The following is a 55,904-nucleotide window of genomic DNA, read 5'->3' on the forward strand; positions in this document are numbered from 1 at the left end:
CGCTCAGCCTGCTGCGACCCAACCCGCTGCCGCTGAGCCGGCCAGCAATGCGCAGATCAAAGTCTACGACACCAGCAGCCAGCCGATTCAGCAGGTGATGCAGCAGGCACAGCAGGATGGCGCAACCATCGTGGTCGGTCCGCTGCTGAAAAGCGATGTTGAGCAGGTCGCTAACAGCCAGACGCCACTTAATGTGCTGGCGCTTAACGAGCCGGAAAAGATCCAGAACCATCCGAATATTTGTTACTTTGCGCTTTCTCCTGAAGACGAAGCGCGCGATGCCGCGCACCATATCTGGGATCAGGGCAAGCGGCAGCCACTGCTGCTGGTACCACGTAGTGGATTGGGCGATCGCGTGACTAACGCCTTTGCGCAGGAGTGGCAGACGCTGGGCGGCAGCACCGTGCTGCAGCAGCGTTTCGGTTCTACCGCTGAGCTGAAACAGGGTATCAACAGCGGCGCGGGCATCAGTTTATCCGGCACGCCGGTGAATGCTGCGCCAGCCGAACCGCAGGGCGTCTCAATTGCGGGCGTGACCATCCCGGCCCCGCAGCAGAGCACGCCAGACGTGGCCAGCACCAGCGGCGACGGCGCGGTCGATGCCGTCTACATCGTTTCTACGCAGGGTGAGCTGCAGCTGATTAAACCGATGATCACCATGCGTACCGGCAGCCGCAGCAACCTTGCGCTCTATGCCAGTTCACGCAGTGCGCAGGCGGGAGCCGGCCCTGACTTCCGGCTGGAAATGGATGGCCTGCAGTTCAGCGATATCCCACTGCTCTCCGGCACCAATCCGGCTCTGATGCAGCAGGCGTCTAAGTCCTTTAATAATGACTATTCGCTGGTTCGCCTGTATGCGATGGGGATTGATGCCTGGACGCTGGCAAATCACTTTAACCAGATGCGTCAGTCACCGGGCTTTACGCTGGAAGGCAATACCGGCAAGCTCAGCGCCAATGCGGATTGTGTGATCAACAGGAAGTTGACATGGAACCAGTATCGCCGGGGCGAAATCGCGCCGGCCAACTAAATCGCCGTCAGATTGGTGCCGGGCATGAACAGCGTGCCCGTTGCTATCTTGAGCAGGCAGGCCTGAAATGGGAAGCCAGCAATGTCCATTGTCGCGGCGGGGAACTTGACCTGATTATGCGCGACGGGCACTGTTGGGTGTTTGTCGAAGTTCGCTACCGGCGCGATGCGCGTTACGGTGGCGCCCTCGCCAGCGTGACCCGCGAGAAACAACATAAGCTGCTGCGTGCCGCTGCTCTGTGGCTGGCACAACGCGGCGGCAGTTTTGAAACAGTGAATTGCCGTTTCGACATCATCGCCATTACCGGCAAGGCGCTCGAGTGGCTGCCGAATGCCTTTAATGCAGACGTTTAGAACCAGGTGGTCGTGTGCAGGAAAGAATTAAAGCGTGTTTTACTGAAAGTATCCAGACCCAGATTGCCGCCGCTGAGGCGCTGCCCGATGCTATTTCCCGCGCGGCAATGACGCTGGTGCAGTCGTTACTGAACGGCAATAAGATCCTGAGTTGCGGCAACGGCGCCTCCTCAGCCAATGCGCAACACTTTGCCGCCAGCATGATCAATCGTTTCGAAACCGAGCGTCCCAGCTTACCAGCGCTGGCGTTAAGCGCCGACAACGTGATGCTGACCGCGATTGGCAACGATCGCCTGCATGACGAGGTTTACGCTAAGCAGGTGCGGGCACTTGGCCAGGCGGGCGACGTGCTGCTGGCTATCTCCACCCGCGGTAATACCCGTGACATTGTTAAAGCCGTTGAGGCGGCAGTGACGCGCGATATGACTATCGTTGCGCTTACCGGGTATGATGGCGGAGAGCTTGCCGGACTGTTAGGTCCGCAGGATGTGGAAATTCGCATCCCGTCGCACCGCAGTGCCCGTATTCAGGAGATGCATATGCTGACCCTTAACTGCTTGTGCGATCTGATTGATAACACCCTGTTTCCCCACCAGGAATGACCGAAGGAGCTCCAATGAAAGCATTGAACGCTGTAGCCATTCTGTTAGCCGCATTGCTGCTACAAGGCTGTGTCGCCGTGGTTGCTGGCAGCGCCGCTGTCGCCACCAAAACAGCCACCGATCCCCGCACCGTCGGGACGCAGGTTGATGATGGCACGCTGGAATTACGCGTCTCTAACGCCTTAGCCAAAGACCAGCAAATCAAAAGCGATGCCCGCGTGATCGCCACCGCTTATCAGGGCAAAGTGCTGCTGACGGGTCAGGCCCCTTCGCAGGAGATCGCCGATCGAGCCAAACAGATCACCATGGGTGTTGATGGCGCAACCGAGGTCTATAACGAAATTCGTATCGGCCAGAAAGTGACGCTCGGGACGTCCTCTTCAGATACCTGGATTACCACCAAAATCCGTTCGCAGCTGCTGGGCAGCGATCAGGTGAAATCATCCAACGTCAAAGTCACCACCGAAAATGGCGAAGTGTTCCTGCTGGGTCTGGTGACGCCGCAGGAAGCCCAGGCGGCGGCCGATGTGGCCAGTCGGGTAAGCGGCGTGAAGCACGTGACCACAGCCTTCACCATGCTGAAGTAAACCTTCAGATAGCAAAAAGGCGGCCATGGCCGCCTTTTTTTATGGCTGAATGCTCAGACCGGAATATCAATTACTAAGGCCTGAGTCGCGGTTTTTGCGGTCAGTCTGACCAGCTGTTCTTCCTGTAAAAATGCACCATCACCACAGCCCAGCTTCTCCTGATACTCGGTCCCGGAGATCGCCTCCAGCGAGCCATGAATCGATTGCAGGTAGGCGCGGGGACCGTTTAACCGCATCACATGCTGTTCACCCGGTGCCAGCTCAACCTGATGAATCCACACCTGCTGTCGCAGCTGCAGGCTGCCGTCCGCGCCGTCTGGCGAGGCCAGCAACTGCGCGGTTTTCCCCTCCGACAGCACAATTTTCTGCATCCGTGGATTTTCCCGCTCCGGACAGGCGGTCAGCCACAGCTGCATCCGCGTCAGCGGGCGATCTTTGCTCGGGTTGATTTCGCTATAGCTGACGCCCGGCTGGGCCGAAAGCAGCAGCGCTTCCCCTTCCCTGACGATGATGTGGTTGCCCTCACTGTCGCGGTATTCCGCTTCACCCTGCAGCACGATGTTCAGCACATCGACCTGCGGATAAGTGCGCGGCTGAAAGGCGGCACCCGGTGCCAGCACTTCCTGGTTCAGGACGCGTAACGAAGCATAGCCCATCAGTTTGGGATCGAAATAGTGACCAAAAGAGAAACTGTAGCGCGCCTGCAACCAACCGAAATCGGCCTGACCACAAGCGGACGCACTGCGTGTTGTTATCATGATTTACCTCCAGCATCCGGTGGCGAGGATCGGCCACGGACTTTATACCCTTATGGTAAAAGTCTGGACGCCGGATTGTTAGCCAGTTAATCTGCCCGGCATGTTCAAATTTCCTGACAGAGAACCGGGATGGCTAAAGAGCGTGCGTTAACCCTTGAATCTTTACGTGTTATGGATGCGATTGATCGACGCGGAAGTTTTGCTGCAGCCGCTGACGAACTGGGCCGGGTGCCTTCTGCACTCAGCTACACCATGCAAAAGCTTGAAGAGGAACTGGATGTGGTGCTGTTTGACCGTTCCGGTCACCGCACCAAATTTACCAACGTGGGACGCATGCTACTGGAGCGAGGCCGGGTGCTGCTGGAAGCGGCCGATAAGCTGACCACCGATGCGGAAGCCCTGGCGCGCGGCTGGGAAACCCATCTGACCATCGTCACCGAGGCGCTGGTGCCGACCGAAGCGCTGTTTCCGCTGGTGACGCGACTGGCAGATAAAGCCAACACCCAGTTTTCGCTGGTCACTGAAGTGCTGGCTGGCGCGTGGGAGCGGCTGGAACAGGGACGGGCTGATATTGTGATCGCGCCCGATCTGCACTTCCGCGCCTCGACCGAAATCAATACCCGCAAGCTCTACACCATGATGAGCGTCTACGTTGCCAGCGCCGACCACCCGATTCATAACGAGCCAGAACCGCAGTCGGAAGTGACGCGGGTGAAATATCGCGGCATTGCGGTGGCGGACACGGCGCGTGAGCGTCCGGTGCTGACCGTACAGCTGCTGGATAAGCAACAGCGCCTGACGGTCAGCAGCATGGAAGACAAGCGCCGTGCGTTGCTGGCGGGTCTGGGCGTCGCCACCATGCCCTATTCGCTGGTTGAGCAGGATATTGCCGAAGGCCGCCTGCGGGTCGTGAGTCCGGAATACACCCGTGAAGTGGATATCATTATGGCGTGGCGTCGTGACAGCATGGGCGAAGCCAAAGCCTGGTGTCTGCGCGAGATACCGCGCTTGCTGGCGAAAAAGAGCTGACGCTGCGCTCCCCGTACCACCGGAGAGAAAATGTCGTGACTGACCAGCTATGACCGGCTGAGACAGTCGATCGCCACTGCCTTAAAGCAGGCGAAGTCGGTGCTGTCACGCAGCCGGGTCATCGCCCTTTCACGCAGAAAGGTCACGAACAGGTCGTAGATCGCCATCGCTTCTTCATATTCACTTTTGCTGATCGCCAGCAGGAAAATGACGTAAGCCGTGTCATCACCCCAGGCGATGCCGTGCGGCGCCAGCACGGTGTAAACCACGGTTTTCTTCGCCAGTAGCCCCAGCGAATGCGGCAGCGCAATCCCTTCGCCCAGCATGGTGCTGACGATCGCTTCGCGCTCCTCCACCGACGGATAAAATGCCGCATCAACATAACCTTCCGCCTCCAGCTGGTCGCAGAGTTGCCGGAACAGCGCAGACTGGGTCAGCGGCCGGTCAACAATGTGAAAATGCTGCGCATCAAAAAATTTCGCCAACATATAGGGACGGGTACGATCCACCAGCACCAGCTTACCTATCTGCTCCAGCTGGAAGCCGGTCGGGAATGGCGACATCACCACGACCGGTTTCTCTTTTTCGCTGAGCCGGGTAGTAGAGATAACAAAATCCTCATCAATCCGGCTGCGCGCCTCATATTCCCGCTGCGACAATCGGGCCGTCACCTGCAACTGCGGGTATTTGCGTAGCAGCATCGCCTCGATCATCCGTAAGGTTGAGTTACCGCTGTCGCACACCAGCAGCACCTGCGGATGACGCTGATAGCCGACATCATAGTGCCGCTCGAGTCCGACGCCGATATGCAGCACCAGAAAGCCGATCTCGTTTTCGCTGATAACGTACGGGGTATATTTCCCCCAGCTGGACACCGCCGCCAGCGTCACATCGTAGGCCATCGGATAGTGCTGTTTGATGTTGCTTAGCAGCGGATTAGGAATATGAATCTGGTAGCGCACCCGGGTGATCATGGTTTTGATATGGGTGAGCAGATCGGCGCGCAGCTGCTGGTCGTTTTGCAGATTGAAGTTGTAATGGGTGTTGATAAAACTGAGCAGATAATCGACCAGAGCGTCAGCATCATCAGCATTAATCGCGCTGGGCGCAATGGCCTGGATGCGCCGCGCGGCGATATTGACCCGCAGCCAGTTCTCTTCGGCAGGTGAGATCGGCTTGCTCACCAGCGGCCGCATCAGGGTGATCAGCTGGTGCGCCGCTTCCCGCACTTCATCACCAATTTCTTCAGCGCCGGGATCGTTGAGCGGATAGCCTTCGCTGATGCGCCGGACCGCCACCGCGCAGTAGATCCGCAGGTAGCGCTCGCCTTCATCACTGATGCGGATGTTGTGCTGAGCGAAACAGCTTTGCAGTAAGGGACGCAGCGTATCAAGCATTCCGCTGTTCAGCGCTTCAATGGTCAGCAGCGGGCTATCCGGCTGCGCCTGATCGATCTCCCACAGCAGGTCAGTCAGGCAGGTACGGATCGCCACTTCGCTGCCAAACAGCTTCATGCCGTAGTGCGGTTTGCTCTCAATCGTCAGATGATAGCGCCCCAGCCACTCCCGCACTTCGGTCATATCGTTTTGCAAGGTGGCGCGGCTGACGAACCACTCTTCCGCCAGCTCTTCCAGCTTGATGGAGTAAGCAGCTGTGAGAAACCGGGTCAGTAAATAGCGGACGCGATCCGGTGAGGTACGCGGCACGCGCAGCGGCGATGCGGTCTGTTGTTGCAGGTGCTGGAAACGCTGAGCATCCTCAACCTTCAGTTGATAGCCTGCACCACGGTTCAGAATAAACTGCGCGCCGTGCTGCGCCAGCAGCGCGTTCAGCGCGGTGATGTCGGTGCGCACGGTGCGCGTCGACACGGCAAACCGCCGCGCCAGTTCATCCTGAGGCAGCGTTTCGTTTTGCAGGGCATCAAACAGTTGCGCAAGGCGCTGATTGGGAAATCTCACGATGGTTTACCTGTTGCTGCGGTTGGAAAAAGCCGGCGTTCAGCCGTCAGCCTACGGGGATCGTGGGGCAACGTCCATTTTGCCTGACGCCCGCCATTCAACGGGCAGGCGTCAGACGAAGCTCCTCAGGCCAGCAGCTTTTTACAGATTGCCAGCAGTTGCTGCACATCTTCAATCCGGGTTTCCCCGCTGGCTTTATCGATGATCGAACTGTAGACGTGCGGGATCACTTTACTGACGCCGGCATCCAGCGCGATACGAATGATCTGTTCAACGTTATCCAGATCGATACCGCCGGTCGGCTCCAGCCAGAAATCCTGTCTGGCGCAGGCATCCGCCACCGCACGATACTCCTCCACCGTCTGCAGTCCGCCCATCGGGAAATACTTCACTGAACTGCCGCCCATGTCCTGCAGCATGGCGATGGCGGTGCTGATCGGGACGATTGCGTCATCACTTTTTGCACTACGCGGTCCGGTGGAGATTTTTACCTTGCCCGGCGTGCCGGTGGGCGAGATTAACCCGTTGACTACCGTCTGCGACTGACCCAGCAGCGCACGGCTGGTGGCGACGCCGGTAAACACCTGGTTGACATGTTGCGGTTGCAGCACGGCGGAGATCTCACTCACCATCTGCGACTGACCCGGATCGCCTGCCCCCAGGCCGACCGACAGCGCATTATCGATCAATGCGGCATATTCGCGCATATCCGCGATCGCGGCGTCATTGCTGGCGTAGTTTTTCGACAGAACGCCGACCAGCACATGCCCTTCTGCCGCCTGCCAGATGGCGCGCGCATTCTCTTTCGATCCCGCCAGTACGTTAAGGCACAGGCGATCCTGATAAAAATTGGGTGTCAGCGTCATGCGTTTTTCTCTCCGTTTAACAGCGCCTGAATATGGGCAAAAATGGTCTGTAACTGATCGGCGCTGACGCTGCGCACGTCCGCCTCAATGATCCCTTCGTTGGCTTTATAGCCACGGAAGTAGATGGCGGTCTCACCGTTTTTCAGCGCCTGTACCAGATCGCCGGTGCGCTGCCGGATCGCCGCTTCATCAAAGGCGATCTCGGCGCGGGCGATATCCCGTCCGGCGGCATCCCACACCACCCGAGCGGTGACGCCGTTCAGTTGATTGAGCTGGTCAATAAATGGCGTTATCTTTTCCACCATCTGTGCGCCGCTGATTTTCGGCTGAGTCAGATAGTTTTCAATCGCCTGCGTCAGGCCAAGAATGCCTTCTTTACCGACTTTCATCGCGCGACCAATGCCGTTAGTCTGGCGTTTCACCCATTCGACATAGTCATGACGGCCAATCACCAGTCCGCTGGTCGGGCCTTCGATCGCTTTTGCGCCGCTGTAGATCACCAGATCCGCACCCGCCTGGTAATAACATTGCAGATCTTCTTCTGCGGCCGCATCAACAATCAGCGGTACTCCGTGCTGACGTGCCACTGCCGCTGCCTGCGCTACGTCGAGGTGGCTTTTCTGCACGCAGTGATGCGATTTTATGTAGAGGATCGCGGCGGTCTGCGGGGTAATCGCCGCCGCCAGTTGCTCTGGCGAACACTCGTTGCTATAGCCCGCTTCCACCAGATGACCACCGCCCAGCGTCACCATGCTGCCGACCGGCGCGCCATAATTCACGTTATGCCCTTTCGGCACCACGATATGGTGCGGCACGTTGAGTGGCGCCGTGTGCAAATTATCCAGCAGCCAGTCGTTGTCTTTGACGATGACCGCCGCCACGCTCTGGGCGATGCCGGCTGAGGCGCAGGAGACCACCAGCGCATTCTCCACCCCAAGCAAACCGGCAATGTAGCTACCGGTCTTGTTAACCAGATCCTTCATTTCGAAATAATGATCGAGACCATATTTCACCGTATTGATTACATCACTGCTCGGGGTTGAGACCCCAAGAATCGTCATACGGCCAGAGGCGTTAATCACTGGCTTCAGGCCATACTTTTCATATACCGAGCTCATTCATTGCTCCTTCTTCAGTCGCGATCCACCGGCCAGCGACCACTGCCGCCAGCGGGACCAGATGCTGCTCACCCGCGACCTGTTCACCTTCTGAATCGATAAACGGTCGGGTCTCTTCTTTCAAGGTAAAAATGGTCAGATCGGCGTCGTAACCGACTTCAAGCCGGCCCTTGCGCGTCAGGCGCAGTCCGGCCGCCGCGTGGGCGGTGACGCAGTCAATCACCTGCGGCAGCGTCATGCCGACGCTGAAAAATTTCGACATGACGTGCGCCAGGCTGTGAACCGGTCCGGTCAGCCGATTGCGGCAATAGATGTCGGAACTGATGGTGTCGGGCAGAATGCCCTGCGCGATCGCCACGCGGGCCACCTCAAAGCTGAAACTGGCGCTGCCATGACCAACATCCAGTCTTACGCCACGGGCAATCGCCTGTTTTACCGCCGCTTTCAGTTCGCCCTGCGGCGTCAGAATACGGTTGGGTTTGCCGTTAAAGCAGTGAGTGATGATGTCGCCAGAGGTCAGCAAATCGGCAATCTGTGCCAGATCGGGCGGATTGTTACCGATGTGGACCATCAGCGGCAGGCCGCCCACCTTCTGCTGGATCGCTTTGGCTTTCACCAGCGGCTGAACACCGTTTTTACCCACTACACTGCTGCTGATACGCGCCTTAAGACCGACGATAAAATCGGGCAGTCGCGCCACCGCCTCTGCCACCGCCTCCTCGTCAATCTGCGTCATATCAGCCAGTTCGTTCTGGGTGACAATGCCGGTGCGGGCGATGTTGATCAGCGCATACACCTGGGTCTGCGCTGCGCGCGTCAGCTGATAGAAATCATCAATGTGCTGCGCGCCGGTGCTGCCGGCATCCACCACGCTGGTGACGCCCTGGCTGACACCGATGGCGTCCGCTTCATCATGATAAATCGGAGATTTCGGATAGCAGTGAACGTGGGAATCGATCCAGCCTGCGCTAAGGTAGTAGCGGCCAGCCAGATCGCGCTCGCGGCGTGCCTGACCATTTACCTCGCCGATGGCGGCGATTTTGCCGTCCAGCAAGGCAATATCCACTACCTGCTCATCACTGAGGCGCGCACGGCGAATAATCAAATCGAACATGGGGACTCCTTAACGGCGGCCCGTTGCCAGGCCGCCGGTGACATCAGAGCGCGATGGGGAAAATCGCACCGAGGATCATCGCACCGAGGATGGCTCCGCCGGTGATCGGCTTGTTCCACAGGTAGAACAGCAATGCACCCAGCAGCGAACCGAGGCCAATCGGAATGGACGCCGCCATCGCTGACAGAATGATTAACGGCCCAAGGAAGCGGCCAGACGCGTTACCGGCGCCCATCATCACGTCAGCACCGTAGGTGGAGTCGCTCTGATTGATAGTGAATTTACGCGCCAGGATAATCAGGTAGCCAATCGCCACGCCAATCACCAGGCCGGTCGCCAGCGAGGCGGCGAAGTTTGCTACCGGGAAGACGATGCCCGCCCCCAGCAGCAGTGCCGGCACGCCCAGCCCGACGCCGGTCTGAATCGCGCCGCCGATATCCAGAATACCGACCAGCGATCCCTCAATGATGCGGGCGAACAGGAAGCTGGCACCGAATGCGGCGACTGCGCCGTAGACGCCGGTTTCCATACCCGCACGCAGCATTGAGACAAATGCCACCTCGTTGAAGGCGCCGATGCCATACAGGTAATACATATGCGTACCGGCAAACACGCCGGATGAGAGCAGGCCAACAAAGATCGGGAATGACCAGTCGGCGTACCAGAAGCCTTTATTTTCGTTCATCAGCATCGCCTCTTATTTGCCACTGACTGAGTTGTGGATCATATCGAGCCAGCCAGGGATACCGAGCTGAAATGACTGCAACAGCTTCATGTCGAAACCGCGGAAGAAGCCACTGAGGACGAACAGCAATACAATGGCGGTCATCATCACTTTGGTGACCCTGTTCCAGCCGCTCTCTTCCACGCCTTTGCCGATCAAAATACCCAGTACCAGCCCCGGTACGGCGTTGCCCATGATCAGCTGCGCCAGACCGCCAAAAATGGTGGCCCAGAAGCCCGATTTGCGGCCGGCATCGATCGCTGCCAGCCAGAAGATCACCGGCATGACGGTATTGACCAGCAGGTTAGCTGCCGGTACCAGCACTTTCACTGCGGTAACCTGCAGTGCCGCCGGTACGGCTGACGCCGTAGAGTTGAGGAAAGCCACCACGAACATGCCGATGATGCCGCAGGCGATAGCCATCTTTTTCGGGTTGTGCAGCGTTTCCGCCACGTTGCGGTTTTTGACCATCAGCGCCGCGGCGCCCCAGTTTGGAATGATGCGGTGATCCACATCCTGCGTGAACGAACCGGCTGCAACAGAAGATGCCCAGGCGTTAAAGAAGAAGCCAAGACCAAAGGAGAAGTGAGAGGCTGGATCGCCTTCGCACGAGTTGAGTTCCCCCAGCGTACGAAAAGCCCCCATCCCCTGAGTGGTGGGTGCGTGAAACATCCGCGCCGCGCCGGCACCGACGCCGACTCCCACCAGCCCACCAATGATCAACGACTTAAACAAAATGATTAAAAACATGTTGTTGTACCTTTGTTGTCGTTTTTACCCGGCACGCATCAGCCGCCGTCTTGTCACAGCCTGCCCGTCGCGTAACCAGCGGCCAGCGCGTCGTCGGACAAGCGGCTTTCTGACGTGAAAGGGTTGTTTTTACGGTGTCACGGTAAACGTCACCTGTTCGGTGTCGAAAACGGTGACGCTGACGGTGATCTCCAGCTCGACGCTGTAGGTCCGCCGTTGGCGCGCCAAAAAGAAGAACAGAAATTTCTCACTTTTGACGCTCTCCTGTGCGCGCAGCACCCGCACGTCCTGGGGCTCAATGCGCAGCAGAATTTTTTGCGTCGCGCGCAGAACCTGGTTCTGTACGCGACTCAGGGCATCGGCAAAGGCTTTCGCTTTGCTGTCACCTTTCCCCTCTACCGTTACCTGCGTAACGTATTGTTCTTTCATGATCAGCTGCCGTGCTTCTTGTTCCAGGCCTGCACCAGCCGTTCGCCCAGCTCTTCTTTATCCATGAAACCGAAACCTAATACGGTGGCACCTTCGTTGATGGCGGTGACGCCTTCGTCGATGGAACGCATCCCATGTTTCGCTTTGTAGCCATATTTGTTCTGGGCGGTGATGGCGCCTGCACCACCGCTGCCGCAGAACGAAATGCCAAAGTCAGCGTTTTCTGCCTTCATTACGTCGCCGAGTTTCATGTCTGCCGCCACGCCGGGTACCACCACCGCACGTCCACCAGCTTTTTCGATGCCTGCCGCGACTTTCTGTCCTTTACCTAAACGATCGCCAATCACTACGGTTACCATATTCAATTCCTCATCAGTTATTTGATCGGGCAACTTCGATATGTACCGAGAGCAGCCATGCTTCTTCACGTGGCAGATTGCCAAACAGATCCACCACCTGCTGCGCCAGCTGCAGCGTTTCCGGCGGGATATCCTCAAACAGCTCGGCTTCCACTTCTGGCAGCGGCTCACCGCTCAGCGAACGCGACGCCATTGCCCCGACATGTGACAACAGCATCTGCTGCTGAACCGCATTCGGCTCAATACCGTGCTGCTGATAGAGGGCCGCAATCTGCGCCATCACCCTGTCAGCCAGCTGCTGCACTTTCTCCGGTGGCGCTTCATGCACCGGAATGCCGTTATTGCTCACCTTGCTACTCCTGTCAGACCGGATAATTCGCGTTGAAAATAAATTACCCCTGATAGCGCGGCCTGTGGAGACGCAACATTTCCAGCATCAAGTGGAAATCGAGGTGAAGGTTGTGCGCCAGATCGCAGACTGCACGCTTAGTGCGACTCAGCTCCCGGAATGCGTTAAATGTTTGTAATGTCAGCAGGATGCGCGCGAGCTGTGCGGTAACGTTCAGCAAGGCGAGCGGTAAAACGGTGAGTAATAAGCAGAAGTGATGATAAAAATCGCCGGTCGGGGCTGACCGGCGCTGGCGTTACCGGAATTTCTTATGGTTGGCGTTGCGGATGTCGTCGAACTTCGCGGCTTCGCGTTTCGCACCCTCCACGTTGTTGGATTTCGCCAGGGCGCTGACCACATCTATCTGCGCAATCAGCGAGTCAATACCGGCGTGAAAATCTTTAATCTGTGGGCTGTCAGCTGGCTGGCCTTCCAGCTTATCCGGCGTGCCTTGTCGTGCATCCTGTGCCGCCGTACGCATTTTGGTCAGCGCCTGCTGCATCTCCTGCGCATCGTCGGTTTTTTTGACGATCTTCAGATTGGCATTCAGCGTATCCATATCCTGCTCCAGATCGGCCGCATAAAGGCTGGCACTGGAAAACAACAGAGAAGCAGACAACATTGCAATCACATGCTTACGCATTGCTCTTTCCTTTCTTATTGTGATGAAAAAAAAGCAGCCATCAGGCTGCTTTCAGAATCCATCTTTCTTATTGTCCCGCTATCTTCATTTCGGGCAGTAATACCGAACCGCACTGAATGTTGCTGCGGGTTTCGATGTCATCACCAACGGTCACCATATTGCGCCACATCTCTTTCAGATTGCCGGCAATAGTGATTTCACTGACGGGATACTGAATTTCGCCGTTCTCAACCCAGAAACCCGCCGCGCCGCGTGAGTAGTCACCGGTGATGGCGCTGACGCCCTGTCCCATCAACTCGGTGACCACTAACCCGGTGCCCATCTGCTTCAGCAGATCGTCGAAACTGTGGCCCTGGCCAGCGATACGCCAGTTATGGATGCCACCGGCATGACCCGTGCTGGTCAGACCCAGTTTACGGGCTGAGTAGCTGGTCATTAACCAGGTTTGCAGCACGCCATCTTTAATGATGTCGCGCGCCTGGGTCCGGACGCCTTCGCTGTCGAACGGGGTTGAGGCCAGGCCTTTCAGCAGATGCGGCTGCTCATTAATCGTCAGCCACTCTGGCAGGATCTGCTGGCCCATCGAATCCAGCAGGAAGGTCGATTTACGGTAAACGCTGCTGCCGCTGATCGCCCCGACCAGATGACCGAACAGACCGGTGGCCACTTCAGCGGCGAAAATCACCGGTGCTTTCATGGTAGAGAGTTTACGCGGTGCCAGCCGCGACAGCGTACGACGTGCGCACTCCGCACCGACCCACTCCGGGCTCTGCAAATCTTCAAACGCGCGGCCAATGGTGTAGGCGTAGTCACGCTCCATGTTGCCATCCTGCCCGGCAATCACGCTGCTGGAGAGTGAATGGCGGCTGGAGCAGTAGCTCTGCAACATGCCGTGGCTGTTTCCAAACACTTTGATGCCGACGTGGCTGTTGAAGCTGCCACCTTCTGTATTGATAATGCGTTTGTCGGCCTGTAATGCTGCCTGTTCCGCCTGCGCCGCCAGTTCAATAGCGCGATCGGCGTCGATCTCCCACGGATGGTAGAGATCCAGGTCTGGCGCGTCATAAGCCAGCAGATCCGCATCCGCCGGACCGGCAAAAGGATCGGGTGAGGTATAGCGCGCAATATCGATTGCCGCCTGCACGGTGCGTTTAATCGCGTCCGGGCTGAGGTCGGTCGACGAGGCGCTGCCTTTACGATTCTGATGATAAACGGTGATGCCAAGCGCGCCGTCACTGTTAAATTCGACGTTTTCCACTTCACCGTAGCGGGTGCTGACGCCGATGCCAGTGGTTTTGCTGACCGCCACTTCCGCGCCGTCAGTGCTTGCTTTAGCCAGTTCGAGCGCCTGCGCAATCGCCTGCTCCAACACTTTTCGCTGTTCTGCAACCTGAGTAGATACGTTCATCGACCTGCCGTCTAATCTTATGTATGTATGATTTGAGTCTATCAGAGTCAGAGAACAATTTCGCAGTCACCCGATAAACTGGTAGGATTAGCCTCTTTTTTTGGGAGTCCACTAATGACCAAACAGCCCGATGAGTGGCTCGACGATGTGCCAGATAATCATGAAGAAGAAGATGAAGAGATTATCTGGGTCAGTAAGAGCGAAATAAAGCGCGACGCTGAAGAGCTGAAACGCCTGGGTGCCGAACTGGTCGATCTGGGCAAGAACGCCCTGGATAAGATCCCGCTGGATGAACGTCTGCGCGCCGAAATCGAACTCGCGCAGCGTATTAAGAAAGAGGGTCGCCGTCGCCAGTTGCAGCTGATTGGTAAAATCATGCGCAGCATGGATGTCGAGCCGATCCGCCAGGCACTGGATAAGCTGAAGAACCGCCACAACCAGCAGGTTGCGCTGTTCCACAAGCTGGAGATGTTGCGTGACCGTCTGATTGAACAGGGCGATGACGCCATGACGGATGTGATTGCCCTTTATCCTCAGGCCGATCGTCAGCAACTGCGCAGCATGATCCGTAATGCGCAGAAAGAGAAAGCGGGCAACAAGCCGCCAAAATCTGCGCGGCAGATCTTCCAGTATCTGCGCGAGCTGGCAGAAAGCTAAGCGATGCTGGGGCGGGCAGATTGCCCGCCTGCAACCCGATGCCGCTGTGCCATCACAGCAGGCGTTTACCGGCAGCGGCCGGACATCCGCTATCCTCCCCGATGACCAGCTGCAGTCCGACGCGCTTTTTCCAGGCGCAAGGAGGCACGGTCACTCTCTGCATTCTCAGGCTATGGGTGGGCAAAGGAGCAGGTCTCGCCTTTGTCGGCCAGCTTATTCAGCCGATACGTGCTTACAGGCTGTTCGCTGTCGGCCACTCAAACGATGGACTCGCACCAGGCGGCCCTCTTTTCATTTCGTTCAGCTCAGGAGAGCCTTCGCGCGCGCAGCGATACCGTTTACGCACAAGCGTGGCGTGGCGTGTGAAGCCAGATGACGCTATACAGCGCAGAGGGCGAAGTTCGGCGGGTCATAAAATGCCGGATGAAGTCAGGTTAAGGTAAAAAAAGCGCCCCGGCGGGCGCTTGTTCTGTTAAGCCAGTTTATCGAGTAGCTTCTGATGAATGCCGCCGAATCCGCCATTGCTCATCACCAGGATCGAATCCCCCGGCTGTGCCGCTTTAGCGACCATTGAGACCAGCGTATCGATATCCGCCGTAGTGTGTGCGGGCTGCATACAGGCGTCAGCAACGTCTGAGACCTGCCACGGGATGTGATGCGGCTGAAACAGGAAGACTTCATCTGCGCGCGCCAGTGACGGTGCCAGCTCGTTTTTATTCACACCCATTTTCATGGTATTTGAGCGTGGCTCCAGTACCGCAAGAATCCGTGCCGTGCCGCCCACTTTGCTGCGCAGCGCCGCCAGGGTGGCCAGAATCGCGGTCGGGTGATGCGCGAAGTCGTCATAGACTTTGATGCCGTTGACCTCGCCGCGCAACTCCAGCCGGCGACGCGCATTGATGAAGCTGTCCAGCGCCTGACCGGCATCTTCCGGTTTCACCCCAACATGCCGCGCTGCCGCAATCGCCATCAGCCCGTTGTGCATGTTGTGTTCACCGACCAGCGACCAGTTCACTTCGCCTACTTTCGCGCCATCAAGCCACACTTCCCAGTGCGAGGCATCCGCGGTGAGCTTCTTCGCCTGCCAGCGACCGTGATCGCCAACGCTCTCCTGCTCGCTCCAGCAGCCCATCGCCATCACCTGTTTGAGGTTGTGATCGTTCTCGGGCAGCAGGATCTTACCCTGCCCCGGTACGATCCTGACCAGGTGATGGAACTGCTTCTGGATCGCCCGTAGATCGTCAAATATATCGGCGTGATCGAACTCAAGATTATTGAGGATCAGCGTGCGCGGGCAGTAATGGACAAACTTGGATCGCTTATCAAAAAACGCGCAGTCGTACTCATCCGCTTCAATGACGAAGAATGGACTTTTTCCTAATTTTGCTGAAACGTCGAAGTTTCCCGGTACCCCACCAATAATAAAGCCCGGCTCCAGCCCGCAGGCCTCAAGGATCCACGCTGCCATGCCAGCGGTGGTGGTTTTGCCGTGGGTTCCTGCCACTGCCAGCACCCAGCGATCGCGTAGCACGAAATCGTGTAGCCACTGTGGGCCAGAAAGATAAGGAATGTTGCGTTCCAGTACCGCTTCCACACAAGGATTGCCGCGCGTCATGGCATTGCCGATGATCACCAGGTCAGGCGCCGGGTCGAGCTGCCCTGCATCGTAACCTTCTGTTAATTCAATGCCTTGCTGCTCAAGCAGCGTGCTCATTGGCGGGTAAACATTGGCGTCCGAACCGGTCACCTGATGGCCGAGCGAACGGGCCAGCATCGCCAGGCCGCCCATAAAAGTGCCACAAATCCCAAGGATGTGAATGCGCATAACGAGATCCATTACTCAAAAGTTCGGCGCACAGTGTAACGCCGCTCGAAGACGGAAGAAACGGATTAGGACTATGGTTTTTGAAGTTCAATCGGCTAAACTGCGTACGCATACGTTGGCAGAATGTTACGCATGCTGCCACTCCATCGAAGATTCAGGGAATGTGTTATGAAAACGTTGGGCGAATTTATCGTCGAGAAGCAACACGACTTTCCGCACGCCACAGGTGAACTGACGGCGCTGATTTCAGCCATCAAGCTGGGTGCCAAAATTATCCACCGCGACATCAATAAAGCCGGTTTAGTGGATATTCTCGGTGCCAGTGGGGTTGAGAATGTTCAGGGTGAGCAGCAGATGAAGTTAGATCTGTTCGCCAACGAAAAACTGAAAGCGGCATTGAAAGCCCGTGGCATCGTCGCCGGTATCGCGTCTGAAGAAGAGGACGAGTTCGTTATCTTTGAAGGTGAGGAAAACGGTAAATATGTTGTATTGATGGATCCACTGGATGGGTCATCGAATATCGACGTTAACGTTTCTGTTGGTACCATCTTTTCTATCTATCGCCGCGTCAGCGAGCCGGGTACGCCGGTTGTTGAAGCGGACTTTATGCAGCCGGGCAACAAGCAGGTCGCTGCCGGTTACGTGGTGTACGGCTCGTCAACCATGATGGTCTATACCACCGGTGCAGGCGTGCATGCGTTCACTTACGATCCGTCACTGGGCGTGTTCTGCCTCAGCCACGAGCGGATGACCTTCCCGGAAACCGGTTATACCTATTCAATTAACGAAGGTAACTACATCCGTTTCCCGCAGGGCGTGAAGAAATATCTGAAGTTCTGTCAGGAAGAGGATATCGCGACACACCGTCCATATACGTCCCGCTATATCGGGTCGCTGGTCGCGGATTTCCACCGTAACCTGCTGAAGGGTGGCATCTATCTCTATCCAAGCACCGCCAGCCATCCGCAAGGTAAGCTGCGTCTGCTGTATGAGTGCAACCCGATGGCGTTCCTCGCCGAGCAGGCGGGTGGTAAGGCCAGCGATGGTCAGAAACGCATTCTGGATATTCCACCGGTGACGCTGCATCAGCGCTGTCCGTTCTACTGCGGTAACGAGGCGATGGTAAACGACGTTGAGCGCTTCCTGGCCGAGTTCCCGGATTGCCGTCAGGGTTAATCTGGCGACAATCAAAGGGCGCGAATATCGCGCCCTTTTTTTGGTTTCAGACCGGCTGCAAACGGAACTGCGCCATGGTCGCCTGTAGCTGACCGGACTGGGCTTCCAGCGACTGGGTCGCCGCAGTAGCCTGCTCCACCAGCGCGGCGTTCTGCTGCGCGGCTTCATCCATCTGCGTCACCGCCAGATTGACCTGTTCAATGCCGCGGCTCTGCTCGTCAGAAGCCATCGAGATCTCCTTCATCAGCGCCGTGACCCGCATCACCTCACCTGAAATCTCATCCATGGTTTCTCCGGCACGCGTCGCCATCTCGCTGCCCTCTTTAACCCGGGATTGTGAGTCGCCGATCAGCGTGCGGATCTCTTTGGCGGCGTTGGCGCTGCGCTGCGCCAGGGTGCGCACTTCATTCGCGACTACCGCAAAGCCCCGTCCCTGTTCACCGGCGCGCGCCGCTTCAACCGCCGCATTCAGCGCCAGAATGTTGGTCTGGAAGGCGATGCCGTCAATCACGCTGAGAATGTCGCCGATGCGGTTGGCGCTGTCGGTGATTTCGTGCATTTTTTCCATCACGTAGCAGACAACTTCAGCGCCGCGATCGGCTGTATCCGATACCGCATTCGCCAGCTGATGCGCCTGCTGCGCGTTGCTGGCATTGAGCCGCACCGTCGCGGTTAACTGCTCCATGCTGGCTGCCGTCTGCTCCAGCGAGGCCGCAGATTCTTCGGTGCGCTGTGACAGATTAACGTTGCCGGCAGCCAGTTCACGGCTGCCGATGTCGATTTGCAGGCTGGCTTCGCGCACCTGACTGACTGATGCGCGCAGCGCCTGCTGCATCTCTGCTAGCGCATGATTGAGCCGGCCCAGTTCATTGTTGCCCGCCGCCGGCAGGGTCTGGGATAAATCCCCTGCTGCCACCTGCTCCAGATGGACGATGGCGCTGTTGAGCGGCTGGAGCAACATCCGGCGCAGCAGTTGCCAGGCCAGCACTAACAGCAGCAACGTCAGTACCACCGCCACCGCGATCAGAATTTTCATTTTGGTTTCGTTATAGGCCGCCTGATCCAGCTGCGTCGCGGTCACCTGGTTCGCGTACTGGCCGAAATCGTCCACCGCCTTGCTGTAGCGGGCGGCCAGTGCGGCCAGGTTGCCCTCCAGCAGCTGATAATATTCATCGGTATATTGCTTATCCAGCGCGCTCATCATCGGCCTGATGCCCTGCTCAAGATAGGCCTTGTAGCTGCCCGCCACCGCATCCGCCAGCGTTTTGCCGTGTGCCGTCACGGTGCCCGCATCAACAAAACGCTTCAGGCTCTGTTGCGATGCCACCACATCGGCCTGCGCCAGCTTAGTGACACCGGCCCCCTCTTCCAGCAAGCCAATTTCAATTTTTCGCACCGCCAGCGCCGCGTTGGCGCGCGCACGCATTAAATCCGCGTTGCTCTGATAGAGGCTGTTCAGCTCAACTCCCTGGATGCGATTAATCACATCCAGCGACCGGTTCCCTTTGTTAATTGCCACGATACCCATAAAACTCACCGCCAACAGCAGCAGTGTCATAAATGCCAGCAATGCCAGCAACCCCGTGCGAAGTGATAACTGTTTCATCTTGATAGTTTCCGTGTATGAGAAAAGGCGAAATTTCCAGCGGCCCTAAAACGGAACAGGTATCGGCCATCACCCCGCTAAACTTTAACCTTAATGAACGGTTAACGACTTGATCATCACGGAGACATCTATCAAGCTGGACGCCGCTTATCAGTAACCCGGGGAAAAATAATGAAAACAGGATGGCTTCTGGCCCTGCTGTTGGCCAGTGACGTGGCAATGGCACAGGATCTGCCCGCAGATGCCGCACTGAATCGCTGTCTTAGCGGCGCATCGACCACCCTTGCGATGAATCAGTGCTATGCCGTGGCCAGTAAAGCCTGGGATCAGGAAATGAATAATCAATATGGCAAACTGATGAGCCAGTTAACCGGCGAAGCGAAAACAACTTTGCGTCAGGCGCAGCGTGCCTGGCTCAGCTACCGCGACAGCTGGCTGACAGCGAGCCGCAGCCGGCTAAGCGATCAGGGTACGCTGGGTAGCGTAGCGCTGGGCGCGCAGAACGTTAGCCTGGTGCGTAACCAGGCATTGATGTTGCAATCGCTGAGTAAAGGCAGCTGCGCCAACCCGGATGATTGTTGATTACCACCCGTTTATGCGCTGGCTGATGACCTCAGCGCACTCGTCCATTTTCAGGGAGAAACCATGGCTGCTTATGCCTCGACCATTATTCTGATCTGCCTCGCCGTCCTCAGTTATTTCGTTCACAACAACGCCGTCACCATCTCCATTCTGGTGCTGCTGGCGATCAAGATCACCCCGCTGGCGCAGTTTTTTCCCTACGTGGAGAAGCAGGGCATTACGTTAGGCATCATTATTCTTACTGTGGCGGTGATGGCGCCACTGGCCAGCGGATCGCTGCCTGCGTCGGCGTTGCTCAAATCTTTTGCCAACTGGAAGTCGATCGTGGCGATTCTGGTCGGCATTTTTGTCGCCTGGCTGGGGGGGCGCGGCGTTAACTTTATGAGCGTGCAGCCCTCGGTTATCGGCGGCTTGCTGATTGGTACGGTGATCGGCGTGGCGTTTTTCCGTGGCGTGCCGGTCGGACCGCTGATTGCGGCCGGGATTGTTTCGCTGTTTGTGACGGCGAAATAGCGTTAGGGTGCATTCCGAAACGCCAAAAGAGGGCATACTTTCAGAGTCAGTTGGCTATAATAGCCGACACTCAACATACGACTACTGAAGGAATGCCCGATGAGTTTGAACCAGGTGCCAGCAGGTAAAGACCTGCCAGAAGATATCTACGTAATCATTGAGATCCCGGCCAATGCCGATCCGATCAAATATGAAGTTGATAAAGAGTCTGGTGCCCTGTTTGTAGACCGTTTTATGTCTACCGCCATGTTCTATCCGTGCAACTACGGCTACATCAACCACACTCTGTCACTGGATGGTGATCCGGTTGACGTGCTGGTCCCAACGCCACACCCACTGGAGCCAGGTTCTGTGATCCGTTGCCGTCCGGTTGGCGTGCTGAAAATGACCGACGAGTCTGGCGAAGATGCCAAACTGGTTGCGGTTCCGCACACCAAACTCTCTAAAGAGTACGATCACATCAAAGATGTGAACGACCTGCCAGAACTGCTGCGCGCACAGATCACCCACTTCTTTGAGCACTACAAAGATCTGGAAAAAGGCAAATGGGTTAAAGTGGATGGCTGGGATAATGCCGAAGCGGCCAAAGCTGAAATCATCTCCTCTTACGAGCGCGCACAGAAGAAGTAATTCTGCTGTCAGCCGGTAAGTCGAAAAAAAAAACACCGTCCAGATGGACGGTGTTTTTGTTCAGCCCTCTGGCTCTTCATCACGCTTTAGCCAGTCTCCGCTCAGGATACGCTGGCGACCTGCCACTGAGCGTTGATAGACATAAAGCCATGCGCTGCCAAACGGCGTCTGAATCAGATGACGTTTGTACTCTCCCCCCTTGGTGCGGAGCGCATCCAGCTCACCCAGGGTTGAGGCATCGATGCGGTATACTTCACACTGCACCGCTCCATTGCCCTCAATCACGCCGGGATAATGTCCCAGACTGTAAAGCTCAAAGCCCTCAATCTGGAAATCTCCCAGCCATTGCGCATTCGTCATCCAGTGACTGTTTCCCTGTTTGCGCCGTAAACTGCCGTAGACAATTATTCGCATTGCTAAAACTCAAACTGATAGAGCAAATCGAGAGCCTGATCCACACCGGACACGGCTTCCAAATAGAGTTTAGGCATCAGGCGGTAACGCAAGGTTAACGTCGCCAGTGAATCAAATATGCCGACACCGTATTTTACCTGCAGACCCGGTAGTACATAGCCGCTGACCTGCACCTGCTGGCTGTCGCCAACACCGGCAGTATCAAGGGCCAGGTTACTGACACCGAATGTCTCACCGATTTTACCCACAACCTGCCCACTTTGTGCAACCCCTAAGCCAACAAGCGCTGAGGTTAGCGCGTTACTGTCGCCGCTGCTGCCGAGTCCCTGACCGCGCAGCAGGTAAGAGAGCGCTTCCTGTTGCGACATCGCCGGATCGGAGAAGACTTCCGCTTTTGGCTCATCGGCCAGGCCGGTGACCCGCAATCCGGCGGTAACGTCATCTTCAGTCGCCTCCGGGTTACGGATCGCTTCCAGATTGATGTAAGGCTGATCGGGCGGGCCGGCAAACTGCAACTCGCCCTTACGCACAATCAGATCCTGTCCATAGGCGTGGAAGCGGCCGGACGGGATGTTGATCTGGCCGTTGAGACCGAGCCCGGAGCGATCCTGCACCAGTTTCAGATCGCCATTCAGCTTCGCTTTCAGCCCGAACGCGGAGAGACGCACATCGTTACCGACGTGGATAACCAGGTTGCTGTTGATCGGAATGGCTGCGGTTTTCGGCTGAATCGGCTTGAGGTTCTGATCCAGCATCACTTCATCAGACGAGACGCCCGTAGCACTTTCCGGCACTTCCTGCACCGTGATGCGCGCCCACGGAACCTCGACCCGCCCCGACAGGTTAAATGCTGCCGGCGTAGCTTCGAACACCAGATCCGGCGAGACATCCATCCGCACCATCGGTGGCACCGTGACCCGCACCCGACTGCCCTGCGCCGCCACGCGCGCGCGCCAGTTATCGAGCTGGCTCCAGTCGGCGTTACCGTTGAGATTAATATTGCCCTGCGCGGTCTGAATCAGCCCGTTCAGGGTCGAGCTCATGCCGTTAAACACCAGATTGAGATTGGCGGCGGTGAGATCGACCGGCATAAAGCTGCCATCGACATCGACATCAGACAGGCCAAGCTGACCAAACACCTGTGGCTGCTGCACGCTGCCCGCCAGCCTTAAACTGCTGTTGAGGTTGCCTTTGATCTTCTCGCCCTGCATCAGCGCCGGGTTCAGCATCGCCAGCGACAGGTTACGGATATTGACGTTACCGCCCAGCGTGCGGCGATTTTCCGGATCGGTGATCTGAACGTTGCCATCCAGCTGGCCGTTATTGGCGATACGGATCAGCCAGTCGAGCCGGGCACGTCCATCACGCAGCGCCGCATTCAGGTTCAGGGTATCAAAGGCGATCGGCAGGGTATTGCCCTGTACATCCTGCTGCACTTTAACGCCGTTACCTTTCAGCGACACCGTACCGGTCGGCAGGCCCTTACCGGCCTGCCAGTTAACCCGAACATCACCGCTGAACACGCCGCTGAGCTGGGTCGCGTCCGGCATAAACGGCTTAACCATTGCCAGATCAAAACGGTTCAGCACCACATGCGCCTTGCCACTCGGGCCGGCTTCAACCGGTTCCGGTACGCAGAGTTGCGCATTCGGATTCTGCCAGCAGTGAGGACCGATGGTAGCCGTCTGTTTGCTATTGAGGTAGTCAATGGTCATCGCCCGCGTCAACCGCCATTCCCCTACCGGCGTATCAAAGCGGGTGTTGTTCAGTTCGCCTTTCCAGCGCTGCGTCTGGCGATCAAAACTGCCGTTCAGCGCCAGCTGACCGGACACCGGCTCGCCCTGTACATTGAGCTTCAGCTGATGCTGGTGCTCGTTGCCGTCTGCATTCAGGGTCAGCAGATTAATGCTGAGTGCATCCTGTTTCAGTTGCTCAACGCGCAGTTGCAGCTTACCGGCCACCTGCTCGCCGGAACGGACATCGCCCTCCAGCGTGACGCGGTTAATCTGCATCTGCTGCCAGCGCAGTCCACGGGCATTGAGATCGGCCAGCAGCTGCGGCGCGCTCAGGGTTCCGCGCGCTTTGATCGTGCCTTTGACCACGCCGCCCAGACCGGGCAGCGCATTATCGAGTTGCGGCGCGTCAATGCTGGCATCCAGATCCAGCTGTTCACCTAATCCGCCCTTCACGTCCAGATGGTTACGACCCAGCGCCAGCTTAATGCCCGGCACCGTCCACTGGTTGTAACTGTTGCCGGTGAGCGAGCCTTCTGCCGTGACCGCGTTCTGCTTTACATTCCCTTTCAGCTGCAGCTGCGGCACGCTTAACTGCCAGCTTCCGCCGTACAGGCTGCCACGGGTGGTGATTTTGCCATCCAGTCTGGCGGGCCAGTCGGGATACTGCTGAGCAGTGTTGATGCCCGCCAGCGTCAATTCGCTGCGCCAGCTGATCGCCTTACGCCAGTCCACCAGCGCCGTCAGGTCGATGTTGCCCTGCAACGCCGCGATACGCAGTTTGTCGAGGCTGAACTGTTCGACATTACCCTTACCCGTCAGCGAAATGTTTGCCGGAGGCACGGCTTCCCCTTTCACGGCCGTCCGTAGCGACATCACGTAATCAGTGGCTTTGCCTTTGAACTGGTAGTCAAGGTTATCAGCCTGGTACTGTACCGCCCCGGTTAACGGCCAGCGCAGCTGCGGGCTGGTAAGCTGTAGCGACAGCGGCAAGCCCGCCACTGCCAGCTGGGTGGTGGCATCCAGCTGCGCCTTCACCGGACCGGACAGGTTGAGCGCCAGCTTCAGCTCATCGCGCATCGCGCCCTTCAGCGTCAGCGCGATTTTTTCGCCTTTAATCGGGTCGGTATTGACGTCACCGTTAAGCGAGAAATCGACCGGCCAGTTATCCGCCAGCGTCGCCTGACCGCTGCCGTTCAGCTTGCCGAGATTTGAGTCCACTTCCAGCGTGCTGAGCTGCATCTGGCGGTCAGCGGTTTTCGCTTTCAGCAGTAACCGGCTGATGGAAATATCAGTATCACCGGTGATGCGTAATTGCTCGCCCAGGATCTGCTGTACGTCAATATCCAGCGGCAGCTGAAAATCGGGGAGTGCGGGCAGCAGCGGTTGTGCAAACATCGCCTGCAGGGTTTCACCCAGTGGCTTCTCCGCTGGCTCAGGCTGCTGAACCTTCGGCTGTACCACCTGCTCATTCGCTACCTGCGCCGCTTTCGGCAGAGCAATCAGCAGGCTTTGAATATGGGTCGGGTTAAGCGTCAGCGCACGATCCTGCCACTGCAAACCGGTGGTGAAATCCAGCAGCGAGATGGCGGTATCGTCAACTTTGACATTGATATTGTGCAGGCCGAGATGCTTCAGCGTAATCGGATATGGCGTGCTGAGGTTGGCGTTGCCGCTCTCCTCTTCCGGCGGCGGCTCGCTGGCTGGCGTCATCTTCTTGCTGTCGACCACCACGCTGATATCGCTCAGGGAGACATCGTTAACGCAGACCGATGAGTGCAGCAGACAGTTGAGGTCGACCGCCAGGTGAATATGTCCCGCATCGACGCTGACGCCGGGCATCTCATACCGCAACCCAGTGAGGGTCAGATTACGCCAGCCGCCATCGACCTGTTTGATCGATAAACCCGGTACCCAGCGCGAAGCGCCATTTAACAGCAGGTGCAGACCGGGCGTGGTGCCGACTAAAAAAGCCACGCCGCCCAATAGCAGCACCAGAAAAATCAGAATGCCGATCAGGACCTTTTTCCACAGCTTCATAGTTCAGGCCCCAGTCCTATATAAAATTGCAATCCATGTTCCTCGTCATCCCCAATCGGCCGGGCAATATCCAGTTTGATTGGCCCAACCGGTGAAGACCAGCGCACGCCGAAGCCCGCGCCGGTTTTAACGTTACTCTGCTTGATATCGTTGACCGCTTCGCCGGAATCGACAAATACCGCGCCCCACCATTTGCCGCTGACGTTGTACTGATATTCCAGCGATCCGGTGGCGAGTTTTGAGGCACCGGTCAGTTTGCCGTCCTCATCGCGAGGGGAGATGTTTTTATATTTGTAGCCGCGAATACTGCGGTCGCCGCCCGCGAAGAAGCGTAGATCCGGCGGCACTTTGTCGAAGTCATTGGTTTCGATCCAGCCAAGATTGCCGCGTGCGACAAAACGATGCTTATCACCCAGCGTGCGGATCCAGACGTTTTGCGCCTGCATAATCAGGAAGTCAACGTCTGAACCCCAGGTGGTGTCGGACACGTCTACCGAGTAGCGCTGCGAGTCACCCCAGGTCGGCATTAAGCCGCCGCGTGAGCGGGTACGGTTTACGCTGACGCCTGGGTAGAGCAGCATGGTGGTATTGGTGACGCTACCCTGGGTAAAGTGATCCAGGCTCCAGCGCAGATTAACGGCCTTCTGCCAGCCGCTGCTGCTGTCCCAGTTGCGCGACATCGCCAGTGTCGTGGTATCGGCTTTGGTGTCGTTGAGGTCGGTGCGCTTCAGACCGCCCGAGAAGGTATAGTACTGTTCCAGCGGGCTTTTCAGCAGCGGGACTTTATAGCTCAGATCGACCTGCTGTTCAGGGGCAGAGACGTAGGCGCTGGCCGCCAGACTGTGACCGCGATCGTTGATCCACGGTTTTCTCCAGGTCCCTTTCAGTCGAGGCCCGACATCTGTCGAGTAACCCACCCCGGTTTCAATGGTGTTTTCGGTACGCGGTGACATCACCGCATTGAGCGGCAGAACTTTGGTTTTGCGCCCCTGTTTGAATTCCGGTGCCACCACCACCGAATTGAACCAGCCGGTGGCAGAGAGACGGCGATTCAGCTCAGCCAAATCGCGTGAACTGTAGTCGTCGCCCTGCTTAAATGGCACCAGATTTTGCAGGTACTCTTCGCGAATTTGCGAGCCCTGAAAAGTGACGTCGCCAAAACGGTAGCGCTGACCGCTGTCGTAGTCGATATCCCAGAACGCTTCTCGCCGCTCGACCGATACGCCTAACTGGCTCTTTTTAAATACGCCATCAAAATAGCCATTACGCAGCGCAAGATTAGAGAAGCCACTTTTGAAACTGTCATACTGACCGTGGTTGAGCTGGGTCCCCACTTTGGGACGCCCCTGCGCCACCCAGGCTTTATAGTCGGCATCGTTACGGGCATCGCCCTCAACAACGATGCTGCTGCCGCCAATTTTCACCGGTTCGCCGGGCGTCACGCGCGCCACCAGCACCGGACGGCCACCCTGCGCAGGCGCAGGACGGGATTCAAAATCGATAACCGGCTCGTAGTAACCGAGCGCGCGCAGGCCCTCTTTTATCGCTACCGAGACGCGTGCGCGAAAGCGGCCGTCGTTAGAGACCTCATCACTGCCGATGGTCGACAGGCGCGCCCTGACGTTTTTTTGCAAATCCCCGGTTAAGCCTTCTACCTGTAATCGTACCGTCGCTGCCTCAAGAGCAGGCGCGGCAAGCAGCAGGCTGGCCATGCAATAAACATAAAATCGTGGCACCTGTACTCCTGTTAATCATGCCGGCCCCTTTTCCGCGGGGCACTTATTAATCATCTTTGCCCGCACTGGCGTGACGGCAACATCCTCATCATAGCCGCACTTTATGGTAACTGACGGCGCAACATCATCATCTAAGTCAAATACCGGGCTATTGTCGGCAAATGATGCGATCGATACAACAACTGTGGCGTCGAATGATAGCGGCTGCCGGGTTCACTCAGATTAATCTGAGCGGGAAACAGGCTTGCCGGGCGAATTGCGCGACCGGAACAGGTGGTTTGCCCTCTGGCGGCCCGGTGATAGCACCTGCTATAATCTGCCACCACAGGCATTTCGCCTGTTTTCATTTCTGCCCCGACATTGTTTTTTCCTGTCGAACTGGCGCAGACATTTTTGGCACGGATAGCCCTGTTTGACAGGTAAGCAGATCGCTCAGGATCTCACCTGCACGCTGCCCAGGCCAAAAATGACAAGTGGATAACCCTTTGGATCTCTTATGTTAGATAGCTTACTTGTCATCCTGTTACTGATCGTAATCAGTGCATTTTTTTCCCTGTCGGAAATCTCGCTGGCGGCCGCCCGCAAGATAAAACTCAAGCTGCTGGCGGATGAAGGCAATGTCAACGCGCAACGCGTGTTGAAAATGCAGGAAACGCCGGGCATGTTCTTTACCGTGGTGCAGATTGGTCTGAATGCCGTCGCGATTCTCGGCGGTATTGTCGGCGACGCCGCCTTTTCGCCAGCGTTTAACAGCCTGTTTAACCGTTTTGTCGCGCCGGAACTGGCGGAGCAACTCAGTTTCATCTGCTCATTCACCATCGTTACCAGCCTGTTTATCCTGTTTGCCGACTTAACGCCAAAACGGGTCGGTATGATCGCCCCGGAAACCATCGCCCTGCGTATCATCAACCCGATGCGCTTCTGCCTGCTGTTGATGCGTCCGCTGGTCTGGCTGTTCAACGGTCTGGCCAACGTCTTCTTCCGCATCTTCAAACTGCCGATGGTGCGCAAAGACGATATTACTTCTGATGATATCTACGCGGTGGTGGAAGCGGGTGCGCTGGCTGGCGTGTTGCGTAAGCAGGAACATGAGTTAATCGAGAACGTGTTTGAACTGGAATCACGCACCGTGCCCTCTTCGATGACCTCGCGTGAAAATATTGTCTGGTTTGATCTGCATGAAGATGAAACCAGCCTGAAAACCAAAATCGCCCAACATCCTCACTCTAAATTCCTGGTCTGCAGCGGCGATATCGATCATATCGTCGGTTACGTTGACTCTAAAGAACTGCTGCTGCGGGTTCTGGGAAATCAGAGCATGGCACTGAACAGCGGCTTACAGATTCGCTCGGCGCTGATTGTGCCCGATACGCTGACGCTGTCTGAAGCACTGGAGAGTTTCAAAACTGCCGGTGAAGACTTCGCAGTAATCATGAATGAGTATGCGCTGGTGGTCGGGATCATTACTTTGAATGACGTGATGACTACGCTGATGGGCGATTTGGTTGGCCAGGGCATGGAAGAGCAGATTGTGGCGCGTGATGAGAATTCGTGGCTGGTAGAAGGCGGAACGCCGATTGATGATGTGATGCGGGTACTGGACATTGATGACTTCCCGCAGTCAGGCAACTACGAAACCATCGGTGGCTTTATGATGTATATGCTGCGTAAAATTCCAAAGCGTACCGACTTTGTGAAGTTTGCCGGTTATAAATTCGAAGTGGTCGATATCGACAGTTATCGCATCGATCAGTTACTGGTTACCCGCATTGATGAGCGGCCGCCGGTACTGAATATGACCAAAAGTGAAGAAGAGTAGATGACTAAGGGCCTGCCCCATAAGGCGTCATTGTTGCAGACAGTCTGGACACGGACAGCGCGGAACAAGCAGGCGTATACGTAGTACGTGAGGATTGTGAGCACTGCCCAGGTTCAGAATGGCAAATAAAATAGCCTGATGGGCCAGGCTCAAAGGGCGCCATCGGCGCCCTTGTGATTAGTTGAACTCAAGTTTCAGACGAACGACCTGGCGGTTAATTTCTGACATCACGCTCAGATGCTGTTTGTCTTTGACGCGCGGGATTAACACTTTCCCTTTGTCGAACTCAAACGCGCCGACATCCTTGATATACAACCTTCCTTTGAACAGCGTTTTTACATATTTCGCTATTTGCAGCGGATTATAGCGCTGGAAGATCTTCATACTGATTAACTCCTGTACAATTTTAAGCACGCTTCGCCGTTTCCAAATTAGGTACGAGCCCATGAAGCGCGAATTCGGGATAAACTATAGAACACTCAGCGCTGCCGATGTTCCGAAAAATGAATTATTTTACTGAGTTGACACATCATTACAGAACACTCTGTTATCACGCTCATGCAACACAGTATAAACCTTCAGTCGTTAAGAAATTGTGGCGCTGATAACAAACCTGACACCTTTCCAGGACAGCAGCATCATCCCTGCCTACTATTGCAATAAAATGACTAACTGGTCTGATCACTTAAGGAAACCGCGATGCGAATCACTCTGGCAGCGATAGTTTTGTCGTTACTGATACCGGTAAGCGCCCTGGCACACGATCTGAAACAGGATGCGCGCGTGCCGGCAACGGGCGTGAATGACAAAGGTGAGCTGTTACTGCAGCAGGATAAGTTTAGCTACAAAAACTGGAATAGTGCGCAGCTGAACGGAAAAGTTCGCGTGATTCAGCATATTGCCGGGCGCTCGTCCGCTAAGCAGATGAATGCGGCGTTAATCGAAGCGATCAAAGCCGCGAAGCTGCCGCACGATCGTTATCAGACCACCACTATCGTCAATACGGATGATGCGATTCCCGGGACCGGGATGTTTGTCCGCAGCAGCATCGAAAGCAATAAACAGCAGTATCCGTGGTCACAATTTATTGTCGACGATAAGGGAAATGTTCAGCGTGCCTGGCAACTGCAATCGGGTGGATCAGCCATTGTGGTGCTGGATAAACATGGCGCGGTGAAGTTTGTGAAGGATGGGCCGCTGACACAGGAAGAAGTACAGCAGGTGGTTAATCTGGTGACCTCTCTGCTGGCGCACTAACCAGCGCCGCACGGCGGGAGGTTGCCCTCCCGCTTAACAGATTAAAACAGCGAAACGCGAAAGCCAGGATTGAGGAAGGATTCGCGCGGTGCGTAATCCAGCGTTTTGCCCTGCCAGTCATGTACGTGGGCACCCGCCGCCATAGCTACCGCGTGGCCCGCACCGGTGTCCCAGATGTTGGTCGGCCCGAAGCGCGGATAGAGCTGCGCTTTTCCTTCCGCCACCAGGCAGAATTTCAACGATGAACCGGTCGCTACCGTCTGATGCTCGCCGAGCTGCTTCAGGTACTGTTTCATCTCATCATCGTCGCCGTGAGAACGGCTCACCACCACCAGCGGTGGCCGGGCATCACGCGCATGAATCTGTTCACGCCGGCCGCCCTCTTCTTTCCAGGCCTTACCGTCCGCGGCAGAGTACATCACGCCCAGTGCTGGCGCATAGACCACGCCCATCACCGGCTTGCCCTCTTCAATCAGCGCAATATTGACGGTGAATTCGCCGTTACGCTTGATGAACTCTTTGGTGCCATCAAGCGGATCAACCAGCCAGTAGCGCTGCCAGTGCTGACGCACCTCCCAGGCAGGCGGATCTTCTTCAGACAGGACCGGTATCGCAGGTGACAGCTGCGCCAGGCCGTTCACAATCACCTGATGCGCAGCAATGTCGGCGGCGGTCACCGGCGAGTCATCCGATTTGTGAGAAACGTCAAGCGGCGCGGCACCGTCGTAAACCTGCATAATTGCGTCGCCCGCTTCGCGTGCCAGTTGGCAAATTTGCTCTAACATTTTTCACCTCGTTGTGTCCATCGGCTGCACGTTCAGTTCAACGCCTGATGGTTACATTTTAGCAGTTCCGTCCTGCAAGCCGATCGCGCAGTGGCAGCACGGAGTAATTTATAGATATATCAATACCATAGTTACCTGCTTATCGCTACGCCTGCACCGCTACGCCCTATTCCGAAATGGCCGGCCGGGTAACCGATGCGCCAAAACGTTATATCCATCACGATTTAAACTGACCACTCATCAGGCTTTTACATTATTTTGAGAGCCTTAACTTATCTGGCAGCAGGAGCAAGCATGTTTAAGCCTGGAATGATGTTACTGGCCCTGAGCGTTTCAGTCGCCGCACAGGCGGCAACGGTCGATTTGCGGATACTCGAGACCACCGATCTGCACAGTAACATGATGGATTTCGACTATTACAAAGACACGCCAACCGAAAAATTTGGTCTGGTGCGGACTGCCACGCTGATTCATGCGGCACGCCAGCAGGTTAAAAACAGCGTACTGGTCGATAACGGCGACATCATCCAGGGTAGCCCGCTGGGCGACTATATGGCGGCCAGGGGCCTGAAAGTGGGCGAAATCCACCCGGTCTATAAGGCGCTTAACACACTCGATTACAGCGTCGGTAATCTGGGTAATCATGAGTTTAACTATGGTCTGCCTTACCTGAAAAAAGCGCTGGCTGGCGCACGCTTTCCTTATGTCAACGCCAACGTCATCGACGTTAAAACAGGTAAGCCGCTGTTCACGCCTTATCTGATCAAATCCACCCGCGTGGTGGACCGCGACGGCAAAGCGCAGACGGTGAAGATAGGTTATATCGGCTTTGTGCCACCGCAGATCATGGTGTGGGATAAAGCCAATCTGCAGGGCAAGGTGCGGGTGGATGACATCACCGAAACCGCCCGTCGCTACGTGCCTGAAATGCGCGCTCAGGGCGCGGATATTATTGTCGCCATTCCCCACTCCGGCCTGAGCAGCGAGCCGTATCACGCGATGGCGGAGAACTCGGTTTACTACCTCAGCCAGGTTGAGGGCATCAACGCCATTATGTTTGGTCATGCTCATGCGGTGTTCCCGGGCAGCGACTTCGCCAGTATTAAAGGCGCAGATGTTGCCCAGGGAACGCTGAATGGCATCCCGGCCGTGATGCCCGGCATGTGGGGCGATCATCTGGGCGTGGTCGATCTGGTGCTGAACAATGACAGCGGACACTGGCAGGTCAGCAGTGGCAAAGCCGAGGCGCGGCCCATTTATGACGCAGCCGCGAAAAAGTCGTTAGCGGCAGAAGATCCGGCGCTGGTTACGCTGCTGGCTGACGATCATCGTGCCACGCGGGAATTTGTCGGCAAGCCGATCGGCAAATCCGCCGATGTGATGTACAGCTATCTGTCGCTGGTGCAGGACGATCCGACGGTGCAGATCGTCAACAATGCCCAGCGCGCTTACGTTGAACACTTCATTCAGGGCGATCCGGATCTTGGTGGTCTGCCGGTGCTCTCCGCCGCTGCACCCTTTAAAGCGGGCGGACGTAAGAACGATCCGGCCAGCTACGTTGAAGTCGAGAAAGGTCCCCTGACCTTCCGTAACGCCGCCGATCTCTATCTCTACCCCAATACCCTGGTGGTGATGAAAGTCAGCGGTGCGCAGGTAAAAGAGTGGCTGGAGTGTTCAGCGGGCCAGTTTAATCAGATCGACCCGCACAGCAGCAAAACACAGTCGCTGATCAACTGGGACTTCCGCACCTATAACTTCGACGTGATTGATGGGGTCAGTTACCAGATCGACATCACTCAGCCGGCGCGTTATGACGCAGAATGTCAGCTGATTCATCCGCAGGCGTCGCGTATTCGTCAGCTGAGCTGGCAGGGCAAACCGATCGATCCGCAGGCCACTTTCCTGGTGGCGACCAACAACTACCGCGCATATGGCGGTAAGTTTGCCGGCACTGGCGATAAGTACATTGCCTTTGCCTCACCGGATGAGAACCGTTCTGTGGTGGCCGCCTATATCAGCGCGGAAACGAAAAAACAGGGTGAGGTCAGACCGCAGGCGGATAATAACTGGCGTCTGGCACCGATAGCATCCTCCACGCCGCTGGATATCCGCTTTGAAACTGCGCCTGGCGATAAAGCGACCCGCTTTATTCAGCAGCACGCACAGTATCCGCTACAGCCAAAGGGCACGGATGCGATCGGGTTTGCCATCTGGCAGGTGAATTTACAGCAGTAGGCGGGCAGGAAGCCGGTCAGGCAGGATACGTGACCGAAACACAATGCTGCCACCGTGGGCGGTGGCAGCATGGGGAGGATTACAGGATTTCCAGCAGTTCCACTTCAAAGATCAGGGTGCTGAATGGCGGGATAGAGGCACCCGCGCCACGCTCGCCGTACGCGAGGTTCTGCGGGATCACCAGTTCCCATTTTGAGCCAACCGGCATCAGGGTCAGCGCTTCAATCCAGCCCGCGATCACGCCGCTGACCGGGAATTCTGCTGGCTCACCCCGTGCTACGGAGCTATCGAACACGCTACCGTCAATCAGTTTGCCGGTGTAGTGGACGCGTACGCGATCCTGACGTGATGGGATCGGACCGTCACCCTGAGTGATGACGCTGAACTGCAGACCGGACTCGGTGCTGCTCACGCCTTCACGCTGTGCATGTTCCAGCAGGAACGCCTGGCCTTCTGCCGCCATCGCTTCGGTGCGCTCACGACGCACGCCTTCAGCGCGCTCGTGCACTTCACGCAGTGCACGATGAACCACATCAACCGGCACCGCCGGCGAGTTCCCTTCCAGCGCGTCGCGCAGGCCCGCGAGCAGTGCTTCTGGTTGCAGCCCCTGCAGACCAGATTCCAGCAGCTGCTGGCCAACCTGTAAACCAATACCGTAACTTGCTTGTGCTTCGACGCTGTCGAAAGAAGGGGTAGTCATCTTCGTTCCTTTCACTCTCGGATAAATTCGAACCGGCAGCATAACAGTGCAGGCCGCTGGCGTAAAATGCCCTGCATCGCAGATGACTTTTCCCGATGAAAGAGAAACAATAGGCCCGTCAAATTTATCAATGCTGGCAGGCACTTCGCGCCGGTATTGCCCATACTATAACTGTTGACGGGATTAACCCGTCTGTTGCACACCAAAAGAGAGAACACATGGGCCAGATCGCCCCACGACGCCGCAGGACGCGCGCAACGCGTATTGTATCCCGGCTGCAAACCTGGCTGGCCGCACGCAAGCCGCAGCAACCCGCTGGAGAGGAGGAACCACGAATGGCTTCAGACGCGTCATCACGGCTACCGACATGGCTTCATCGTATCTGGCATTTTACCGACCATATCGGCTGGATGGACCCGCTGCCGGCCCCTCATCGTCGCGCTATTATTATCGCGCTGCTGGTGATGCTGCTGGCGTTTCTCTGGCCGGTCACTACACCGCGCTATCCGGTGGAGCGGCCGGTTACGCCGTCCGCTGAGAAAGAGGTGCCGATGCAGGCGGATATTTATGACAACAAAGCCGACTCCTCCCCTTCTCAGCCGCAGCAAGCGCCAAAAGCGGATTCACAGGGCCAGTGGCGCAACTATACCGTCGCCTCAGGCCAGACGCTGGCGCAGCTGTTCCGTGACAACAATCTGCCGGTGAATGATGTGTTTGCGATGGCGCGGGTGGAAGGCAGCGATCAGCCGCTGAGTTCACTGAAAAGCGGTCAGCAGGTCAAAATCCGTCAGGACACACAGGGCGCAGTGACAGGACTGACGATAGAGGGCGCTAACGGCCCGGTGCTGTTTACCCGTCAGCCGGACGGCAGCTTTATTCGCGCGCAGTAAGTTTTACACGGCGACAAAAACAAAAACGCCGGCACAAGGCCGGCGTTCCCGCAGTGCTCAGTAATAAAAATTACTCAGCAACAATACTTACGATCAGTTTCGCGAATACTTCGCTGTGAACCTGGAAGTTCACTTCGTGCTCACCGGTGGTGCGCAGAACGCCGTTCGGCAGACGAACTTCGCTCTTAGCCACTTCAACGCCAGCTGCAGTCACTGCATCAGCGATGTCGCGGGTACCGATGGAACCGAACAGTTTACCTTCGTCGCCCGCTTTAGACGCGATGGTTACGGTGCCCAGTGCATTGATTTTCTCAGCGCGTGCATTTGCTGCAGACAGAACGTCGGAGAGTTTAGCTTCCAGTTCTGCACGGCGTGCTTCGAAGAATTCAACGTTTTTCCTGGTAGCAGGAACAGCTTTGCCCTGTGGTACCAGGAAGTTACGAGCGTAGCCCGCTTTAACGTTAACCTGATCACCCAGGCTGCCCAGGTTTGCTACTTTATCAAGCAGAATAACTTGCATTACCTTATCCTCTTAAAGTCGTTAATGGACAGTTGCCGATTACTGATGACGATCAGTGTACGGCAGCAGAGACAGGTAACGCGCGCGCTTGATAGCACGAGCCAGCTGACGCTGGTATTTTGCGCGAGTACCAGTGATACGGCTTGGTACGATCTTGCCGCTTTCAGTGATGTAGTTTTTCAGCGTTGCGATATCTTTATAATCGATCTCTTGAACGCCTTCCGCGGTGAAACGGCAGAACTTGCGACGACGGAAATAACGTGCCATTTGGCTAGTCTCCAGAATCTATCAATTCAATCTGCTCGGCATGTAACACCATTTTACTCTGGCCATTGCGTGCCTGATGGCAGCTAATGAAACCGTCGAGTATGAGTTGCGTGCCGACCGTTATATGTTGAGTAATCACCTGATGGGCGCTGCCGCTGATAATCACCGGCATCCGACACCAGGCTTGCCGGTGAAACCCGGCCTCCTCCTGCACTGAGCGGTGCTCAAGCACGAACTGGCAGTGCGGAATTCCTGACGGGCTAATTTTTCGAACCGGCGTCTTGCACACCGTGCCAGACAAGCGCAGCCGATTAACCGTCACGATGGATTACTCTTCAGAATCCCCAGCATCTGAGTCATCAGCGGATTCGTTAGCAAAATCTTCGCGGCGCTCACGACGCTCGTCTTTCGCTTTAACCATCGGTGATGCTTCAGTTACCGCGTTTTTAACGCGCATAACCATGCTACGGATAACGGCGTCGTTGAAGCGGAAGTTCGTTTCCAGCTCATCGATCGCTTCCTGCGGCGCTTCAACGTTCAGCAGAACGTAGTGTGCTTTGTGCAGTTTGTTGATCGGATAAGCCAGCTGACGGCGGCCCCAGTCTTCCAGACGGTGAATCGTGCCCTGTGCACCAGTGATAGCACCAGTGTAACGCTCGATCATGCCCGGAACCTGTTCGCTCTGGTCAGGATGGACCATAAATACGATTTCGTAATGACGCATCGAAATTGCTCCTTACGGATTATTCAGCCTCCTGTCGGGGTCAACCGCGGCCCATGGAAGCAAGGAACGTTATAGGCTGTGTCCCACAAAGGTTCGTTAAGGCGAGCACTTGTGGGACACAGCCTGAGAATGCGGCTGAAAAATTGACGCGTAATCATACTGGCGGCGGGCGCTAAACTCAAGCGCACATTTCAACAAATCTGATGTGGCGTGCCAGATAGGGTGGCTTTTCGTGCTAATCACAGCGATACAATCTGTTAAGCAGCCATTGTTCAAAAATGCTGACAAAGAGGTTCAGGCGGAGGATCTGGCGATAATATCAGCAGTCGCTAAACTTAATGCAGACGTTACGGTTTGGCTTATCAGCGTCTAACAGAGTGTGTTCCCTGAAGTGAGGAGTCGGCCATGAAAAGGTACGTCATCGCCACTTTACTGGGTCTCTTCCTGTCTCTCCCCGCTCTTGCCAGCAATGCTGACTGTGCGCAGCAGATGAGAAGTCACAGCAGCAGAGCGGCATCGGGTTATGTCTATGTGAATCGACTGGATGCACCGGAGAAAAGCCCGGTCAGCACGCCGGCCCGACCGGCAGAACGGTTTGCTGCCCCGTAGTAATCGGGGCAGATAATGGGCGGATTGCATCAATCCGCCCTTTTTATAACGGATGTTTTATAGCTGATGTTTAAAGAAGTTAACCAGCGCCGTCAGGCCTGACGGTGTGATCTTATGTCCAATCTGCTTTTCCGACAGTGAGGTCAGATGGTGTGCTAATCCCTGGCTGCGCAGCGCCGCTTCCAGCCGCGCGCTCTCGGCAAACGGCACCACCTCATCAGCTTCGCCGTGCCACAGCAGCAGGGGTCGGTTGGCCAGCGTTTCCAGCCGGATGCTGGGATCGTACTCCGCCAGCGGCGCCATCCGGGCATCAAACTCGATCTGCTGTTCCGGCGAGCGCACCACCAGCGGCGGGAACAGCGTCTGGCTGAGCTGCATAAAGTAGCCGGACCCCATCATGCAGGCGACACTGTGGATCTGCGGATAGCGCGCCATCGCGCCCAGCGCCGTCATGCCTCCCATTGAGGCGCCTGCCACCGCAAACCGTTCTCCGGCGATCAGATCGTCAGCTCGCAGTGCGGCTTCCAGCTGCGGCAGCTCATCAATACTGGTTTTAATAATGTCCCAGAAGCAGCGCAGACGGCTTTCGGCGTCCCCGTGATCGCGCGCGCCATGCAGATCCGCATCCGGCATCACCGCCCGGAAGCCAGCCTGAGCTAAGGCGACGGCGAAATAGGCATAGACCTCTTTCGAAGAGGTGAAGCCGTGATAAAACAGCACGGTCGGCAGTTGGTTACGGCGCTGACCGGCAGGCGCGGCGTGCAGACACTCAATACCGGCCAGCGTTTCCGTGGTGAGTTCGATCATGTTATCTCCTGAAGAGGGTCAAGACGTGCGTGATCAGTGTACGGTCTGCCACTGAATTTGCGAACCGGTCCACCACTCTCTGCCGTAAACTTTCGTGCTAAACTTTTCCACGCTTCTGCCGTTGATCCGATATCTCCCTAATGCGATCAAAGGTAATTTATGAAGCGGCTCTCTCTCAGCGGCCTGAGTCTTGGAGTTAAGCTGTCTGTACTGACGTCTCTCAGCGTAGCGCTCTTGTTGCTGGTTCTGACGCTCACTCAGAGCCAGACCGCCTCGCACCAGCTGGAAAAACTCGCGATTGATGATATGCACAATCAGGTGCAGGGCATCAGCGAAATGGCGACCATGTTCAACGCCACGCTTTCCGAAGAGGTGAGTAACTACACCAATCTGTTTACCAGCTTTCTGCCTAAGCGCTTTAGCCTGGATGAGACGACGCGCGTGCAGGTCGGCAGCTTCTCAACGCCGGTGCTGCGCGCCGGATTAAAGACGCTCAACCTTGATCAGACAGCAGTGGACGATTTCACCGAGCGCACCGCCGCGGTCGCCACCATTTTCGTGCGTGACGGCGATGACTTTATCCGCATCTCCACCTCACTGAAAAAGCAGGATGGCAGTCGCGCCATCGGCACCCAGCTCGATCGCGCCAGCGCAGCCTGGAAAAACGTCCACCAGGGCCATGTCTATCGCGGCCTGGCGACGCTGTTTGGTCATCGCTATATCACGCAGTATCAGCCGGTTAAAGATGCCAGCGGCACGGTAGTCGCCATTCTGTTTGTCGGGGTCGGTATCGATCAGCAATATACGTTGATGCGTGAAAAAATCCTCGCGCGTCGGCTGGGCGACAGCGGCCATTTTTATGTGATTAACGGCGCGCCAGGCAGCGCGCAGGGCCAGTATCTGTTTGCTCAGCAAAACGAGGGCAAACTGCCGGCCTGGGATCAGTCGGTGCAACAGCCACTGCTGACTCAGCCTCAGGGGATAGAGCAGGTGGAAATCGACGGTGAAACCCGGATGCTCGCCTGGCAGCAGTTACCGGGCTGGAACTGGGTGATTGTCGGCGAGGTTAACCGCGCCAGTCTGCTGGCCCCGATTACCCACAGCCGTAACCTGTTCCTGCTCACCGGTCTGGCGCTGGTGGTGGTGTTTGCGCTGGGGTTTGTCTGGTACAGCCGCCGGGCAATTACCCGTCCGCTGCAGCAGGTGATTCATCTGGCGCAGCAGTATGCCGCCGGTAATTTGCAGGTGCATCTGGATACCTCACGACGTGACGAAGTGGGCCAGCTGATTAATGCCATTAACGGCATCGGCGATGGTCTGGAGAAGATCGTAGGTCAGGTGCGCAGCGCCGCGCAGGAGATCAGCGACGGCACCGATACTATCGCCGCCAGCAGCCACAACATCAGTGAACAGATTGGTCGTCAGGCCAGCAGCGTGGAGCAGACCTCCGCCAGCATGGAACAGTTTGGCGCAACGGTCGAACATACCGCCGACAGCCTGCGTCAGGCGATGTCGCTGGTCGCCGAAGCCAGCGATATTGTCAGCCATGGCAGTCAGACCGTGGTGCGTTCAGTGAACACCATGTCAGCGATAAAGGTCTCTTCCCAGAGCATTGCTGATATCACCCATGTGATCGAATCAATCGCCTTCCAGACCAATATTCTGGCGCTGAATGCCGCGGTGGAAGCGGCGCGCGCCGGTGAACAGGGGCGCGGGTTTGCGGTGGTAGCGGCCGAAGTACGGGCGCTGGCGCAGCGATCTGCTCAGGCCGCGAAAGAGATTGATGGGCTGATCGCCACCTCAATCGGCAACGTGGCGGAAGGCCATCTGTTATCTGAGCAGACACGCGACGCGATGAGTCACATCGTGACCCATATCGAGCAGGTACAGGCGCTGATGGGTGAGATCAACGTGGCGGCACAGCAGCAGGCTGCCGGCATTGGGCAGGTTAATCTGGCGATGAACCAGATCAGTCAGGCCACGCATCAGAACAGTGAACTGGTGGCACAGGCGGAAAATAGCGCCCAGAATCTGAGTGATAAAGGCCATCATCTGACCCAGCTGGTGAGTGTTTTTAACCTCAAATCCTGACGTCATTCGGGACGATGGCGTACACTTAATGCTTCGTCCTGAATGAGGGTTTTCCTATGCGTTTCGCTTACTTACTGGTGTTAAGCCTGTCACTGGCAGGCTGTTCTGCGTTTCAGACAACCCCAAAAGCGCCGCCCGCGCCGACTCAACAGGCGCAGGAAATTTCACGGGCGCAGAGTACCTCTTTGCCGAAGCTGGGCAATATCACCGTTAACGTTCACGGCTCGCCGGATGATGCGCAGCGCGCCGTGGCCGCACGCGCCAATCAGGCCGGTGCGACTTATTATCAGATTGTGGCGCTGAGTGAAACGGTGATGCCTGGCTTATGGTACGCCAGCGCAATTCTGTATGGTGCTTCACCCACCGCAGGCGCGAGCCAGTAAGCGGTCGGCCAGCGCGGCATCCAGTGGGCGTGCGCCGCGCTGATCGAGCCATTGCCGGCACCAGGCATCCGCCAGCGGCGGCTCGGCATATTTCAGCAGCTGTGCGCCGGTCGCCAGCAGCAGCAGGCTGCGGGTCAGTTCCCGCGCCTGCGCCTCCGGCATTTTGTTGAGTCGCAACCGCAACTGACGCCAGCGCGCGTCGAAATGGCGATTGCTGCCTTTGACTGCCTCAAACTCCTGGCTGAGCATCTCTGCCACATCGCCCTGTCGGGAAAGCACGCGCAACACGTCAAGGCAGATCACGTTGCCCGAACCTTCCCAGATGCTATTGACCGGAATATCGCGGTACAAGCGCGGCAGTTCGCTCGCTTCGCAGTAGCCGATGCCGCCTAATACCTCCATCGATTCCGCCACAAATGGCGCACCCGCTTTGCATATCAGGTACTTCGCCGCCGGCGTAACCAGACGGGCAAAGGCAACCTCATGCGGTTGTGCTGGCTGCGACCAGGCGCGTGCCAGCCGCATCAGTAGCGCAGTCTGTCCTTCCAGCTGCAGCGCCTGCTGCGCCAGCACCTGACGCATCAGCGGCTGATCCACCAGATTTTTACCCAACACCTGGCGCTGATGCGCATGATAGAGCGCAACGGAAAAGGCGCGGCGCATCTGACCGTGGCTGCCAAGCGCGCAGTCAAATCGCGTCATACCGCCCATTTTCAGGATCAATCGGACGCCTTCGCCCTCTTCCCCCAGCAGCCAGCCGGTGGCGTCGCGAAATTCCACCTCGCTACTGGCGTTAGATCGGTTACCGAGCTTATCTTTCAGCCGCTCGATCAGGATCGCATTGCGGCTACCGTCCGGTAGCAGGCGCGGCAGGAAGAAGCAGCTCAGGCCGGCGGGCGTCTGGGCCAGCACCAGATGCGCATCGCTTTGCGGCACTGAGAAAAACCACTTATGACCGGTAAGACGGTACATTTCACCGGGGCCGCGTGCGCCCAGCGGCTCCGCGCGGGTGGTACTGGTGAGCAGATCGCTGCCGCCCTGTTTTTCTGTCATGCCCATGCCGATCAGCAGTCCGCGCTTTTGATCGCCGGGCTGCGCATGGGTGTCATAACGGTCACTGAGCAGCGGATCGAGCCAGCCTTCGAACGCGGCAGGCAGGTAAGCTTGCAGCAGCGGAATTGCCGCGTGTGTCATGGTGACCGGACAGAGCGTGCCCGCTTCCACCTGGGCATGCAGAATAAAACGGGCGGCCCGCGCTACGCTGGCATATTCGCGTACCGTCGGTTGCCAGCTGAGGTTGTGCAGACGACTGGCGCAGACACCCTGCATCAGCAGATGCCAGGCGGGGTGAAATCGCACTTCATCGAGCCGTACACCGCGCGCATCGTAGCGCAACAGTTCAGGCGGTTCGGCGTTGGCCAGGCGGCCCAGCTCCAGCGATTCGGCACTGCCCAGCTGCAGGCCGACCGAGGCCAGCCATTCACGATCCCACTCTGCGCCCTCGCGCTGTAGTGCGTCGCTCAGCGGCGTATCGGAAAGGAAAAGATTGCTGTTGCTGAGAGGATGGGGCTGATTAAAAACGGTGTGTGTTGTCCAGGTCATAACCACTCCTCGCGGATGTCACTCAGTAAGTATACCCGTCGTCTTTCAAGCTGCATTTTTGTTGGCTGCGTTCACTCACCCGAGTCACTTACTCATGTAAGCTCATCGGGATTCGTTCTCTTGCCGCCTCAATGCAACCCGAAATCCTTTGGGTATATACGAATGACGCGCAGTTATGCCTGGTACAGAAACTAATTTGTGGCGAGGATCACATCGGGATCAGGCGTTGCGCTGGCGCACCGCTTCAAACAGGCATACGCCGGTCGCGACCGAGACGTTGAGCGAAGAGACGCTGCCCGCCATCGGAATGCTGATCAACTCATCGCAGTGTTCCCGCGTCAGCCGACGCATTCCTTCACCTTCGGCACCCATCACCAGCGCCATCGGGCCGGTCATCTTACTCTGATAAACGGTGTGATCCGCTTCGCCGGCGGTACCGACCACCCAGATGTTGTACTCCTGCAACAGGCGCAGTGTACGGGCCAGGTTAGTGACGCGGATCAACGGCACGTTTTCTGCCGCGCCGCTGGCCACTTTTTTGGCCGTCGCGTTCAGCGGAGCGGAACGATCTTTTGGCACAATCACCGCATTGACGCCCGCCGCGTCAGCGCTGCGCAGACAGGCACCCAGGTTGTGTGGATCGGTGACGCCGTCCAGTACCAGCAGAAACGGTTTATCCAGGCTTTGCAGCAGGTCCGGCAGATCGCCTTCCTGATACTGACGACCCGGTTTAACCTGCGCCACAATACCCTGATGCACACCGCCTTCTACCTGGCTATCCAGCCACTTGCGCTCCGCCAGCTGGATCACGATCCCCTGAGCTTCCAGTGCGGCGATCAGAGGTTGCAGGCGACGATCGTCACGGCCTTTAAGGATAAAGACTTGCTGGAAACGTTGTGGGTCACGTTCCAGCAGCGCCTGCACGGCATGGATACCAAAAATAATTTCGCTCATCGATCTGCTCAGTGTTTGGAAATGAATAAATTACCGCCCTTTCCCGCAGGAGAAAGGGCGGATAGGCGCATCAGTCAGTTTGCGCTTTTTTGCTGGCGCGCTTCGCCCGCGTGGCGGCGGCGATTTTACGGCTTTTTTCCGAGACGTTTTTACTTTTTTTCTCGCTATTTGCTGCCGCCGGTCGGGACTTATCACCGCGGAACGCCGAGTCTGGCTCGAAATTAGATTTCTTGCTCACCTCACGGCGACGTTTTGACGGCGGTTTGCCATCACGCTTCGCCCGATCGCGCTCGGTTTTTCCTTCTCCGCGCACCTGACGCTGGCTGGAGACCAGGGCGAAGTCGATTTTACGCTCGTCCATATGGACCGCTTCCACTCGCACTTCCACAATATCGCCAAGACGATAGGTACGACCGCCAGATTCACCAATCAGGCGCTGACCCACCGGATCGAAACGGTAGTAGTCGTTGTCGAGCGTCGAGACATGCACCAGGCCATCAATGAACAGATCGCTCAATCGAACAAAGAAGCCAAAGCCGGTGACGCTGGAGATCACGCCATTGAACAGGTTACCGACCTGATCCTGCATAAAGTCACACTTCAGCCAGTCGGCAACGTCACGCGTCGCCTCATCGGCACGGCGCTCGGTCATTGAGCAGTGCAGCCCCAGCTGTAGCATCTCAGGCATGTCGTAGTGATAGCCACCGGTCGCTGTAGTCAGATCTTTGGCTACGCTGCGATCTTTTGGCCTCAGGTATTTCATGGCGCGTTGTACCAGACCTTTACCTTCATCCTGCTCTTTAGCCAGCAGATACTTGATGGCGCGGTGCAGCGTCAGATCCGGGTAGCGGCGGATTGGCGAGGTAAAGTGAGCATATGACGAGAGTGCCAGACCAAAGTGACCGCGGTTTTCCGGGTCATACACCGCCTGCTTCATCGAACGCAGCAGCATGGTTTGTAGCATTTCCGCATCAGGGCGATCGGCCACCTGCTTCAGCAGCGCCGCATAATCGACAGGCTGCGGTTTGTTGCCGCCGGGCAGACTCAGCCCCAGCTCGTTGAGCACGGTACGGAAACTCTTGATGCTTTCGTCGGTCGGGCGATCGTGATCGCGGAACAGCGCCGGCTCCTCATTCTTCTCAACGAAGCGTGCCGAGGCGATGTTCGCCAGAATCATGCACTCTTCGATCAGCTTGTGGGCGTCATTACGTGAGACGCGCTCAACCCGCTCAATCCGGCGCTCAGCGTTAAAGATGAACTTCGCTTCTTCGGTTTCGAACGAGATACCGCCTCGCTCTTCCCGTGCCGTTTCCAGCGCCTGATAGAGGTTGTGTAGCTCTTCAAGGTCTTTGACCAGCGGCGCATATTGCTGACGCAGCTCTTTATCGCCCTGCAGAATATTCCAGACTTTGTTGTAAGTCAGGCGCGCATGTGAGTTCATTACCGCTTCGTAGTGCTTGAAGCCGGTGAGTTTACCTTTGGTCGAAACGGTCATTTCGCACACCATACACAGGCGATCGACCTGCGGGTTGAGCGAACATAAGCCGTTCGACAGTACTTCCGGCAGCATCGGGACCACCTGAGACGGGAAGTAAACGGAAGTGCCGCGCTGGTGCGCTTCGTTATCCAGCGGTGTACCCGGACGAACGTAATAGCTCACATCCGCAATCGCCACCCACAGGCGCCATCCGCCACCGCGTTTTTTCTCGCAGTAGACCGCATCATCGAAGTCACGAGCATCTTCGCCATCAATGGTGACCAGCGGCAACTTACGTAAATCGACACGTCCTTTCTTCGCCTCTTCTGGCACCTCTTCCTTCAGCGTGCTGACCTGCGCTTCGACCTCGGGTGGCCAGCTGTGAGGAATTTCATGAGTGCGCAGCGCCATATCGACGGCCAGGCTGGTGCCCATGTCATCGCCAAGAATTTCAGCCACTTTACCGATTGCTTTGCTGCGACGGGTGGGGCGCTGAACGAGCTCCACCACCACTACCGAGCCCATGCGGGCATTCATCGTCTCTTCCGGCGGAATCAGGATGTCAAAGCTCAGGCGGCTGTCGTCCGGCACCACAAAGCCAGCACCGGCATCGGTGAAGTAGCGGCCAACAATCTGGTTATTGCGCGGTTCCTGTACCCGGACCACGCGCGCTTCGCGGCGGCCTTTGCGATCGGCACCTAGCGGCTGAGCCAGAATGACATCGCCGTGCATACAGAATTTCATCTGTTCAGCGGAGAGGTAGAGATCATCCTTCTGACCTTCGGCCCGTAAGAAGCCGTAGCCGTCACGGTGGCCGATGACCTTCCCGCGCAGCAGATCCAGACGTTCAGGCAGGGCATAGCATTGACGGCGGGTGAACACCAGCTGACCATCACGCTCCATGGCGCGCAGGCGGCGTCGCAGCGCCTCAATGTGCTCCTCTTCCTGCAGGTTCATCTCTTGTGCCAGCTCTTCGCGGCTGGCCGGTTTCTCACGTTTTTCTAACAGCGCCAGAATAAATTCACGGCTGGGAATAGGGTTTTCGTATTTTTCAGCTTCTCTATCCTGAAAAGGATCTTTTGACATAGCGGTTCCTCCGATGTCATTGAGTATTTATTGCCACCGGCGGTTCGGACAATATGATTTCATAAAGTTGGGTGTTTCCTTCAACCAAATCCGCCAACGTGTAGCTATCCAGTTCCTGCAGGAAACGCTGCACCGCGTCATGGAGCGCCTTCTTCAGGCGACAGGCGGGTGAGATCGAACAGGATGCGCAGTCCACTAATTGTAGCGGTTCCATCTTACGCACAACGTCTCCAATCACAATCTGGCTGGCTGGCATGCCCAGACGAATGCCACCATTTTTGCCGCGCGTGGCTGTGATATAGCCCGCCCGGCTCAGTTGATTAATGATTTTGACCATATGATTACGTGACACACCGTAAATGTTGGTCACTTCAGTGATGTTGGTCTGTTGGCCTTCGGGCAACGAAGCCAGATAAATCAGGGCCCGTAAACCATAGTCAGTAAAACTCGTCAGCTGCACAGTAACCTCAGTGAATCATCAATAAGTGGCATCGCATAACCCGGCTTGCGATTAATGTCAGGAATAGATCGGATCGCCATGCGAATGGCTATGATGATAAACCAGAGTCTGATTGACCGTGCGTTTTTTTCAGCCAGCACTGAGTTGGACAAGCGAAGCGGGGATAAGTGGCATCACAGAGTGGAAAACAAAGGCCGGACAGGGTCCGGCCTGGGTGATTATGCGTCGAACGGGTCGCGCAGAATCATCGTTTCACTGCGGTCCGGACCGGTTGAGATAATATCCACCGGAACGCCAGTTACATCTTCAACACGCTTGATATAGTCGCGAGCGGCTTGTGGTAAGCCCTCCAGCGTCTTCACCCCAAACGTGGTCTCGCTCCAGCCTGGCAGCGTTTCGTAGATCGGCTCAATGCCTTCCCAGTTTTCTGCTGCCAGTGGCGTCGTGGTCACTTCGCGGCCATCCGGCATCCGGTAAGCGACACAGATTTTCACCTCTTTCAGGCCATCCAGCACATCCAGCTTGGTCATGCAGAAACCTGACAGTGAGTTGATCTGCACGGCACGGCGCACGGCAACCGCATCCAGCCAGCCGGTACGACGGCGACGGCCGGTGGTGGCACCGAACTCGTTACCCTGCGCACAGAGGAACTCACCGGTTTCATCAAACAGTTCCGTCGGGAAGGGACCGGCACCCACGCGGGTTGAGTACGCTTTCACGATGCCCAGTACGTAGTCGACATAGCGCGGGCCAATGCCTGAGCCGGTCGCAACGCCGCCTGCGGTAGTGTTGGATGAGGTGACGTACGGATAGGTACCGTGGTCGATGTCCAGCAGCGTGCCCTGCGCGCCTTCGAACATGATCAGATCGCCACGCTTACGCGCGCCATCCAGCAGTTCAGAGACGTCAACCACCATGCTGGTGAGGATATCGGCAATCGCCATGACATCGCTCAGTACTTTATCGAAGTCAACGGCCTGCTCTTTGTAGTAATGCACCAGCTGGAAGTTGTAGAAATCGACCACTTCTTTCAGCTTGCCGGCAAAGGTCTCTTTGTTGAAAAGATCGCTGACGCGCAGCGCACGGCGAGCGACTTTATCTTCATAAGCAGGACCAATACCACGGCCGGTTGTACCAATCGCCCTGGCACCACGCGCTTTTTCGCGCGCCATGTCCATCGCAACGTGATACTGCAGAATCAACGGGCAGGCTTCAGAAATCAGCAGACGTTCGCGTACCGGAATCCCGCGCTCTTCGAGGCCTTTCATCTCTTTCATTAAGGCTTCAGGAGAGAGCACTACGCCGTTACCAATGATACTGGTGACGTTATCGCGCAGAATGCCAGAAGGGATCAGGTGGAGGACGGTTTTTTCACCGTTGATGACAAGCGTGTGGCCCGCATTGTGGCCGCCTTGATAACGCACAACGTAATTCGCGCGTTCAGTCAGAAGGTCTACAATCTTACCTTTACCTTCGTCACCCCATTGGGTGCCCAGTACGACGACGTTCTTACCCATTTCTCAAAATCACCGATTGCTTAAAAAAGGATTCTACCATCAGATCCGGTGGTTTTCAGCACTTTTAGCATACGATTGCGCGCTTTTTTTGCCAGCATTTTGAACACTACAACATATTGGGGAAAACGGAGGCGACAGGCACAATTTATGCGCCGTCAGCCAGGTGTCAGAGATTACCGTGCAGGCTGAGCATGCAATAGATCACCATTCCCGCCACCACCAGACCACCGCCAAAACGGTGCAACAGGCGATCGGGCAGCTGCGTCATGGCCTGTATCATCCGGCGCCAGGCGCGCGGCATGAACATCGGTCCCAACCCCTCCAGCACTAACACCAGCGCCAGTGCCATCCAGATGCTTGTTTTCATACTGATACCCAAAAAAAAGGCCGACAACATTGTCGGCCTGTAGGTTATATCAGTTCTTAACGTGTCGCGTTAGAGGGCGCCTTCATATATCGGAAGAAGTCGCTATCCGGGCTTAACACCATCACATCCTGATTGTTATTAAAGCTGTTTTCATAAGCACGCAGGCTACGAATAAAGGCGTAGAAGTCCGGGTCCTGACTGAATGCCGCGGCAAACAGTCGCGCCGTTTCCGCATCACCGTCACCGCGGGTAATCAGCGCCTCACGCTGGGCTTCGGCCAGCGTACGCGTCACCTGATAATCCGCCTGGGCGCGCAGTTTTTCTGCCTCTTCCTGACCCTGTGAACGCTGGCTACGCGCCACCGCTTCACGTTCAGCACGCATACGGTTGAAGATCGCATCAGAAACTTCGGTCGGCAGGTTGATCTGCTTAATGCGCACATCCACCACCTGAATTCCTAACGCCGCCATGCTGTTCGGGTTGGGAGCCGGTTCGCTGCTGTTGGTTTCACGCTCGACACGCGCGGCTGCACTGGCGATCGCATCGTCAGCGGCTGGCGTCGCGATTTCATCATCGTTGCCCGCACTACCGGTATTCAGCGCATCACGAACGTCAGTGGTCAGACGACCACGAGAGTCGGTCACGATATCTTTCACATCCAGACGGCCCATTTCAGAACGCAGACGGTCACTGAACTTACGTTTCAGCAGTACTTCCGCCTGAGAAACATCGCCGCCGCCGGTGGCCAGGTAGTAACGACTGAAGTCGCTGATACGCCATTTGATGTAGGAATCGACGATCAGATCTTTCTTCTCTTTAGTGACGAAGCGATCGGCCTGGTTGTCCATGGTCTGAATACGGGCATCCAGCGTTTTCACCGTTTCCAGGAAAGGAATTTTGAAATGCAGACCCGGTTCAAATACCTGCGGTTTGTTTTCATTATCGCGCAGCACTTTACCGAAGCGCAGTACAATGCCACGCTGGCCTTCCTGCACCACAAACAGCGAGGCATAGAGCGCCACCAGCACGATAATGATTAATACTATGATTGGCTTACGCATCGATTACTCTCTCCCTTCGCGCTGGCTGTCGTTGCGCAGAGCGTTAGCCCGACGCTGATCCATGATGCTGTCCGGACTGTATGACGACGTGTCACTGCGGCTGGCGCTGCGATCGGAGAGCGCAGGCTGTGATGCGGCATTGCCACCTTTCTGACCGTTCTTGCCGGATGAAGCCTCACCGCCACGCATCAGTTGATCGAGCGGCAGCACCATCAGGTTATTGCCCCGATCGTTAACCAGTACTTTACGCGTATGGCTTAACACACGTTCCATGGTCTCGATATAGAGACGCTCTTTGGTAATTTCCGGTGCCGCTTTATACTCAGGCAGAATCTTGGCAAACCGTGCCACTTCACCCTGCGCTTCCAGAACCGTACGCTCTTTATAAGCGCGGGCTTCTTCCAGAATACGCTGCGCCTGGCCGTTAGCACGCGGCTGAACTTCATTGGCGTAGGCTTCAGCTTCACGAACGTACTGCTCACGGTTTTCACGCGCAGCAATCGCGTCATCAAACGCTGACTTCACCTCTTCCGGTGGACGCGCCGCCTGGAAGTTAACGTCCAGTACCGCGATGCCCATATTGTAGGGACGAATAGTCTCGTCTATTTCACGCTGGGTATCGCTACGCACCACGGTACGGCCTTCGGTCAGGATACGGTCCATGGTGGAACGCCCAATCACGCCGCGCAGTGCGCTGTCGGTGGCCTGACGCAGACTGTCATCCGCACTGGTCACGGCAAACAGATAACGTTCCGGATCGGTAACCCGATACTGGACGTTCATCTCAACCCGCACTACGTTTTCATCTGAGGTCAGCATCACGCCTGACGCCGCCAGTTCACGCACCGCTTCAACGTTAACGGCACGCACCTGATCGATGAAAGTTGGCTTCCAGTTCAGACCCGGTTCAACCAGATGACTGAACTTACCAAAGCGCGTCACCACGCCCCGTTCCGCTTCTTTGATGGTGTAGAAACCGCTTGCCGCCCAGATAACGACGGCCGCAACGGCTACAATGCCAACAATTTTGCCGCCGCTGCCGGAGCCGCGCTGACCGTTATCGTTCTGTTTGCCACCGCCCAGACCACCAAGCTTCTTGCTCAGCTTACGGAAGATATCATCCAGATCGGGAGGCCCGGATTCCCGTCCTCCTTTATTCCCCCCAGAGTTGCCGCCTTGATTATTGCTGCTTCCCCACGGGTCGCGGTCCTGTCCGTTATTTCCGGGCTGATTCCACGCCATGTCTCTACTCCATTTATTGTATTTGCGGTTTTTACCCTTCATCTTTCGGATTGCAGCGGTGTTGGCTGCCTTCGCTCACCCCGGTCACTTACCTGCGTAAGCTCCCGGGGATGCACTCAGTTGCCGCCTTGCTGAAATCCGAAATACTCGGGTCATTCCTGCGTATTCCGGTCTGCAACGAAAATGCGACAATCTTCAATTTTTAAGGTAAATGCGTTTGGGCAATATCAAACAATGTAACTGGTCAGCGACGGTTCCTGTTTACATAAACGCAGCCATTCAATAATAGGCATACGTATCTGCAATCCTACACTGCCGTCTTCCTGATTCCACTCTTTCTCAATCGCCTGCAACTGGTAGAAACGGCTGCGCAAGCGCCCCGCTTCGGGTGGCAGACGTAATTCATACTGGGCAATTTCACCCGACAGCCGTTCAGAGAGCGCCTGCCATAACAACGGAATGCCGGCGCCGCTCTGCGCTGAGAGCCAGACGCGGATCGGCAGATTTTCTTCGTTACGATCGATGCGCGGTTCAAAGCCATCGAGCATATCGATCTTGTTCATCACCAGTAAGGTGGGGATTTCGTCCGCCTCGATCTCTTCCAGTACGGTATCCACGGCTTCAATATTTTCCGTGACGCGTACATCGGCACCATCAATCACATGCAGCAGCAGCGTCGCCTGACGCGTCTCCTGCAGGGTCGCTTTAAACGCAGCAACCAAATCGTGAGGAAGATGACGGATGAAGCCGACCGTATCCGCCAGCACCACTTCACCGACATCGGCGACGTTCAGGCGGCGCAGCGTAGGATCCAGGGTCGCAAATAGCTGATCGGCAGCAAAAACGTTGGCCGAGGTCATCGCGTTAAACAGCGTCGATTTACCGGCGTTGGTATACCCCACCAGCGACACGGTCGGCACGTCGGCTTTGGCTCGCGCCTGACGTCCCTGCTCACGCTGTTTCTCTACCCGTTCGAGGCGGGATAAAATCTGGCTGATACGCCCGCGCAACAAGCGGCGGTCAGTTTCTAGCTGCGTTTCACCCGGACCGCGTAAGCCGATCCCGCCTTTCTGACGTTCAAGGTGAGTCCAGCCGCGCACCAGACGTGTGGCAAGATGGCGTAGCTGTGCCAGCTCAACCTGCAATTTACCTTCATGGGTGCGTGCGCGTTGGGCGAAGATATCAAGAATTAAGCCGGTACGATCGATCACCCGGCATTCGCACAGGCGCTCAAGGTTTCTTTCCTGAGCGGGCGTAAGGGCATGATCGAATAACACGACCGATGCTCCTGTTGTTTTTACCGCATCGGCAATTTCAACGGCCTTTCCTTCACCGACAAAATACTTGGGATGTGGCGCTTTGCGGCTGCCAGTGATCACTTGCAGCGCCTCAACGCCAGCAGAAGAGACCAGGGTTTCAAACTCCTGTAAATCTTCTACTTCTTTGTCTTGGGAGAACCAGATGTGTACCAGTACGGCCTGCTCACCGGCATCATAACGGTCAAACAAGCTATAACCTCGCTAAAATAAAAGACCAGGACGGAAAACCAGTTGTGCTCTCCGATCCTGGCTGTACGGCGACGCGTTACTCTGCGTTATCACCGTCTTGTTGTGGCTGTGGCTGCGCAGATGTGTTGCTGCCGCCATGATGGTAATTGTTGCTGCCGCCACCACCGGTATTATTACTATGGTGTGAAACCGGGCGCGAAGGAACAACGGTAGAAATGGCGTGTTTATAAACCATCTGACTTACCGTGTTTTTCAGCAAAATTACAAATTGATCAAATGACTCAATCTGACCCTGCAGTTTGATACCGTTAACCAAATAAATCGAAACCGGAACACGTTCACGACGCAGTGCGTTCAAAAACGGGTCTTGTAATGATTGCCCCTTAGCCATTCTATCTTTTCCTTATATGCTTGTTGTTTGTTGCTTGTAGAACCTATGGTTCTGAAAAAACTGCGTAAAAATTTGCGCACGATAACCAGTCAATTGTACACAATCACCCATGCTTCGCACTAAGAACCTGTAACACCCTGTCACGCGCCAGTTGGGGCTCGTCACTGTCTAACCAGTGAACATTTTCCCAGCCGCGTAACCAGGTGATTTGACGCTTAGCAAGTTGCCGGGTTGCGCAAATTCCCCGATAAACCATCTCGTCATAATCGATTTCGCCCGATAAATAAGACCACATCTGGCGATAACCCACACAACGAATGGAAGGCATGTCCGTATGCAAATCACCTCGTGCAAACAGGGCCCGAGACTCCGCTTCAAATCCTGACGCCAACATCTGCTCAAAACGCAACGCGATGCGCTGGTGTAACAGTTCACGGCTCGCGGGGGCGATGGCAAACTGGTACACGTCGTAGGGTAACGCTTCGCCGGAAGTTTTTGTCAGTTCCGTTAAAGTTTTACCCGAAATAAAAAAAACTTCCAGTGCTCGCGAAAGTCTCTGCGGATCATTCGGATGAATACGACTGCCGGCAACCGGGTCGATTTCACACAGCTGGCGGTGTAAAGCGTCCCAGCCTTTTTCACGCGCCGTTTGCTCTATCCGCTGACGAACCTCAGGATCGGCCGAGGGCAACGGCGACAATCCCTCAAGTAACGCCTTGAAGTAGAGCATGGTTCCACCAACAAGCAACGGAATTCGTCCGGCCTGAACGATATCCGCCATTTCTGCTAACGCATCGCGTCGAAACTCCGCCGCCGAATAGGCTTCCGCGGGATCGCGTATGTCCAGCAAACGATGGGGTGCCACTGCTAACTCTTCAGCCGACGGTTTCGCCGTGCCAATATCCATCTGACGATAGATTAAGGCAGAATCTACGCTGATTAGTTCCACTGGCAACTGCTTACGTAGCTCAATTGCTAAGGCAGTCTTACCAGATGCCGTGGGTCCCATCAAAAAAATAGCCTTTGGCCGGCCAGCCTGGTTTCGTTCACTCATGCTTCAACGCGTCAATCGCGCTCTCAATCTCAATGGCCTGTAACAGACCTGAAGGCGGCGATTTCAGTAACTGCGGACAGAGCCTTTCGAGCTCAGCCAGCAGATTAATCGCCTGTGAGTGATTCCAGTCAGATGACTCTGCATCCTGACGCCGCGCCAGCCACTGGGCCAGGTGCGTCGCAGAGTTATCCTGCTGCCGGGCGAGATAGCCTAACAGTTCAGGAATCAAGATTTGTAAATTTTGTGTTCGTAACGGTAAAGGAACCGCGCGCAGGGTCACATGGTCCCCCTCCAGCTGCAAATCAATGCCCATCTGACTGAGCAGACTGCTGTTTTCCTGCGCCGCCTGCCGCTCTGTCTGCGCAATTTTAAGCCGTACCGGAATCAGTAACGGCTGCGGTTTTAATCCCGCCTCGCCGGGTTGCAGTTGTGCCTGTTTTAACCAGCGCGCCGCCACCGGCAACGCCATCAGCAACAATCGCTGATCCTGCTCCAGCAGTGCATAGTGGTGATGCAGTACCGTCAGTACCCGGCCAAAACTCTGAGCATGTGCCGCCAGCGGTGACTCTTTAGCGACGGGACGCGGCGCAGGTTCAGCCTGCTTTGCCGGTGGCGCGCCGCTGGCGGGGGTTTTCAGCAACTGCTGATAAACCGCCCCTTCCCGCTGACGATAGCTATTCTCTTTGTTCTGCCAGGCGGGTGCGGCGGCGGGCGTTGACTCGCTGCGACGCGCGCTGGGCTGTGAGAAATGGTTGCCACCGGCGGCCTGCCGGTTCTCCGGCTGCCAGCGCGGCGTGGGCTCTTCAGCCTGCAGCGTTGGCAGGGCGGGTGTGGCACTGGCCTGCAAAACACTCATCACGCCCTGATAGATAAAATCATGCACCAGCCGCGACTGATGAAACCGCACCTCATGTTTAGCCGGATGGACGTTAACATCCACCTGATGCGGATCGATTTCCAGATAAAGTACATAGGCGGGCTGCTGATCCTCCTGCAGCTGGGTCTGGAAAGCCTGGCGGATAGCGTGATTGATCAGCTTGTCCCGCATCATGCGGCCGTTTACGTAGCAATATTGCAGGTCGCTGACCTGACGTGAACCGGTGGGATCGGCTACCCAGCCGCGCAGCGACAGATCGTCGTGCTGCCACTCGATGCGTAACGCATGCTGCATAAAGGTCACGCCACAGATAGCCGCCAGGCGCCGTTCGCGCTGACTCTCATCACTCACCGCCCGATACTGACGCATCATTTTGCCATTATGGCTGAGCGAGATAGCGACGTCGAAGCGGGCCAGCGCAATGCGGCGAATCACTTCGTCAATGTGACCGAATTCGGTTTTTCAGTACGCATGAATTTACGGCGCGCGGGGTGTTGTAAAACAGATCCAGCACTTCCAGCGTGGTGCCGCACGGATGGGCTGCCGGCTTGACCGTGACAGCCATATCGCGCCCTTCAGCGTAGGCCTGCCAGGCTTCGGTCTGATCGGCGGTGCGTGAGGTCAGGGTCAGACGAGCGACCGAGCTGATACTGGCCAGCGCTTCACCACGAAAACCGAGGCTCATGATCGCCTCCAGGTCATCCAGTGAGGCAATTTTGCTGGTGGCGTGACGGGCCAGCGCCATCGCCAGTTCACTTTTTACGATACCGCACCCGTTGTCACGGATACGAATCAGCTTCGCACCGCCCTTTTCAATCTCAACATCAATGCGCGTTGCGCCAGCATCAAGGCTGTTTTCCACCAGCTCTTTCACAACCGATGCAGGACGCTCGACCACTTCACCCGCCGCAATCTGGTTCGCCAGCTGCGGCGGTAAAATTTGTATCGGCATGATGGATATCCTTTTAGCTGACAGCCCGGCGCTGTGGCCGGGCGAACAATCAGGATGCAGGAATTTTCAGGTTCTGCCCCAACATTACGTTGGTCGACTTCAGATTATTGGTCTGCATTATCGCTTTCGGACTGACGCCATAGTGGGCGGCAATGCCGGTCAGAGAATCGCCGCGGACCACTTTATGCCGGACTACGCCGCGTGTAGTGGCACGCGTCGTGCGGCTGACTGCTGCGCTGGCCGGGACTTTAAGACGTTGTCCAACCCACACCACGTCCCGCTTCAGAGTATTCATCTCACGCAGGGTCGCCATGCTGACGCCATACTTCGCGGCAATGCCAGAGAGCGTCTCACCGCGCGTCACCGTATGACGCTGGATCGCACCGGTATATTGCGTCACGCCGGTCGCCGGATTGCTGGCAACATTAACCGCTGGCGACGAGCCCAGCGGCCGGTTTTCCTCCTTTGGGATGGATTGCAGCGGGTGCGCCAGGAAATAAGTGCGCAGACCTTTATAGATCGACTGCGCAATCTTATCCTGGTGTGCGCTACTGCCAAGCAGTCGCTCCTCCGAGGAATTACTGATGAAGCCGGTTTCCACCAACAGCGAAGGAATATCCGGCGAACGCAGCACGCCAAGGCTGGCATGCTCAGGTAAGCGTTTATGCAGCGAGGTGACGCCACGTAGCTGCTGCAGCACTTTCTGGGCGATGTCATAACCTACGCGCTGTGAATGACCAAACTGCAGGTCGAGCACTGCCTGGCTGAGATAAGGGTCCGCCTGGCTGTTCGCCAGCAGATCGCCTGCGCCGCCCAGCAGTTCAGACTGCTTCTCTTTCTGCTCCAGCCAGTTAGCCATCTCACTGTTGGCGCGACGGTTTGACAGCACCCAGACCGACGCACCGGTCGCCGCATGGCTTGGCGCGGCGTCGGCGTGAATCGAGACCAGCACGTTGGCGTTGGCTTTACGCGCCACGTCGGAACGGCCCATCACTGAAATAAAATAGTCGCCATCACGGGTCAGTACACCTTTGAACATCGGGTCATTATTCAGCAGCACCCGCAGCTTACGGGCGATGGCGATGGTGACATTTTTCTCTTTCAGCCCGCGCTGCCCGATAGCGCCGGGATCCTGACCGCCGTGTCCGGCATCAATCGCCACGATCACCGTGTCGTTGCGGCTCACCGCGCTGCCCGGACGTACCGTGCTGGCCGTGCTGGTGACGGCGGTACCGGATTAG

General features: G+C 56.5%; 53 protein-coding genes and 2 pseudogenes. 17 read left to right on the forward strand and 38 right to left on the reverse strand.

The features are described 5' to 3' along the window. The 4 genes from HA41_RS09465 to dolP all read left to right on the forward strand — a co-directional run. On the forward strand, positions 1-1,030 hold a 1,030-nt coding region (locus HA41_RS09465), incomplete at its 5' end, for a penicillin-binding protein activator (RefSeq protein ID WP_208612754.1). Beyond that, entirely contained in the window at positions 988-1,383 is a 396-nt protein-coding gene (locus tag HA41_RS09470; protein WP_094120569.1) for a YraN family protein, read from the forward strand. The genes HA41_RS09465 and HA41_RS09470, both read left to right, overlap by 43 nt. 14 nt (positions 1,384-1,397) lie before the next feature. After that, entirely contained in the window at positions 1,398-1,985 is a 588-nt protein-coding gene (gene diaA, locus HA41_RS09475) for a DnaA initiator-associating protein DiaA (RefSeq protein ID WP_094120570.1), read from the forward strand. Between the two features lie 14 nt (positions 1,986-1,999). After that, positions 2,000-2,572 carry a division/outer membrane stress-associated lipid-binding lipoprotein gene (dolP, locus tag HA41_RS09480; RefSeq protein ID WP_094120571.1) on the forward strand — a complete coding sequence of 191 codons (573 nt, stop codon included), beginning with the start codon at positions 2,000-2,002 and terminating at the stop codon, positions 2,570-2,572. A 53-nt stretch (positions 2,573-2,625) separates the two neighbouring features. Here dolP and HA41_RS09485 read toward each other — a convergent pair whose 3' ends face one another. Then, a complete protein-coding gene (locus HA41_RS09485; protein ID WP_094120572.1) occupies positions 2,626-3,330 on the reverse strand; it encodes a pirin family protein in 705 nt (234 codons plus the stop codon). Positions 3,331-3,459: 129 nt separating this feature from the next. On the opposite strand from HA41_RS09485, the gene HA41_RS09490 reads away from it, so the two are divergent. Further along, complete coding sequence (locus HA41_RS09490) at positions 3,460-4,359, forward strand: LysR family transcriptional regulator (RefSeq protein WP_094120573.1); 900 nt, start codon at positions 3,460-3,462, stop codon at positions 4,357-4,359. Positions 4,360-4,406: 47 nt separating this feature from the next. Here HA41_RS09490 and HA41_RS09495 read toward each other — a convergent pair whose 3' ends face one another. The 11 genes from HA41_RS09495 to pmbA form a co-directional block, all read right to left on the reverse strand. Continuing rightward, positions 4,407-6,317, reverse strand: coding sequence for a BglG family transcription antiterminator (locus HA41_RS09495; protein WP_094120574.1), 1,911 nt, complete (start codon positions 6,315-6,317; stop codon positions 4,407-4,409). Positions 6,318-6,442: 125 nt separating this feature from the next. Beyond that, on the reverse strand, positions 6,443-7,183 hold the full coding sequence (dagF, locus tag HA41_RS09500) for a 2-dehydro-3-deoxy-phosphogluconate aldolase (RefSeq protein ID WP_094120575.1): 741 nt from the start codon (positions 7,181-7,183) through the stop codon (positions 6,443-6,445). Then, positions 7,180-8,301, reverse strand: coding sequence for a DgaE family pyridoxal phosphate-dependent ammonia lyase (locus tag HA41_RS09505; protein WP_094120576.1), 1,122 nt, complete (start codon positions 8,299-8,301; stop codon positions 7,180-7,182). The genes dagF and HA41_RS09505 overlap by 4 nt, the downstream gene beginning before the upstream one ends. After that, positions 8,285-9,415, reverse strand: coding sequence for an amidohydrolase/deacetylase family metallohydrolase (locus HA41_RS09510; RefSeq protein ID WP_094120577.1), 1,131 nt, complete (start codon positions 9,413-9,415; stop codon positions 8,285-8,287). The genes HA41_RS09505 and HA41_RS09510 overlap by 17 nt, the downstream gene beginning before the upstream one ends. Before the next feature lie 43 nt (positions 9,416-9,458). After that, complete coding sequence (locus tag HA41_RS09515) at positions 9,459-10,100, reverse strand: DUF4310 family protein (RefSeq protein WP_094120578.1); 642 nt, start codon at positions 10,098-10,100, stop codon at positions 9,459-9,461. A gap of 12 nt (positions 10,101-10,112) precedes the next feature. After that, positions 10,113-10,889, reverse strand: coding sequence for a DUF4311 domain-containing protein (locus tag HA41_RS09520; protein WP_094120579.1), 777 nt, complete (start codon positions 10,887-10,889; stop codon positions 10,113-10,115). Positions 10,890-11,018: 129 nt separating this feature from the next. Beyond that, the gene (locus HA41_RS09525) at positions 11,019-11,318 is read right to left on the reverse strand and encodes a DUF4312 family protein (RefSeq protein WP_094120580.1); all 300 of its coding nucleotides are present in this window, start codon (positions 11,316-11,318) and stop codon (positions 11,019-11,021) included. 2 nt (positions 11,319-11,320) lie between these two features. After that, positions 11,321-11,677: an SFCGS family glycine-rich protein gene (locus HA41_RS09530; protein ID WP_009087404.1), complete on the reverse strand. Its 357-nt coding sequence runs from the start codon at positions 11,675-11,677 to the stop codon at positions 11,321-11,323. A 13-nt stretch (positions 11,678-11,690) separates the two neighbouring features. After that, positions 11,691-12,026: a glycine dehydrogenase gene (locus tag HA41_RS09535; protein ID WP_094120581.1), complete on the reverse strand. Its 336-nt coding sequence runs from the start codon at positions 12,024-12,026 to the stop codon at positions 11,691-11,693. Between the two features lie 295 nt (positions 12,027-12,321). Beyond that, the gene (cybC, locus tag HA41_RS09540; RefSeq protein ID WP_094120582.1) at positions 12,322-12,708 is read right to left on the reverse strand and encodes a cytochrome b562; all 387 of its coding nucleotides are present in this window, start codon (positions 12,706-12,708) and stop codon (positions 12,322-12,324) included. 67 nt (positions 12,709-12,775) lie between these two features. Continuing rightward, the gene (pmbA, locus tag HA41_RS09545; RefSeq protein WP_094120583.1) at positions 12,776-14,116 is read right to left on the reverse strand and encodes a metalloprotease PmbA; all 1,341 of its coding nucleotides are present in this window, start codon (positions 14,114-14,116) and stop codon (positions 12,776-12,778) included. A gap of 114 nt (positions 14,117-14,230) precedes the next feature. On the opposite strand from pmbA, the gene yjgA reads away from it, so the two are divergent. Further along, positions 14,231-14,773, forward strand: a complete 543-nt coding sequence (gene yjgA, locus HA41_RS09550; RefSeq protein WP_031376393.1) for a ribosome biogenesis factor YjgA — start codon at positions 14,231-14,233, stop codon at positions 14,771-14,773. Between the two features lie 472 nt (positions 14,774-15,245). Here yjgA and mpl read toward each other — a convergent pair whose 3' ends face one another. Then, positions 15,246-16,598, reverse strand: coding sequence for a UDP-N-acetylmuramate:L-alanyl-gamma-D-glutamyl-meso-diaminopimelate ligase (gene mpl / locus HA41_RS09555; RefSeq protein ID WP_094120584.1), 1,353 nt, complete (start codon positions 16,596-16,598; stop codon positions 15,246-15,248). A gap of 168 nt (positions 16,599-16,766) precedes the next feature. On the opposite strand from mpl, the gene fbp reads away from it, so the two are divergent. Then, entirely contained in the window at positions 16,767-17,774 is a 1,008-nt protein-coding gene (fbp, locus tag HA41_RS09560; RefSeq protein WP_094120585.1) for a class 1 fructose-bisphosphatase, read from the forward strand. Positions 17,775-17,820: 46 nt separating this feature from the next. Here fbp and HA41_RS09565 read toward each other — a convergent pair whose 3' ends face one another. Further along, on the reverse strand, positions 17,821-19,380 hold the full coding sequence (locus tag HA41_RS09565) for a methyl-accepting chemotaxis protein (RefSeq protein WP_094120586.1): 1,560 nt from the start codon (positions 19,378-19,380) through the stop codon (positions 17,821-17,823). A gap of 171 nt (positions 19,381-19,551) precedes the next feature. Between HA41_RS09565 and HA41_RS09570 the strand changes: the two genes are divergently transcribed. From HA41_RS09570 to ppa, 3 genes are all read left to right on the forward strand, one after another. Beyond that, positions 19,552-19,962 (forward strand): lysozyme inhibitor LprI family protein, encoded by a 411-nt coding sequence (locus HA41_RS09570; RefSeq protein ID WP_094120587.1) that lies wholly within the window; start codon positions 19,552-19,554, stop codon positions 19,960-19,962. Positions 19,963-20,025: 63 nt separating this feature from the next. Beyond that, on the forward strand, positions 20,026-20,475 hold the full coding sequence (locus tag HA41_RS09575) for a DUF441 domain-containing protein (RefSeq protein ID WP_094120588.1): 450 nt from the start codon (positions 20,026-20,028) through the stop codon (positions 20,473-20,475). A gap of 99 nt (positions 20,476-20,574) precedes the next feature. Continuing rightward, positions 20,575-21,105 (forward strand): inorganic diphosphatase, encoded by a 531-nt coding sequence (ppa, locus tag HA41_RS09580; protein ID WP_094120589.1) that lies wholly within the window; start codon positions 20,575-20,577, stop codon positions 21,103-21,105. A 60-nt stretch (positions 21,106-21,165) separates the two neighbouring features. Here ppa and HA41_RS09585 read toward each other — a convergent pair whose 3' ends face one another. From HA41_RS09585 to tamA, 3 genes are read right to left on the reverse strand one after another with little or no spacing between them, the layout of a single operon-like run. Further along, complete coding sequence (locus tag HA41_RS09585) at positions 21,166-21,519, reverse strand: gamma-glutamylcyclotransferase family protein (protein ID WP_094120590.1); 354 nt, start codon at positions 21,517-21,519, stop codon at positions 21,166-21,168. Between the two features lie 2 nt (positions 21,520-21,521). Further along, complete coding sequence (tamB, locus tag HA41_RS09590; protein WP_094120591.1) at positions 21,522-25,292, reverse strand: autotransporter assembly complex protein TamB; 3,771 nt, start codon at positions 25,290-25,292, stop codon at positions 21,522-21,524. Then, entirely contained in the window at positions 25,289-27,004 is a 1,716-nt protein-coding gene (gene tamA, locus HA41_RS09595; protein ID WP_208612755.1) for an autotransporter assembly complex protein TamA, read from the reverse strand. The genes tamB and tamA overlap by 4 nt, the downstream gene beginning before the upstream one ends. A 520-nt stretch (positions 27,005-27,524) precedes the next feature. Here tamA and paeA point away from each other — a divergent pair. Then, the gene (gene paeA / locus HA41_RS09600; RefSeq protein ID WP_094120593.1) at positions 27,525-28,847 is read left to right on the forward strand and encodes a polyamine export protein PaeA; all 1,323 of its coding nucleotides are present in this window, start codon (positions 27,525-27,527) and stop codon (positions 28,845-28,847) included. 177 nt (positions 28,848-29,024) lie between these two features. Here paeA and HA41_RS09605 read toward each other — a convergent pair whose 3' ends face one another. Next, positions 29,025-29,231: a DUF1107 domain-containing protein gene (locus HA41_RS09605; protein ID WP_003855513.1), complete on the reverse strand. Its 207-nt coding sequence runs from the start codon at positions 29,229-29,231 to the stop codon at positions 29,025-29,027. Between the two features lie 315 nt (positions 29,232-29,546). On the opposite strand from HA41_RS09605, the gene HA41_RS09610 reads away from it, so the two are divergent. Continuing rightward, positions 29,547-30,104: a YtfJ family protein gene (locus HA41_RS09610; RefSeq protein WP_094120594.1), complete on the forward strand. Its 558-nt coding sequence runs from the start codon at positions 29,547-29,549 to the stop codon at positions 30,102-30,104. 41 nt (positions 30,105-30,145) lie between these two features. Here HA41_RS09610 and cysQ read toward each other — a convergent pair whose 3' ends face one another. Next, complete coding sequence (gene cysQ, locus HA41_RS09615) at positions 30,146-30,889, reverse strand: 3'(2'),5'-bisphosphate nucleotidase CysQ (RefSeq protein WP_094120595.1); 744 nt, start codon at positions 30,887-30,889, stop codon at positions 30,146-30,148. A gap of 294 nt (positions 30,890-31,183) precedes the next feature. On the opposite strand from cysQ, the gene HA41_RS09620 reads away from it, so the two are divergent. Further along, positions 31,184-33,124, forward strand: a complete 1,941-nt coding sequence (locus HA41_RS09620) for a bifunctional 2',3'-cyclic-nucleotide 2'-phosphodiesterase/3'-nucleotidase (RefSeq protein ID WP_094120596.1) — start codon at positions 31,184-31,186, stop codon at positions 33,122-33,124. Between the two features lie 79 nt (positions 33,125-33,203). Here HA41_RS09620 and bamJ read toward each other — a convergent pair whose 3' ends face one another. After that, positions 33,204-33,824 (reverse strand): BamJ family beta-barrel-assembly machinery protein, encoded by a 621-nt coding sequence (bamJ, locus tag HA41_RS09625; protein ID WP_094120597.1) that lies wholly within the window; start codon positions 33,822-33,824, stop codon positions 33,204-33,206. Positions 33,825-34,042: 218 nt separating this feature from the next. Here bamJ and HA41_RS09630 point away from each other — a divergent pair, with 218 nt between their 5' ends. Beyond that, positions 34,043-34,714 carry an OapA family protein gene (locus HA41_RS09630; RefSeq protein WP_158086619.1) on the forward strand — a complete coding sequence of 224 codons (672 nt, stop codon included), beginning with the start codon at positions 34,043-34,045 and terminating at the stop codon, positions 34,712-34,714. Between the two features lie 70 nt (positions 34,715-34,784). Here HA41_RS09630 and rplI read toward each other — a convergent pair whose 3' ends face one another. From rplI to rpsF, 4 genes are read right to left on the reverse strand one after another with little or no spacing between them, the layout of a single operon-like run. Continuing rightward, the gene (gene rplI / locus HA41_RS09635) at positions 34,785-35,234 is read right to left on the reverse strand and encodes a 50S ribosomal protein L9 (RefSeq protein WP_094120599.1); all 450 of its coding nucleotides are present in this window, start codon (positions 35,232-35,234) and stop codon (positions 34,785-34,787) included. Positions 35,235-35,273: 39 nt separating this feature from the next. Beyond that, entirely contained in the window at positions 35,274-35,501 is a 228-nt protein-coding gene (rpsR, locus tag HA41_RS09640; RefSeq protein WP_000135199.1) for a 30S ribosomal protein S18, read from the reverse strand. Between the two features lie 4 nt (positions 35,502-35,505). Next, positions 35,506-35,823, reverse strand: a complete 318-nt coding sequence (priB, locus tag HA41_RS09645; protein ID WP_094120600.1) for a primosomal replication protein N — start codon at positions 35,821-35,823, stop codon at positions 35,506-35,508. 6 nt (positions 35,824-35,829) lie between these two features. Continuing rightward, on the reverse strand, positions 35,830-36,225 hold the full coding sequence (gene rpsF, locus HA41_RS09650; RefSeq protein WP_031376410.1) for a 30S ribosomal protein S6: 396 nt from the start codon (positions 36,223-36,225) through the stop codon (positions 35,830-35,832). 405 nt (positions 36,226-36,630) lie between these two features. Between rpsF and HA41_RS09655 the strand changes: the two genes are divergently transcribed. After that, positions 36,631-36,834 (forward strand): hypothetical protein, encoded by a 204-nt coding sequence (locus HA41_RS09655; protein WP_094120601.1) that lies wholly within the window; start codon positions 36,631-36,633, stop codon positions 36,832-36,834. A gap of 57 nt (positions 36,835-36,891) precedes the next feature. Here HA41_RS09655 and yjfP read toward each other — a convergent pair whose 3' ends face one another. Continuing rightward, positions 36,892-37,641 (reverse strand): esterase, encoded by a 750-nt coding sequence (gene yjfP / locus HA41_RS09660; RefSeq protein ID WP_094120602.1) that lies wholly within the window; start codon positions 37,639-37,641, stop codon positions 36,892-36,894. A gap of 159 nt (positions 37,642-37,800) precedes the next feature. On the opposite strand from yjfP, the gene HA41_RS09665 reads away from it, so the two are divergent. Both HA41_RS09665 and bsmA read left to right on the forward strand, forming a co-directional pair. Then, positions 37,801-39,732, forward strand: a complete 1,932-nt coding sequence (locus HA41_RS09665) for a methyl-accepting chemotaxis protein (protein WP_094120603.1) — start codon at positions 37,801-37,803, stop codon at positions 39,730-39,732. Between the two features lie 56 nt (positions 39,733-39,788). Beyond that, complete coding sequence (gene bsmA, locus HA41_RS09670) at positions 39,789-40,115, forward strand: biofilm peroxide resistance protein BsmA (protein WP_094120604.1); 327 nt, start codon at positions 39,789-39,791, stop codon at positions 40,113-40,115. On the opposite strand, the gene HA41_RS09675 is transcribed toward bsmA, so the two are convergent. From HA41_RS09675 to HA41_RS09740, 13 genes and pseudogenes are all read right to left on the reverse strand, one after another. Further along, entirely contained in the window at positions 40,089-41,717 is a 1,629-nt protein-coding gene (locus HA41_RS09675; protein WP_094120605.1) for an isovaleryl-CoA dehydrogenase, read from the reverse strand. The two genes, bsmA and HA41_RS09675, sit on opposite strands and share 27 nt — an antisense overlap. 219 nt (positions 41,718-41,936) lie before the next feature. Next, positions 41,937-42,671, reverse strand: coding sequence for a 23S rRNA (guanosine(2251)-2'-O)-methyltransferase RlmB (gene rlmB, locus HA41_RS09680; protein WP_094120606.1), 735 nt, complete (start codon positions 42,669-42,671; stop codon positions 41,937-41,939). Between the two features lie 70 nt (positions 42,672-42,741). Further along, the gene (gene rnr / locus HA41_RS09685; protein WP_094120607.1) at positions 42,742-45,234 is read right to left on the reverse strand and encodes a ribonuclease R; all 2,493 of its coding nucleotides are present in this window, start codon (positions 45,232-45,234) and stop codon (positions 42,742-42,744) included. 16 nt (positions 45,235-45,250) lie between these two features. Continuing rightward, a complete protein-coding gene (nsrR, locus tag HA41_RS09690) occupies positions 45,251-45,694 on the reverse strand; it encodes a nitric oxide-sensing transcriptional repressor NsrR (protein ID WP_094120608.1) in 444 nt (147 codons plus the stop codon). A 218-nt stretch (positions 45,695-45,912) separates the two neighbouring features. Continuing rightward, a complete protein-coding gene (locus tag HA41_RS09695; protein WP_094120609.1) occupies positions 45,913-47,211 on the reverse strand; it encodes an adenylosuccinate synthase in 1,299 nt (432 codons plus the stop codon). Between the two features lie 166 nt (positions 47,212-47,377). Continuing rightward, complete coding sequence (locus HA41_RS09700; RefSeq protein WP_094120616.1) at positions 47,378-47,578, reverse strand: DUF2065 domain-containing protein; 201 nt, start codon at positions 47,576-47,578, stop codon at positions 47,378-47,380. Positions 47,579-47,634: 56 nt separating this feature from the next. Next, the gene (hflC, locus tag HA41_RS09705) at positions 47,635-48,639 is read right to left on the reverse strand and encodes a protease modulator HflC (protein WP_094120610.1); all 1,005 of its coding nucleotides are present in this window, start codon (positions 48,637-48,639) and stop codon (positions 47,635-47,637) included. Positions 48,640-48,642: 3 nt separating this feature from the next. Further along, positions 48,643-49,881 carry an FtsH protease activity modulator HflK gene (gene hflK / locus HA41_RS09710; protein WP_094120611.1) on the reverse strand — a complete coding sequence of 413 codons (1,239 nt, stop codon included), beginning with the start codon at positions 49,879-49,881 and terminating at the stop codon, positions 48,643-48,645. Between the two features lie 227 nt (positions 49,882-50,108). Beyond that, on the reverse strand, positions 50,109-51,389 hold the full coding sequence (gene hflX, locus HA41_RS09720; RefSeq protein WP_094120613.1) for a ribosome rescue GTPase HflX: 1,281 nt from the start codon (positions 51,387-51,389) through the stop codon (positions 50,109-50,111). 76 nt (positions 51,390-51,465) lie between these two features. After that, a complete protein-coding gene (hfq, locus tag HA41_RS09725; protein WP_094120614.1) occupies positions 51,466-51,780 on the reverse strand; it encodes an RNA chaperone Hfq in 315 nt (104 codons plus the stop codon). Positions 51,781-51,883: 103 nt separating this feature from the next. After that, entirely contained in the window at positions 51,884-52,834 is a 951-nt protein-coding gene (miaA, locus tag HA41_RS09730) for a tRNA (adenosine(37)-N6)-dimethylallyltransferase MiaA (protein ID WP_094120615.1), read from the reverse strand. Further along, positions 52,827-54,663: pseudogene (mutL, locus tag HA41_RS09735) on the reverse strand (DNA mismatch repair endonuclease MutL). Before mutL ends, miaA begins: the two are co-directional and overlap by 8 nt. 49 nt (positions 54,664-54,712) lie before the next feature. After that, positions 54,713-55,894, reverse strand: a pseudogene (locus tag HA41_RS09740) (N-acetylmuramoyl-L-alanine amidase); the annotation flags it as partial. Between the last annotated feature and the right edge of the window lie 10 nt (positions 55,895-55,904).

Origin of the sequence: Pantoea conspicua (assembly GCF_002095315.1) — a bacterium.
In the GTDB taxonomy this organism is placed as follows: Bacteria; Pseudomonadota; Gammaproteobacteria; order Enterobacterales; family Enterobacteriaceae; genus Pantoea; species Pantoea conspicua.

What these genes read in the sequence shown, in the direction of transcription:
- cybC (WP_094120582.1), bottom strand. Translation starts at nt 12,708, where the DNA reads ATGCGTAAGCATGTGATTGCAATGTTGTCTGCTTCTCTGTTGTTTTCC.
- miaA (WP_094120615.1), bottom strand. Translation starts at nt 52,834, where the DNA reads ATGAGTGAACGAAACCAGGCTGGCCGGCCAAAGGCTATTTTTTTGATG.
- rpsF (WP_031376410.1), bottom strand. Translation starts at nt 36,225, where the DNA reads ATGCGTCATTACGAAATCGTATTTATGGTCCATCCTGACCAGAGCGAA.
- rpsR (WP_000135199.1), bottom strand. Translation starts at nt 35,501, where the DNA reads ATGGCACGTTATTTCCGTCGTCGCAAGTTCTGCCGTTTCACCGCGGAA.
- rplI (WP_094120599.1), bottom strand. Translation starts at nt 35,234, where the DNA reads ATGCAAGTTATTCTGCTTGATAAAGTAGCAAACCTGGGCAGCCTGGGT.
- HA41_RS09525 (WP_094120580.1), bottom strand. Translation starts at nt 11,318, where the DNA reads ATGAAAGAACAATACGTTACGCAGGTAACGGTAGAGGGGAAAGGTGAC.
- yjgA (WP_031376393.1), top strand. Translation starts at nt 14,231, where the DNA reads ATGACCAAACAGCCCGATGAGTGGCTCGACGATGTGCCAGATAATCAT.
- bsmA (WP_094120604.1), top strand. Translation starts at nt 39,789, where the DNA reads ATGCGTTTCGCTTACTTACTGGTGTTAAGCCTGTCACTGGCAGGCTGT.
- hflC (WP_094120610.1), bottom strand. Translation starts at nt 48,639, where the DNA reads ATGCGTAAGCCAATCATAGTATTAATCATTATCGTGCTGGTGGCGCTC.
- HA41_RS09610 (WP_094120594.1), top strand. Translation starts at nt 29,547, where the DNA reads ATGCGAATCACTCTGGCAGCGATAGTTTTGTCGTTACTGATACCGGTA.
- HA41_RS09655 (WP_094120601.1), top strand. Translation starts at nt 36,631, where the DNA reads ATGAAAAGGTACGTCATCGCCACTTTACTGGGTCTCTTCCTGTCTCTC.
- rnr (WP_094120607.1), bottom strand. Translation starts at nt 45,234, where the DNA reads ATGTCAAAAGATCCTTTTCAGGATAGAGAAGCTGAAAAATACGAAAAC.
- HA41_RS09510 (WP_094120577.1), bottom strand. Translation starts at nt 9,415, where the DNA reads ATGTTCGATTTGATTATTCGCCGTGCGCGCCTCAGTGATGAGCAGGTA.
- HA41_RS09630 (WP_158086619.1), top strand. Translation starts at nt 34,043, where the DNA reads ATGGGCCAGATCGCCCCACGACGCCGCAGGACGCGCGCAACGCGTATT.
- tamA (WP_208612755.1), bottom strand. Translation starts at nt 27,004, where the DNA reads ATGGCCAGCCTGCTGCTTGCCGCGCCTGCTCTTGAGGCAGCGACGGTA.
- HA41_RS09470 (WP_094120569.1), top strand. Translation starts at nt 988, where the DNA reads ATGGAACCAGTATCGCCGGGGCGAAATCGCGCCGGCCAACTAAATCGC.
- HA41_RS09605 (WP_003855513.1), bottom strand. Translation starts at nt 29,231, where the DNA reads ATGAAGATCTTCCAGCGCTATAATCCGCTGCAAATAGCGAAATATGTA.
- HA41_RS09700 (WP_094120616.1), bottom strand. Translation starts at nt 47,578, where the DNA reads ATGAAAACAAGCATCTGGATGGCACTGGCGCTGGTGTTAGTGCTGGAG.
- HA41_RS09520 (WP_094120579.1), bottom strand. Translation starts at nt 10,889, where the DNA reads ATGTTTTTAATCATTTTGTTTAAGTCGTTGATCATTGGTGGGCTGGTG.
- HA41_RS09675 (WP_094120605.1), bottom strand. Translation starts at nt 41,717, where the DNA reads ATGACCTGGACAACACACACCGTTTTTAATCAGCCCCATCCTCTCAGC.
- hflK (WP_094120611.1), bottom strand. Translation starts at nt 49,881, where the DNA reads ATGGCGTGGAATCAGCCCGGAAATAACGGACAGGACCGCGACCCGTGG.
- bamJ (WP_094120597.1), bottom strand. Translation starts at nt 33,824, where the DNA reads ATGACTACCCCTTCTTTCGACAGCGTCGAAGCACAAGCAAGTTACGGT.
- yjfP (WP_094120602.1), bottom strand. Translation starts at nt 37,641, where the DNA reads ATGATCGAACTCACCACGGAAACGCTGGCCGGTATTGAGTGTCTGCAC.
- HA41_RS09665 (WP_094120603.1), top strand. Translation starts at nt 37,801, where the DNA reads ATGAAGCGGCTCTCTCTCAGCGGCCTGAGTCTTGGAGTTAAGCTGTCT.
- HA41_RS09565 (WP_094120586.1), bottom strand. Translation starts at nt 19,380, where the DNA reads ATGAAACAGTTATCACTTCGCACGGGGTTGCTGGCATTGCTGGCATTT.
- HA41_RS09505 (WP_094120576.1), bottom strand. Translation starts at nt 8,301, where the DNA reads ATGAGCTCGGTATATGAAAAGTATGGCCTGAAGCCAGTGATTAACGCC.
- HA41_RS09570 (WP_094120587.1), top strand. Translation starts at nt 19,552, where the DNA reads ATGAAAACAGGATGGCTTCTGGCCCTGCTGTTGGCCAGTGACGTGGCA.
- HA41_RS09620 (WP_094120596.1), top strand. Translation starts at nt 31,184, where the DNA reads ATGTTTAAGCCTGGAATGATGTTACTGGCCCTGAGCGTTTCAGTCGCC.
- fbp (WP_094120585.1), top strand. Translation starts at nt 16,767, where the DNA reads ATGAAAACGTTGGGCGAATTTATCGTCGAGAAGCAACACGACTTTCCG.
- dagF (WP_094120575.1), bottom strand. Translation starts at nt 7,183, where the DNA reads ATGACGCTGACACCCAATTTTTATCAGGATCGCCTGTGCCTTAACGTA.
- HA41_RS09485 (WP_094120572.1), bottom strand. Translation starts at nt 3,330, where the DNA reads ATGATAACAACACGCAGTGCGTCCGCTTGTGGTCAGGCCGATTTCGGT.
- mpl (WP_094120584.1), bottom strand. Translation starts at nt 16,598, where the DNA reads ATGCGCATTCACATCCTTGGGATTTGTGGCACTTTTATGGGCGGCCTG.
- HA41_RS09575 (WP_094120588.1), top strand. Translation starts at nt 20,026, where the DNA reads ATGGCTGCTTATGCCTCGACCATTATTCTGATCTGCCTCGCCGTCCTC.
- cysQ (WP_094120595.1), bottom strand. Translation starts at nt 30,889, where the DNA reads ATGTTAGAGCAAATTTGCCAACTGGCACGCGAAGCGGGCGACGCAATT.
- ppa (WP_094120589.1), top strand. Translation starts at nt 20,575, where the DNA reads ATGAGTTTGAACCAGGTGCCAGCAGGTAAAGACCTGCCAGAAGATATC.
- HA41_RS09490 (WP_094120573.1), top strand. Translation starts at nt 3,460, where the DNA reads ATGGCTAAAGAGCGTGCGTTAACCCTTGAATCTTTACGTGTTATGGAT.
- HA41_RS09695 (WP_094120609.1), bottom strand. Translation starts at nt 47,211, where the DNA reads ATGGGTAAGAACGTCGTCGTACTGGGCACCCAATGGGGTGACGAAGGT.
- HA41_RS09515 (WP_094120578.1), bottom strand. Translation starts at nt 10,100, where the DNA reads ATGAACGAAAATAAAGGCTTCTGGTACGCCGACTGGTCATTCCCGATC.
- tamB (WP_094120591.1), bottom strand. Translation starts at nt 25,292, where the DNA reads ATGAAGCTGTGGAAAAAGGTCCTGATCGGCATTCTGATTTTTCTGGTG.
- HA41_RS09585 (WP_094120590.1), bottom strand. Translation starts at nt 21,519, where the DNA reads ATGCGAATAATTGTCTACGGCAGTTTACGGCGCAAACAGGGAAACAGT.
- rlmB (WP_094120606.1), bottom strand. Translation starts at nt 42,671, where the DNA reads ATGAGCGAAATTATTTTTGGTATCCATGCCGTGCAGGCGCTGCTGGAA.
- pmbA (WP_094120583.1), bottom strand. Translation starts at nt 14,116, where the DNA reads ATGAACGTATCTACTCAGGTTGCAGAACAGCGAAAAGTGTTGGAGCAG.
- HA41_RS09530 (WP_009087404.1), bottom strand. Translation starts at nt 11,677, where the DNA reads ATGGTAACCGTAGTGATTGGCGATCGTTTAGGTAAAGGACAGAAAGTC.
- dolP (WP_094120571.1), top strand. Translation starts at nt 2,000, where the DNA reads ATGAAAGCATTGAACGCTGTAGCCATTCTGTTAGCCGCATTGCTGCTA.
- paeA (WP_094120593.1), top strand. Translation starts at nt 27,525, where the DNA reads ATGTTAGATAGCTTACTTGTCATCCTGTTACTGATCGTAATCAGTGCA.
- hfq (WP_094120614.1), bottom strand. Translation starts at nt 51,780, where the DNA reads ATGGCTAAGGGGCAATCATTACAAGACCCGTTTTTGAACGCACTGCGT.